Origin of the sequence: Pseudomonas sp. ANT_H12B (assembly GCF_008369325.1) — a bacterium.
GTDB lineage: Bacteria > Pseudomonadota > Gammaproteobacteria > Pseudomonadales > Pseudomonadaceae > Aquipseudomonas.
In genome coordinates this window covers 227,505-283,465 of the sequence record NZ_VOBI01000006.1, presented here as the reverse complement: position 1 = coordinate 283,465, position 55,961 = coordinate 227,505, and the positions used below count along the sequence as shown (strand labels likewise).

Here is a 55,961-nt window from a genome sequence, read left to right as displayed (position 1 = left end):
ACGGCGTTCGGCACACACGACTTCTCATGGTCGGTGTCAGGTGCGTCAGGAGTGGTTGGACACTCCAGTGTCTAGCGATGGCGGCCAATGTGGGCCAACGTCGCGACGTACGCGTCCTGCTTGCTGTGGCTACTTAAGCACTCAGTCAGGAGGAGGAATCAACCAGCGGCTGTGGACGAGATGAAGCGTCTTGATAAAGCCTATTGCTACACAGTCCAGCGGTTGTGCATCTCCACCCTACACGTATCCCTGATAATTCGGGTGCTGCCGCGCGCAGAATCCGCAGCGGGTTGGCATTTACCGTGAGCTCCGAAAGGGGAAGTCACGCATCATGGCTAATTTAGGCGTTGTTTCCGAAGCGTTCGCTCGGGGTCGTTCGTAGCTGACTGCACTTTGTGAACTGGCCGTGAATATTTGCTCGCAAGGCGAGTGAAAACTCTGCTTTGCGGCATGCTTCAGGCCTCATGTCACCTGCGCTCGTTACAACTGCAAACTCTACCGTTACGTAGCGAAAGCCCCGTAGGACGGCCTCTCGTCCTCGTGAATTGCGTTGGTCAGGGCCGGTTTTTGACCGTTAGTCCGCTGTCCAGGCCACTTTTGGCGGCGTTCGCGACTATAGCAGCAATGATTAAGTGCTTCAATTCCATAAAAAATTGTTATCATCCGCACCATGACGACTACTGCCCCTTCGACCCCAGCCGTACAACTGCTGGAGGTCTCGCCGGAATATGCCGGCCAACGTATTGATAACTTCCTTCTCGCTCGGCTCAAAGGCGTGCCCAAGACCTTGATTTATCGCATTTTGCGCAAAGGCGAAGTGCGGGTGAACAAAGGTCGGATCAAGCCCGAATACAAGCTGCAGGCCGGCGATATCGTGCGCGTGCCGCCGGTTCGCGTGCCTGAGCGCGACGAGCCGGTGCCGCTGGCACAAGGCCTGCTCCAGCGCCTCGAAGCCTCGATTGTTTTCGAAGACAAGGCGCTGATCGTGATCAACAAGCCTTGCGGTATCGCGGTTCACGGCGGCAGTGGCTTGACTTACGGGGTGATCGAAGCCTTTCGTCAGTTGCGTCCGGATTGCAAGGAGCTCGAACTGGTTCACCGGCTCGACCGGGATACCTCCGGCCTGTTGATGATCGCCAAGAAGCGCAGCATGTTGCGCCACTTGCACACGGCATTGCGCGGCGATGGCGTCGACAAGCGCTATATGGCGCTGGTTCGTGGTAACTGGGCGGCGTCGATCAAGCAAGTCCGTGCGTCGCTGGGCAAAAGCAATCTGCGCTCCGGCGAGCGCATGGTCGAGGTCGACGAGGAGGAGGGCAAGGAGTCTGTGACCGTGTTCAAGGTCCTGCGTCGATTCGGCGACTTTGCCACTCTGATCGAAGCCAAGCCGATCACCGGCCGGACTCACCAGATCCGTGTCCACACCTTGCATGCCGGGCACAGCATCGCTGGCGACGCCAAGTACGGCGACGAAGGCTTCAGCAAAGAGATTCGTGACCTGGGCGGCAAGCGCCTGTTCCTGCACGCCTACATGTTGACCGTGCCGCTGCCTGATGGCGGCGAGCTCAAGTTGCAGGCGCCAGTCGACGAGATGTGGGCCAAAACCGTGGAGCGATTGAGTGCACCCATCTGATTACAAGCTGCTGATCTTTGATTGGGACGGCACATTGGCCGATTCCATTGGTCGGATTGTCGAGGCGATGCATGTCGCGTCCGAGCGCTCCGGGTTTGAGTTGCGCGATGATTTTGCCGTCAAGGGCATCATCGGCCTGGGCTTGCCGGAAGCGATTCGTACCTTGTATCCCGAGATTGGCGATGCCGAGCTGATTGCCTTTCGCGAGCACTATGCTGATCACTACATTGCGTCAGAGGCTGTGCCTTCGCCGCTGTTCGAGGGTGTGGTCGAGTCGATGGAGGCGTTTCGTGCCCAGGGTTATCGCTTGGCGGTCGCGACCGGCAAGGCTCGTCGCGGGCTGGATCGGGTGCTGAAGTCTCATGGTTGGGAAGATTATTTCGATATCACCCGCGCGGCTGACGAGACCGCCAGCAAACCCCATCCGCTGATGCTTGAGCAGATCCTCACTCACTGCGAGGTTCGCCCGGAGCAGGCGCTGATGGTGGGCGATTCGTCCTTTGACTTGCAGATGGCGCGCAATGCCGGCATGGATTCGGTGGCCGTCAGCTATGGCGCGCAATCGATCGAAGCGTTGAAATTATTCGAGCCGATACTGGCCATTGATCGTTTTTCAGAATTGCATGCCTGGCTGAGTCAGCGGGCTTAATAGGTTTTTGCTGGGGTAGATGTCATGACCGACGAATGGAAAGCGCCCGCCAAGGCGAGCGCAGAGAGCGGTGACGAGAAAAGCTGGAAGCTGCTGGAAAAGACCCTGTTGGCCAGCGTGCAGGAGCAGCGCCGGTCTCGCCGCTGGGGGATTTTCTTCAAGCTGCTGACCTTTGTGTACCTGATTGGCGCGTTGATCCTGTTCACTCCGCTGATGGACATGGAAAAAGCTGCCACCCTCAGTGGTAAGTACACCGCGCTGATCGATGTGACCGGCATGATCGCCGACAAGGAGCCTGCCAGCGCTGACAACATCGTCGGCAGCCTGCGTGCAGCGTTCGAGGATGAGAAGGTCAAAGGCGTCATCCTGCGCATCAATAGCCCGGGCGGCAGTCCGGTGCAGTCGGGTTACGTCTATGACGAAATTCGCCGATTGCGTGGCCTGCATCCGGACACCAAGGTTTACGCGGTGATCTCGGACCTGGGGGCTTCCGGTGCTTATTACATCGCCAGTGCGGCGGATCAGATCTACGCCGACAAGGCGAGCCTGGTGGGTTCGATTGGTGTGACGGCGGCCGGTTATGGTTTTGTCGGCACCATGGAGAAACTGGGTGTCGAGCGTCGTACGTACACTTCTGGCGAGCACAAGTCGTTTCTCGATCCGTTCCAGCCGCAGAAACCTGAGGAGACTCAGTTCTGGCAGGGTGTGCTGGATACGACGCACCAGCAGTTCATCAGCAGCGTGAAGAAGGGCCGTGGCGACCGCCTCAAGGACAAGGAGCATCCGGAACTGTTCTCCGGGCTGGTCTGGTCTGGCGAGCAGGCGCTGCCTCTGGGTCTGATTGATGGTCTGGGCAACGCAAGTTCGGTGGCGCGTGATGTGATCGGCGAGAAAGAGCTGGTGGACTTCACTGTTCAGGAATCGCCGTTCGATCGCTTCTCGAAAAAACTCGGCGCCAGCGTGGCTGAGCATCTGGCGATGTGGATGGGATTCCAGGGGCCTTCGTTGCGCTGATTCTCCTGGTTGCATCGGAAACCGGCCTTCGTGGCCTGCCTTCGTGGCCGGTTTTTTGTCTTCAGGGGATCTGCACGCCCTCGGCCAGCAACATGTCCACCAGGCGAATCAATGGCAGGCCGATCAGGCTGGTGGCGTCAGGGCCTTCGGTGCTTTGAAACAGGCTCACCCCCAAACCTTCGGCTTTGAAGCTGCCGGCGCAGTCGTAGGGCTGTTCGGCGCGCAGGTAGCGTTCGATGCGCGCTTGATCGAGCGTGCGCATGTGTACGGTGAACGGCACGCAGTCGACTTGGCAGTGCCCGGTCTGGCTGTTGAGCAGCGCGAGGCCGGTGAGGAAGGTCACGCTGGCGCCGCTTGCGGCCAGCAACTGCTCGCGAGCCTTTTCGAACGTGTGGGGTTTGCCGATAATCCGGTCGCCGAGCGCCGCAACCTGGTCGGAGCCGATAATCAGATGAGCGGTGTGGCTGTGAGCCAGTGCGCGGGCCTTTTCCTCAGCGAGCCGCTTGACCAGCTCAATGGCGGACTCATTCGGACGATGGCTTTCGTCGATATCCGGCGAGCTGCAGGTAAACGGCAGCTGCAAGCGGGCCAGCAATTCCCGGCGATAAACCGAGCTTGAAGCGAGTAATAAAGGCAGCATGCGCATCTCCAGAAGACAGGCGCGAATTCTAGCGGAGGCTTGCAAGTGACGGACAGGGCTGAATTTCCTTTGACATGGCTGGGTGCATCCCTATAATGCTGCGCCTATGTTGAATGACCCGATTCCACCTCACGTTGACCCGCGCAAATTGGCTGATCGTGGCACCACCCTTCAAGGTGAACTGCTGCTGGCCGATTTGGAGAGACTCTGCGACCCGCTTTCCGACACTGTCGGTACGGTGCAGGCTAAATTCGTTTTTGAACGAGATGAACGTAAGTCTGTGGTAATCCACAGCTTTATCGACACCGAAGTCAAAATGGTTTGCCAGCGTTGTCTTGAGCTGGTCACCCTGCCGATCCATAGCGAATGCAGTTATGCTGTGGTGAAGGAGGGTGCGAATACCCAGTCGTTGCCGAAAGGTTATGACGTGCTGGAACTGGGCGAAGATCCATTGGATCTGCAGTCACTGATCGAGGAGGAGCTTCTGCTCGCCTTGCCCATTGTGCCTGCTCATCATCCGGAAGAATGCCAGCAGCCGGCGGGTCTCGATGAGCCCGAACCGAGCGAGGACGAGGTAACGCGGTCCAACCCGTTCAGTGTATTGGCGCAGTTAAAGCGTGACCCAAACGTTTAGGAGTTAATCAATTATGGCTGTTCAGCAGAACAAAAAATCCCGCTCTGCCCGTGACATGCGTCGTTCGCACGACGCCCTGACGGCAAGCACTCTGTCTGTAGAAAAAACCACCGGTGAAATTCACCTGCGTCACCACGTATCGCCAGAAGGCGTATACCGTGGCCGTAAAGTGATCGACAAGGGCGCTGACGAGTAATCACTTGTCTGCTCAAGTCATCGCGATTGACGCAATGGGCGGGGACTTCGGTCCCCGCAGCATTGTTCAGGCCAGCCTTGCTTGTCTGTCTGCTACGCCCTCGCTGCACCTGACCCTCGTCGGTCAACCCTCTCTTCTTGAAGAATTGCTCTCTGGCCAATCGGCTGTGGATCGCGCGCGCCTGTCGATCGTGCCGGCGTCTGAAGTCATAACGATGGACGAAAAGCCTGCCCAGGCCCTGCGTGGCAAGCCTGATTCGTCGATGCGCGTGGCGCTCGAGTTGTTGCGCGATGGCAAGGCACAGGCCTGCGTGAGTGCCGGCAATACCGGTGCGCTGATGGCGTTGTCGCGGTTTGTCCTCAAGACTTTGCCGGGCATTGATCGGCCGGCCATGGTCGCGGCGATTCCGACGCAGAAGGGTTACTGCCAGTTGCTCGACCTCGGCGCCAATGTCGATTGCAGTGCCGAGCACTTGTTGCAGTTCGCGGTGATGGGGTCGGTCGCTGCAGAAACCCTGGGCATCGTGCGTCCGCGAGTGGCGTTGTTGAACATCGGTACCGAAGACATCAAGGGCAATCAGCAGGTCAAACTCGCTGCAACATTGTTGCAAAGTGCCCGTGGTATCAACTACATCGGTTTTGTCGAAGGTGACGGTTTGTACCGTGGCGAGGCGGATGTGGTGGTGTGTGACGGCTTTGTCGGCAATATCCTGCTCAAGTCCAGCGAAGGCCTGGCGACCATGATCGCCGGGCGTATCGAAGCCTTGTTCAGGAAAAATCTCGCGTCGAAAATGGTCGGTGCGCTGGCGCTGCCGCTGATGAAGCGTCTGCAAGCGGAGCTGGCACCTGCGCGACATAACGGCGCAAGTTTCCTGGGTTTGCAGGGAATTGTGGTGAAAAGCCACGGTTCCGCTGGGGTTCAGGGGTTTCAGAGTGCAATTTCCCGTGCGTTGATCGAAATTCAGGAAAACCTGCCGGAACGGATTCACGGGCGTCTGGAGGATTTGTTGCTTTAGGCGTTTTCGTCGGACAATGCTTAAATGTGACCGCTCAGTTCAATTGGCCATCCAACTGTCAGTTTCTTGCGCCCCCTAAACGGGGCGTCAAATTCTCCGACGACAAGATCATTAGGGGCTTGTTACATGTCTGCTTCCCTCGCATTCGTCTTTCCAGGACAGGGTTCGCAGTCCCTCGGCATGTTGGCCGAGTTGGGCGCGCAACATCCGGTAGTCCTCGAAACATTCAAAGAAGCTTCCGATGCTCTGGGTTACGACCTGTGGGCACTGACCCAGCAAGGGCCGGAAGAGCAACTCAATCAAACCGATAAAACCCAGCCTGCCATTCTGACCGCCTCGATCGCCTTGTGGCGTCTGTGGCTGGCTGAAGGCGGCGCGCGTCCGGCTTACGTTGCCGGTCACAGCCTGGGCGAATACAGCGCCCTTGTTGCTGCGGGCAGCCTGAGCCTGGGCGACGCGGTGAAGCTGGTTGAGCGCCGTGGTCAGTTGATGCAAGAAGCCGTTCCGGCGGGGCAGGGCGGCATGGCCGCTATCCTCGGTCTGGAAGATGCCGACGTGCTGGCAGCCTGTGCCGAAGCAGCACAAGGAGAAGTGGTGAGTGCGGTCAACTTTAACTCCCCGGGCCAGGTGGTTATCGCCGGTGCCAAGGCTGCGGTCGAGCGCGCCATTGAAGGCTGCAAGGCTCGTGGTGCCAAGCGCGCCATGTCATTGCCGGTCAGTGTGCCGTCCCACTGCGAACTGATGCGTCCGGCGGCAGAGCGTTTCGCGGAGTCGATCGCCGCGATCGACTGGCAGGCGCCGCAGATTCCTGTGGTACAGAACGTCAGCGCCAACGTGCCGGCCGATCTGGAAACTCTCAAGCGCGATCTGCTTGAACAGCTCTACAAGCCCGTACGCTGGGTCGAATCGGTCCAGGCGCTGGCCGCCAAGGGCGCTACCCAGTTGGTCGAGTGCGGCCCTGGCAAAGTGCTGGCCGGTCTGAATAAACGCTGCGCCGAAGGCGTGTCGACATCCAACCTCAATACCCCAGACGCTTTCGCTGCCGCCCGTGCAGCGCTGGCCTGAATCAGGAGAAAACTTGCATGAGTCTGCAAGGTAAAGTTGCACTGGTCACCGGTGCGAGCCGCGGTATCGGCCAGGCTATCGCCCTGGAACTGGGTCGTCAGGGTGCCATCGTTGTGGGCACCGCGACCTCCGCTTCGGGTGCCGAGCGCATCGCTGCAACCCTGAAGGAAAACGGTATTCAAGGTACTGGTCTGGAGCTTAATGTCACCAGCGACGAATCGGTTGCTGCAGTGTTGGCGAGCATTACGGCAGAGTTCGGTGCGCCGGCGATCCTGGTCAATAATGCCGGTATCACCCGCGATAACCTGATGATGCGCATGAAAGATGACGAATGGCATGACGTCGTCGATACCAACCTGAACAGTCTGTTCCGCTTGTCCAAAGGCGTTTTGCGCGGTATGACCAAAGCCCGTTGGGGACGAATTATCAGTATTGGCTCGGTTGTGGGTGCCATGGGCAACGCAGGCCAAGTAAACTACGCAGCCGCCAAGGCCGGTCTGGAAGGTTTCAGCCGTGCGCTGGCGCGTGAAGTCGGTTCGCGTTCGATTACGGTAAACTCGGTGGCCCCAGGGTTCATCGATACCGATATGACCCGCGAATTGCCTGAGTCGCAGCGTGAAGGCTTGGTGACACAGATTCCGCTGGGCCGTCTGGGGCAAGCACAAGAGATCGCGTCTGTGGTCGCTTTTCTTGCATCCGACGGTGCGGCTTACGTTACTGGGGCTACAATCCCGGTGAACGGCGGGATGTACATGAGTTAAATGTGACGGGTTGCTTCAAAAAAATGTCATACGAGCTGTCTAAAATCCGTTATAAAGCTGCAATCTATTTATAGGCAGAGGGCCACCGGGTTTGAGGAGTGAAGCTTTCAGTTGAAAAACTGAAAAGTCTTTCTATACACTTACCCACTGGCCAGCTGCCTGAATTTGTCCATTAGGAGTGAAAACAAGGTATGAGCACCATCGAAGAGCGCGTCAAGAAAATCGTTGCTGAGCAACTGGGCGTTAAAGAAGAAGAAGTGGTCAACACTGCTTCCTTCGTTGAAGACCTGGGTGCCGACTCCCTTGACACCGTTGAGCTGGTGATGGCTCTGGAAGAGGAATTCGAGACCGAAATCCCTGACGAAGAAGCTGAGAAGATCACTACTGTACAAGCTGCAATCGATTACGTTACTAACCACCAGGCTTAATAGCTTGTAATCGTTGCTTGCTGTCATGGAAAAACCGCACTGCCATCACGGCGTGCGGTTTTTTCTTTAGGCCTGATGCAAAGTCGTCGTCATTTGAAAAAGGAGAGTGCTGTGTCGCGTAGACGCGTCGTAGTCACCGGTATGGGTATGTTGTCGCCACTGGGCACTGATGTGCCAAGCAGCTGGCAGGGCATTCTGGCTGGCCGCAGTGGCATTGGTCTGATCGAACACACCGACCTTTCTGCCTATTCCACCCGTTTTGGCGGCTCGGTAAAGGGCTTCAATGTCGAGGAATATCTGTCGGTCAAGGAAGCTCGCAAGCTCGACCTGTTCATTCAGTACGGTCTGGCCGCAGGGTTTCAGGCAATACGTAACTCCGGTCTGGAAGTCACCGACGCAAACCGTGAGCGCATCGGCGTGGCCATGGGTTCGGGTATTGGCGGTCTGACCAATATCGAAGAAACCAGCCGCACGCTGCATGATTCCGGCCCACGCCGGATCTCTCCGTTCTTCGTGCCTGGCTCGATCATCAATATGATTTCCGGTTTCCTGTCCATCCATTTGGGTGCACAGGGGCCTAACTACGCCATCGCCACTGCCTGTACCACCGGTACGCACTGCATCGGCATGGCGGCACGCAACATCATGTACGACGAAGCCGACGTGATGATCGCAGGCGGCGCCGAGATGGCGGCTTGCGGTCTGGGCATGGGCGGCTTCGGTGCCTCCCGCGCGCTGTCGACCCGCAACGACGAGCCAACCCGTGCCAGTCGTCCATGGGACAAGGGCCGTGATGGCTTCGTATTGTCCGACGGTGCCGGCGCGCTGGTTCTTGAAGAACTGGAGCACGCCAAGGCCCGAGGCGCGACCATCTACGCCGAGCTGATCGGTTTCGGCACCAGTGGCGATGCCTACCACATGACCTCGCCACCCGCCGATGGCGCCGGCGCTGCACGTTGCATCACCAACGCTTTGCGCGATGCGAAGATCAATGGTGATCAGGTCCAGTACGTCAACGCCCACGGCACATCGACTTCGGCGGGCGACCTCGCTGAAGCCTGTGCGATCAAGTCGGTATTCGGCGATCACGCTTACAAGCTGGCGGTCAGCTCGACCAAGTCCATGACCGGTCACCTGTTGGGTGCGGCGGGCGCTGTCGAGGCGATCTTCAGTGTGCTGGCGATCAACAGCCAAGTGGCGCCGCCGACCATCAACCTCGATGAGCCGGACGAAGGCTGCGACCTCGATTTCGTGCCACACACCGCGCGAAATATGGATATCGATGTGGTGCTGTCCAACTCCTTCGGGTTTGGCGGCACCAACGGCTCGCTGGTGTTCCGCCGGTTCGCTGACTGATGGACAGCTGGGTCGACGGTCAACCGGCTGACGCTTTGTCGCTGAAGGATCGCGGCCTGGCTTACGGTGATGGTCTGTTCGAGACCATCGCCGTGCGTAATGGCAGTCCAGTGTTGCTGGATCGGCATCTGGTGCGTTTGGTCAAAGGTTGCCAGCGGTTGGCAATTCATCTCGACCATGCCGCGATGTGCACTGAGTTACTGGCCTATGCCCAAGCGTTGGGCGACGGCGTGCTCAAGCTGATCGTCACCCGTGGCGATAGTGCACGCGGTTATGCGCCCGATCCTGCGGCTCAGGCGCGCCGCATTATGCTGGGCAACCCGCCTGCGGCTTATCCTGCTGCCAATGCGGAGCAGGGTATTCGTCTGTTCCCTTGTACGACGCGGCTTGCCAAACAGCCTCTGCTCGCCGGGCTCAAACACCTGAACCGACTTGAGCAGGTCATTGCCCGTTCCGAATGGCAAGACAGCGATCATGCCGAAGGCTTGATGCTCGATCAGGCCGGTCGCGTGATCGAAGGCATTTTCAGCAATCTGTTCCTGATTCGCGATGGCGTATTGATCACGGCTGATTTGAAGCGCTGCGGCGTCGCTGGGGTGATGCGCGCCGAATTATTGTTTCAAGCCGAGTCATTGGGGATCCCCACGCGAATCACCGATATCACCCTCGACCAGCTGCAATGGGCTGACGAAGTGCTTGTCTGCAACAGCGTGTATGGCGTCTGGCCGGTGCGCGCCTATGCAGCACTGAGCTGGCCGGTTGGGCCGCTCACCCGTAAACTCCAAACCATTGCCCGCGCGCTACTGGATGCTTGATTCGTGAGACGTAAATTCTTGCTGCTGCTGGAAACCGGATTGGTTCTGGCAGGGCTGTGTCTGGGCGCTTCGGCCTGGAAAATCCATTCGGCGTTGGAACAGCCGCTGAACATTACCCAGGAAGAACTTCTGGAAGTGCCCAAAGGCACGACACCCACCCGTACCTTCTATCGACTCGAAGCCGACGGCGTCATCAAGGACGCTTTCTGGTTGCGTGTGTATTGGCGTTTCAATCTCGCCAGACAACCTTTGCACAAGGGCGAATACCGCATGCAGCCCGGTATGACTGTCGAAGGGCTCATCGACCTGTGGAAGCGCGGCGACATCGTTCAGTACAGCCTGACGCTGGTCGAGGGCTGGAACTTCCATCAGGTCCGTGCGGCCCTGGCCAAGGATGAAAAACTCGATCAGACCCTGAATGGTCTGAGCGACAGCGAAGTGATGGACAAGCTCGGCCACAGCGGGATCTTTCCGGAAGGGCGATTCTTCCCCGACACCTACCGCTTCGTGCGTGGCATGTCTGACGTCGAGCTGCTGAAGCTGGCGTATGACCGCCTCGACGAGGTCCTCGCCAAGGAGTGGAGTCAGCGCGCCGCTGATGTGCCGTACACCGAGCCCTATCAGGCGCTGATCATGGCCTCGCTGGTGGAGAAGGAAACGGGTGTGCCGCAGGAACGTGGGCAGATTGCCGGCGTGTTCGTGCGGCGCATGGAAATGGGCATGCTGCTGCAGACCGATCCGACGGTGATCTACGGTCTCGGTGGTCGTTACAACGGCAAATTGACCCGCGCCCATCTCAAGGAAGCGACTCCTTACAACACGTATATGAATGCCGGTTTGCCGCCGACTCCGATAGCGATGGTGGGGCGTGAAGCGATCCATGCAGCGCTGAACCCGGTAGCGGGCAACAGTCTTTACTTTGTCGCTCGCGGTGATGGCAGTCACGTGTTCTCTGATGATCTGGATGCGCACAACAACGCCGTGCGTGAGTTCCAGCTCAAGCGTCGCGCCGATTATCGCTCCAGCCCGGCGCCCGCCACCGCGCCTGAGGCGACGAATGGGCAGGCACCGATTCCGGCTGCATCGCCCGACAGCGCGCCCGAGGCTTTGCCGCCAGTGACTCCGCAGGAGCCAGTTCAGGAGTCGCCGCCAGTGCCGCCTCAAGAGGCGCCGCAAGCACCTGCTCCGGAGCCGGAACCTGTGCCCGCTCCAGAGCCCGTTCAAGAACCCGCTGCTGCACCCGCGCCCAAACCGGATGCACCCGCTCCGCAAAGCCCGCAATGACACTGATTAAGGACTGCCTGTGACTGGCTTGTTTATTACTCTGGAAGGCCCGGAAGGCGCCGGCAAGAGCACCAATCGCGAATACCTCGCCGAGCGCTTGCGCGCCGCTGGTATCGAGGTGCTGCTGACCCGCGAACCGGGCGGTACGCCTTTGGCCGAGCGGATCCGCGAAGTGCTGTTGGCGCCGGTCGACGAAATCATGAACCCGGACACCGAGTTGCTGCTGGTATTCGCTGCGCGAGCCCAGCACCTGGCCGAGGTGATTCGCCCGGCGCTGGCACGTGGCGCGGTGGTGTTGTGTGATCGCTTCACCGATTCGACCTACGCCTATCAGGGCGGCGGTCGCGGCTTGTCGCTGGAGCGCATCGCGACCCTGGAAACATTCGTCCAGGGTGAACTGCGCCCCGACCTGACGCTGATCTTCGATCTGCCGGTTGAGGTGGGGCTGGCCCGTGCCAGTGCTCGCGGTCGCCTGGACCGTTTCGAGCTCGAAGGCCGAACCTTTTTCGATGCGGTGCGCAGTGCGTTTCTCAAGCGCGCTGAAGCGGACCCGGCGCGTTACGTCCTGGTCGATGCCGCTCAGCCATTGGCGCAGGTTCAGCTGTCTCTGGATGCTCTGTTGCCACGTCTACTGGAGTTGACCCGTGGCTGAAGCCTATCCGTGGCAGGACGACCTCTGGCAGCAACTGGCGGGCCGTAAACAGCACGCCCACGCGTATTTGCTGCATGGTCCGGCCGGGATCGGCAAACGTGCTCTGGCCGAACGGTTGATGGCGCATTTGTTGTGTCAGCGTCCGACCGCGCGGGATGCTTGCGGCGAATGCAAATCCTGCCTGCTGCTCAAGGCTGGCAGTCATCCCGACAACTACATCCTGGAGCCGGAAGAGGCGGACAAGGCGATCAAGGTCGATCAGGTTCGTGACCTGGTCGGCTTCGTGGTCCAGACCGCGCAGATGGGCGGGCGCAAAGTGGTGCTGATCGAGCCGACGGAGTCGATGAACGTCAACGCCGCCAACGCCTTGCTCAAAAGTCTTGAAGAACCGTCCGGTGATACCGTGTTGCTGCTGGTCAGTCACCAGACCAGTCGTTTGCTGCCGACGATCAAGAGCCGCTGCCAGCAGCAGGCCTGTCCGCTGCCGAGCGAGGCGATGAGTCTGGCGTGGTTGGCGAAGGCGTTGCCGGATTGTTCGCAAGACGAACGCGTAGAGCTGCTGACACTGGCCGCCGGTTCGCCACTGGCCGCGGTCAAGTTGCAGAACCAGGGCGTACGCGAACAGCGGGCGCTGGTAGTCGAAGGCGTGAAGAAGTTGCTCAAGCAACAGCAATCGCCGACGCAGTTGGCTGAAGAATGGAAAACCATTCCGCAGTTGCTGCTGTTCGACTGGTTCTGCGATTGGTCGAGCCTGATCCTTCGCTATCAGTTGACCCAGGACGAAGAAGGGCTGGGATTGACGGACATGCGCAAGGTCATTCAATACCTGGCGCAGAAAACCGCTCAGGACAAAGTCCTGAACATCCAGGACTGGATCCTCGCCCAGCGTCAGAAGGTGATGAGCAAAGCCAACCTCAATCCGGCGCTGTTACTGGAGGCGCTGCTGGTGCAATGGGCATCCTTGCCTATCCAGAAGTGAGCGACTGAGCCTAGACTCTGAACATCAGCAGTGGAGGTCAGCATGAATGAAGCCGTCAATCAGGGGCCACGCAACGGCATTTTGTCCCTGACCATCAAGGACAAGTCCGTGCTTTACGCGGCGTACATGCCGTTCATCAAGAACGGCGGCCTGTTTATCCCGACCAACAAGAGCTACAAGTTGGGCGATGAAGTCTTCATGCTGCTGAACCTGATGGACGAACCGGAAAAGATTCCGGTTGCCGGCAAGGTCGCCTGGATTACCCCTAAAGGGGCGCAGGGCAACCGGGCCGCCGGGGTCGGCGTACAGTTCAACGAAGGCGACAACACCGCGCGCAGTCGAATCGAAACCCATCTGGCCGGAGCCCTGAAATCCGACCGTCCCACTCATACGATGTAAGTTGCAGCCCTTTTATGCTCGTAGATTCCCATTGCCACCTTGATCGCCTCGACCTCGCCGCCCACGACGGTTCCCTTGATGCTGCCCTCGATGCGGCCCGTCAGCGCGGCGTAGGGCACTTTTTGTGTATCGGCGTCAGCGTCGACAACGCCGCCGACGTCAAAGCCCTGGCGGAACGTTATGACGATGTCGACTGTTCGGTTGGCGTGCATCCGCTGGATGTGCAGCCGGATGCCGCGCCGGCGCTGGATTGGCTGTTGCGCGAACTCAACCATCCACGTGTAGTGGCGATTGGTGAAACCGGTCTGGATTATCACTACGAGCCGGAAGCGGCAGAGGTGCAGCAGGCCTCCTTTCGACTGCACCTGCAAGCGGCGCAGCAGACCGGCAAACCTGTAATTATCCACACCCGTGGCGCCCGCGCCGATACGTTGAACCTGTTGCGCGAAGCCGCATTGCCTCACGCGGGCGTGCTGCACTGCTTTACCGAAGACTGGGACATGGCCAAAGCGGCGCTCGACATGGGCTATTACATCTCCCTGTCGGGTATTGTCACTTTTCGCAATGCCGATGCATTGCGCGATGTGGCGAGTAAAGTGCCAGCCGACCGCTTGCTGGTGGAAACCGATTCGCCATACCTGGCGCCGATTCCTTATCGCGGCAAGCCGAACCTGCCTCAGTACGTGCGCGAGGTTGCGGAATTTCTGGCAATGTTGCGGGGTGAGTCCTACGAGCGATTTGCCGAGCAGACGACGGAAAATTTCAAGCGGCTGTTTCCGCTGGCGCATGTGAAAGGTTAAATCGCACGCAAAAAAAACCCGGGTTCTGGGGGGTGAATCCGGGTTAAGACCATTAGGAGTAAAACAAAGGTACGCGGTCCGTTGGTACCTATATCGGCGCGACACTTGGGGGAGATGCCTCGCCGACAGTTCAAGTATTGATCAGTATTGCGCCGAGTCCAGTTTACCGGCCCCGGTTTTTAAACAATTTTGGAATACGGCCGCTTCGGAAGAGTTCTCATCAACGGGTGACCCTGTCCGAATTCATCATGAAACACATATATGGTCGGATGATCCGTGCATTTTTGCGTAAGTTAGGCATAATACGCGGCTTCGAATTTTGACCCCTACAGACCTTTTCTTATGCATAAAGAACCTCGTAAGGTCCGTGAGTTTCGTCGCCGCGAGCAAGAAATTCTCGATACCGCGCTCAAGCTGTTCCTCGACCAAGGTGAAGACAGTGTCACCGTCGAGATGATTGCTGATGCCGTCGGTATCGGCAAAGGCACGATCTACAAGCACTTCAAATCCAAGGCCGAGATCTATCTGCGGCTTATGCTTGATTACGAGCGCGATTTGAACGAGCTGTTGCATTCGGCCGATGTCGACAAGGATAAGGAAGCCCTGTCCCGGGCCTATTTCGAATTCCGCATGCGCGATCCACAACGCTATCGGCTGTTCGATCGCCTGGAAGAAAAGGTGGTCAAGGGCAACCAGGTGCCGGAAATGGTCGAGGAGCTGCACAAGATTCGCGCCTCGAACTTCGAACGCCTGACCCTGTTGATCAAGGGCCGGATCAGCGAAGGCAAGCTCGAAGACGTGCCGCCTTACTTCCATTACTGCGCCTCCTGGGCGCTGGTGCACGGCGCTGTGGCGTTGTATCACTCGCCGTTCTGGAGCAATGTGCTGGAAGATCAGGAAGGCTTCTTCCAGTTTCTGATGGACATCGGCGTGCGCATGGGCAACAAACGCAAGCGCGATACCGACACCCCAAGCAGCTGAACCATTCAGTTGCCTTATTGCGCCATTATTTCGCTACTGGGCGCAGTACTGCAGGAATATACTCAGGCTTAGGCATTGCTAAAACTTGATTTGTGAGTCAAGTTTTAGCGGTCCGAATATTCTACCGCCGGAGTGATCCATGATCGTTGACCGTCAAGGCAGGCGTTTTCGCAATTTGCGGATCAGCCTGACCTCAGCCTGCAATTACGCGTGTACCTATTGCGTGCCCAACGGCAAGCGGCTGGTGGCTGCGCAGGATGAATTGTCGGCCGAGGCCATGGCTCGCGGTGTGGCCTATCTGATCGAAGCAGCGGGCATCGAACGCTTGCGCATTACCGGCGGCGAACCGCTGGTCAGCCCCAAGCTCGAAGCCTTCATGACCGCCGTCGGGCAGATGGGCCTGGCGGACATCAGCCTGACCACCAATGGTCAGCTGCTGGCGAAGAAACTGCCACTGCTGGTGGACGCCGGCATTCGTCGCATCAACGTTTCCCTCGATACCCTGGACGCCAGCGCGTTCCGCAGCATTGCCCGTGGCGGCGATCTGGCGACCGTACTCGACGGTATGGACCAGGCCAGTGCGGCCGGCATCAAGATTAAGGTCAACATGGTGCCGTTGCGTGGACAGAACCTCGATCAGGTGATGCCGCTGCTTGATTACTGTCTGGAGCGAGGCTATGAGTTGCGCTTCATCGAGCTGATGCGCATGGGCCATCTGGCCAGCGACTCCAATGCCTTCCTGCAGCAGTTTGTCAGCCTTCAGCAATTGCTGAGCCTGATCGGCGAGTGCTACGAGTACCTTCAGGCCGATGCGCCGGTAGACGCCACCGCCGTGCGTTATGAAATTCCGGGGCAGGGCCACTTCGGCGTGATCGCCAACGAGAGCGTTCCGTTCTGCCGCACCTGTTCGCGCCTTCGTTTGTCGTCCACTGGCTGGTTGCACGGCTGCCTGTCGTCGAGCAACCGCCACTATGTCGGCGACCTGCTGGACAAGCCCCGTCATCAAGCTTTGCCCGCCTTGCAGAGACTCTTGGTGAAAGCCTTGGGCGATAAGCAGGAAGTAGCGTTCTCCGGTGGCGCGACCATCATGAAAATCATCGGCGGCTGATAGGGCCTCATCGCGGGCAAGTCGAATCGTCGCACCGCCGCTCCCACAAGGATTTGCACTAACCCTGTGGGAGCGGGCTTGCCCGCGATTGCGTTCGAACAGACGACATCGTTCATGAGCTGGCGCGGAAGCTGCATCCAATGGCCATTCGCCGGTTTTCCGTCACCGGCCTCTGGAGGGTAGGATGCGTAGCCTGGTTTTGCTGCTGGCCGTTTTGGCGCTTGGTGGCTGCATGAATGTCAGCGATATGGCCGAAGGCACTCGCTACCACATGAGCGATGCGGGGCTGCTGGATCACAGCGACAGTCGTCGCGTGAATAACTTCCGCATTCAACCGGACTCATTCGTCTACATCGCCCAGGGTGCCTTCGCGCCGCCGGGCAGTGCCTATCCGCGACCTAATGTGATCGCTGAAGTCGCCTTCGATGGCTTTATCGAATACTTCCCAATGGTGCGCCGCGCCCGCGTGCCGGAAGGTCTCGACGAAGCCATGGGCGAAGCCCGCGCCGCCGGTGCCCATTACCTGCTCTATACCCGCTTCGCCAAGTCCGACGATCGTATCGGCAACTCGGACGAATGGCTCGACCAGGAAGCCGTGGATCGGCTCGGTATCGACAGCGGCATCATTCAGATCATGTTGATCGAGACCAGCACCCAGTATTTGATTGATACTGCACGTATCAAGAGTCGTGGCGGTTTACTGACGTTCCACGACAAAAAGCCGGAAGACCTGATGGGCCCGCCGCTTGAGCAATACGCTCGTAGCTTGCTGGGGCTCAGCGACCAGTAATTAAAAAGGAGAACGCCATGAGTGGCCCGCAAAAAGCCAACGATCTGTTGGGGCAAATCCCCAAAACCAAAGGCTTGCCGCCGGTCCACCTGTGGAATCCCGACTTCTGCGGTGACATCGACATGCGCATCGCCCGGGACGGCACCTGGTATTACCTGGGTACGCCGATCGGGCGCAAGCCGATGGTCAAGCTGTTCTCCACCATCATTCGCCGCGACGGCGATGATTACTTCCTCATCACCCCGGTCGAGAAGGTTGGCATAAAGGTCGACGATGCGCCGTTCGTGGCGATTGCCGTGGAGGTGGAAGGCGAGGGCGAGACCCAGGTCTTGCGCTTCACCACCAACGTTGACGAGACCGCCGATGCGGGCGCCGATCACCCCATGCGCGTGGTGATCGACCCCGTGACACAAGAGCCTGCCCCCTACGTGCATGTGCGCACCAACCTTGAAGCACTGATCCATCGCAATGTGTTCTATCAACTGGTGGAGATGGCTGTCAGCCGCGAAATCGATGGGCAGCGCTGGCTGGGCGTGTGGAGCGGTGGCGAATTCTTCCCCATCGGCCTCGAGCCGTAACCCATAACTTGTGGGAGCGGGCAAGCCCGCTCTCACATTTGTTTGTTGTGAACCGGACATTCTAAATTCAAATTGACACCCAATCGTATGATGATTAGCGTGGGCATCCAACGCGAACGGTTTTGTGCCGTTCCTGCCTCGAGGTGTCCATGTCCAGCAGTTTTCATGCGTCGACGGTCGATTGGCTGGGTTGCTGGATCGCGACGGGCCAAGTGAAGCCGGGTGAGTCCCTCAAAGTAGAGGCAGACCTCGGCGAGCAACTCGGTGTCAGCCGCACCGTCATCCGTGAAGCCATCAAAACCCTGGTCGCCAAAGGCATGCTTGAAGTCGGCCCCAAAGTCGGTACGCGGGTGTTGCCGGTGCGGCGCTGGAATCTCTTTGATCCGCAAGTCGTAGGCTGGCTGTCACGCAGCGGCCTGCCAGAAAATTTCGTCGATGACTTGCTCGACCTGCGCCGAACTATCGAACCGATGGCCGTGCGCTGGGCGTGCGAGCGCGCTACTGTCGAACAGGTACAAGCCATCCTCCAGGCGTACAACGCACTGGAAAGGGCAGTGGACAGCGGCATCGATTACAACCGCGCCGACCAGTTCTTCCACGAGTGCATCCTCGCTGCCAGTCACAACCAATTCATCGAACAAATGGTCCCGGCCCTTGGCGCGCTGCTGGCGGTGTCTTTCGAAGTGTCCGCCGCCGACCCGAACGAACTGCGCCGCACGCTACCGATTCACAAAGACATGGCCGACGCCATCGCAGCCCGGGATGCTGCGCGCGGTGTCTGGGCCTGCATGACCCTGATCGATAACGCCGACCTGGCCATCAAACGTTTCTACCCGCAAGTCATGGCCGACAAAAAAGCCAGCTGACAACAGAGAATCCTGTGGGAGCGGGCTTGCCCGCGATAGGGCCGGCACATCCAACATCTATGTGCCAGACAAACCGCTATCGCAAGCAAGCTCCCTCCCACATAAAAACAAGAACAATGCAGGAGGTTTCATGACGTGGACCGCAGTTACCGAACACCGCGCCCAGCTTGGCGAAGGTCCGTTCTGGGACGCGCCGACCCAAGCGCTGTACTGGGTTGATATCGCCGGTAAACAGGCGCTGCGGCTGATCGGCGCCAACGTGCAGATCTGGCAGATGCCCGAGCACGTGTCCGCCTTCATCCCTTGCGAAAACGGCGATGCCTTGGTGACATTGAACAGCGGCGTGTATCGACTCGATCTGGGTTCGCCCGGTCTGGAACCACGACTGACCTTGCTCTGTGTCGCCGATCCGCAACCGGGTAATCGCGCCAACGAAGCCCGTTGCGATGCAATGGGCCGCCTCTGGCTGGGCACCATGCAAAACAACATCGGCGAACAAGGCGAGGACCTGCCCATCGTGCGGCGCTCCGGGGGCCTGTTTCGCATCGATCGCGATGCTCGGGTCACGCCGTTGCTCCGTGGGTTGGGTATTCCCAATACCTTGCTCTGGAGCGATGACGCCACCACCGTGTATTTCGCTGACAGCCTCGATAGCACGCTGTATCAGCATTTTATTCGTACCGACGGCAACCTCGACCCGGCCCAGATCTGGTTCGGACCCCACGAGCGCGGCGGCCCGGATGGCTCGGCGATGGATGCCGAAGGTTTTATCTGGAACGCGCGTTGGGACGGCAGCTGTCTGCTGCGGCTGAGTCCGGAGGGTCGTGTTGACCGGGTGATCGAACTGCCGGTGAGCCGTCCCACCAGTTGCGTGTTCGGCGGCGAAGACCTGCAAACCTTGTACATCACCAGTGCCGCGAGCCCGCTGAATCATCCATTGGACGGTGCAGTGTTATCGATTCGGGTGGATGTGCCCGGAAAAATCTGTACTCGGTTTGCAGGTTAAATCCCAAAATATGGGATGTAAAATTATATATTGAGATTATTTGGCGGTCGGGTTTATAGTCGGCTCCATCAGATACACGCACTCACACTTAAAAAAACAAAACAGGTGAAGTGATGCAGCGATTTTCTACAGAGCCTTTTGACCGGACATCGACAGATACCCGGTTTTTGTCGTGCGTTCGAAATGGAGTCTTGATCCATGGCTGAAGCTCTTTCCTTGCCTCCAGTGCCCGAGCCGCCCGTGGGCGAACGCCTGAAGAACAAGGTCGTATTGCTGACCGGCGCCGCGCAGGGCATCGGCGAGGCAATCGTCGCCACCTTCGCGTCCCAACAGGCCAGGCTGATCATCAGCGATATCCAGGGCGAGAAAGTCGAAAACCTCGCGGCCCAATGGCGGGACAAAGGCTTTGATGTTCAAGCGATCAAGGCTGACGTTTCCAGCCAGCAGGATCTGCACGCCATGGCCCGACTGGCGATCGAGCTGCACGGCCGGATCGACGTGCTGGTCAATTGTGCCGGGGTCAATGTGTTCCGCGACCCGCTGCAAATGACTGAAGAAGACTGGCGCCGCTGCTTCGCCATCGACCTGGACGGTGCCTGGTTCGGTTGCAAAGCGGTGTTGCCACAGATGATCGAGCAGGGCATCGGCAGCATCATCAACATCGCCTCGACCCATTCCACTCACATCATTCCTGGTTGCTTCCCATACCCCGTGGCCAAACACGGCTTGCTCGGCCTGACCCGCGCGCTGGGCATCGAATACGCACCGAAGGGCATTCGCGTCAACGCCATCGCACCGGGCTATATCGAAACCCAGCTGAACGTCGATTACTGGAACGGTTTTGCCGACCCCCACGCCGAGCGTCAGCGCGCTTTCGACCTGCATCCACCGCGCCGCATCGGCCAGCCAATCGAAGTGGCCATGACCGCCGTTTTCCTGGCCAGCGATGAAGCGACGTTCATCAATGCTTCGTGCATCACCATCGATGGCGGTCGCTCGGTCATGTACCACGACTGAGCAATCAGGGTTTCAGGCGCGGGACTACGCCTGAAACCCAATCATCATACGATATGACTATTGGCAGCACCGTTTGATTGGCTTTCAAAATAACGCTCAAAAAAAATAACAAGGAGTCAGCTTATGAATCGTCGTCGTGCAATCCGTTCCCTATGCTGTGCCGCTTTGGCGGTCACCGCGGTCAGCCTGAGCAGTACATTGCTGGCGGCCGAGGAAGTGAAGATCGGTTTTCTGGTCAAGCAAGCGGAAGAGCCCTGGTTCCAGACCGAATGGGCGTTCGCCGAAAAGGCCGGGAAAGAGAAGGGCTTCACCGTCATTAAAATTGCTGTGCCTGACGGCGAGAAAACCCTCTCGGCCATCGACAGCCTTGCCGCCAACGGCGCGAAGGGTTTCGTGATTTGCCCGCCGGACGTCGGCCTCGGCCCTGCCATCGTGGCCAAGGCCAAGGCCAACGGCTTGAAAGTGATTGCCGTCGATGACCGTTTTGTCGATGCCAACGGCAAATTCATGGAAGACGTGCCTTACCTCGGCATGGCCGCGTTTGAAGTCGGTCAGAAACAGGGCAATGCCATGGCCGCCGAAGCGAAGAAACGCGGCTGGGACTGGAAAGAAACCTACGCGGTGATCAACACCTTCAACGAGCTAGACACTGGCAAGAAACGCACCGACGGTTCGGCCAAGGCTCTGGAAGATGCGGGCTTCCCGAAAGACCATATCCTCTTCACCGCGCAGAAAACCCTCGACGTACCGGGCAGCATGGACGCCACCAACTCGGCGTTGGTGAAACTGCCCAGCGGTGCGAAAAACCTGATCATCGGCGGCATGAACGACAACACCGTGCTGGGCGGCGTGCGCGCCACCGAAAGCGCCGGGTTTACGGCGGCTAACGTGATCGGCATCGGTATCAACGGCACCGACGCCATCGGCGAACTGAAAAAGCCCAACAGCGGCTTCTTCGGCTCGATGTTGCCAAGCCCGCACATCGAAGGCTACAACACCGCGGTGATGATGTACGAGTGGGTCACCACCGGCAAAGAGCCACCGAAATACACCGCGATGGACGACGTGACGTTGATCACTCGCGAGAACTTCAAGCAGGAACTGGAAAAGATCGGCCTGTGGAACTGAGGGTCGGTTGATTTCATCGGTGGCCCTGGTGACGGGGCTGCCTGATCTGTGTGATGAGGTGGTTTTATGCACGCGCAAGTACAGACACAACAACAGAGCGTCGGCGGCAGCTTGCGCTTCAACGAGATCGGCAAGACCTTTCCCGGGGTGAAGGCGCTGGACGGCATCAGCTTCGTCGCCCACCCGGGGCAAGTCCACGCCTTGATGGGCGAGAACGGTGCCGGCAAATCCACGCTGCTGAAAATCCTCGGCGGTGCTTATACGCCCAGCAGCGGTGATCTACAGATCGGCGAGCAGACGATGGTCTTCAAGTCGACCGCCGACAGCATCGCCAACCGGGTCGCGGTTATTCACCAGGAGCTGCATCTGGTCCCGGAAATGACCGTGGCAGAAAACCTCTTTCTCGGTCATCTGCCGGCCAGTTTCGGCCTGATCAATCGCAGTGCCCTGCGTCAGCAAGCGCTGGCCTGCCTCAAGGGCCTGGCCGATGAGATCGATCCGCAAGAGAAAGTAGGGCGCCTTTCTCTGGGCCAGCGGCAACTGGTGGAAATCGCCAAGGCGCTGTCCCGTGGCGCCCATGTGATTGCATTCGACGAACCCACCAGCAGCCTCTCGGCTCGGGAGATTGATCGCTTGATGGCGATCATTACTCGCCTGCGTGACGAGGGCAAAGTGGTGTTGTACGTCTCCCATCGCATGGAAGAAGTGTTCCGCATTTGCAACGCGGTGACGGTGTTCAAGGACGGCCGTTACGTGCGCACGTTCGAGCAGATGAGCGAGCTGACCCACGATCAACTGGTCACCTGTATGGTCGGTCGTGACATCCAGGACATCTACGATTACCGCCCTCGTCAGCGCGGCGCGGTGGCACTCAAGGTCGACGGTTTGCTGGGACCGGGCTTGCGCGAGCCGGTGAGTTTCGAGGTCCACAAAGGCGAGATCCTGGGGCTGTTCGGTTTGGTCGGTGCCGGTCGCACGGAGCTGTTCCGGATGCTCAGCGGTCTTGTGCGCAACACCGCCGGACGCCTGGAGCTGCGAGGTCATGAACTGAAACTGCGGTCGCCTCGCGATGCGATTGCGGCCGGCATTCTGCTGTGCCCGGAGGACCGCAAGAAGGAGGGAATCATGCCGCTCGCAAGCGTCGCAGAGAACATCAACATCAGCGCTCGCGGCGCCCATTCGACTTTCGGCTGCCTCTTGCGCAGCGTGTGGGAGCGGGGCAACGTCGACAAGCAGATCAAGGCACTGAAAGTGAAGACGCCCAACGCGGCGCAGAAAATCATGTACCTGTCCGGCGGCAATCAGCAGAAAGCCATTCTCGGCCGCTGGCTGTCGATGCCAATGAAAGTGCTGCTGCTGGACGAGCCCACCCGTGGCATCGACATCGGCGCGAAAGCCGAGATCTACCAGATCATCCATAACCTGGCCGACAGCGGCATCGCAGTGATCGTGGTGTCCAGCGACCTGATGGAAGTCATGGGGATTTCCGATCGCATCCTGGTGCTCTGTGAAGGCGCGATGCGCGGCGAATTGAGCCGCGAACAGGCCAACGAATCCAACCTGCTGCAACTGGCTTTGCCGCGCCAACGCGCTGACGGCGTGGCGAACTGAGAGGGGACTATGATGACAACCCAAAACGAAACTCTGCCGACTGCGCGCAAACCCCTGGACCTGCGGCGTTTTCTCGATGACTGGGTGATGCTGCTGGCGGCGGTCGGGATCTTCGTGCTCTGCACCTTACTGATCGACAACTTCCTGTCACCACTGAACATGCGCGGTCTGGGCCTGGCAATTTCGACCACCGGGATTGCCGCCTGCACCATGTTGTATTGCCTGGCGTCCGGGCACTTCGACTTGTCGGTGGGCTCGGTGATCGCCTGTGCCGGCGTGGTTGCGGCGGTGGTGATGCGTGACACCGACAGCGTGTTCCTCGGCGTCAGTGCTGCGTTGGTGATGGGGTTGATTGTCGGGTTGATCAACGGGATTGTGATTGCCAAGCTGCGGGTCAATGCGTTGATCACCACGTTGGCGACCATGCAGATCGTTCGTGGCCTGGCCTATATTTTTGCCAACGGTAAAGCGGTGGGCGTGTCTCAGGAACAGTTCTTCGTCTTCGGCAATGGCCAGTTGTTTGGCGTGCCGGTGCCGATTCTGATCACCATCGTCTGCTTCCTGTTTTTTGGCTGGTTGCTGAATTACACCACTTACGGGCGCAACACCATGGCCATCGGCGGCAACCAGGAAGCGGCGCTGCTGGCCGGGGTCAACGTTGATCGAACCAAGATCATGATCTTCGCCGTGCACGGCGTGATCGGGGCGTTGGCCGGGGTGATTCTGGCTTCGCGCATGACCTCGGGGCAGCCGATGATTGGCCAGGGCTTTGAATTGACCGTGATCTCGGCGTGCGTGTTGGGCGGCGTGTCGTTGAGTGGCGGGATCGGCATGATTCGGCATGTGATTGCCGGGGTGCTGATTCTGGCGATTATTGAGAACGCGATGAATCTGAAGAACATCGATACGTTTTACCAGTATGTGATTCGCGGTTCGATTTTGCTGTTGGCCGTGGTGATCGACCGCCTCAAACAACGTTGAGATTTGGGGTGGATTCAAAAGCCACCCCTCACCCCAGCCCTCTCCCCAGTGGGGAGAGGGGGAAAGGGAGCAGATCTACGTCGCATCTAAAACCTGAGTTCGACTCGGACTTTCAGGTCGATGGATAGCTTAAGACACCTCGGTCAGCCCCCTCTACCCCTTGGGGAGAGGGTTGGGGTGAGGGGTGGATTCACCTGACACCACACGTCTGTGAACGTCCCACCTCCCGTCACTTCCCCTAAATATCCCTTGCCCGCCCAACCCCGTTTCGGTTATCACTTTGTACATGATTAAACAGGTACGATTTGACAAGAAACAACGGGTGGTCGACGAACTCATCCGGCGCATCGAAAGCGGCCTCATGGAGGACGGTTTTCTGTTGCCGGGCGAGCATCAGTTGGCTCAAGAATTCAAAGTCAGCCGAGGAACGCTGCGTGAAGCCCTGGCCGAATTGAAACGGCGCCATTACATCGCGACGCAAAGCGGTGTCGGGTCCATCGTCACCTTCGACGGTATGGTGCTCGATCAGCGTAGCGGTTGGGCTCAGGCCCTGGCCGACAGCGGGGCGCTGATCAATACCGAAGTGCTACGGCTGGAGGCGGTGACCCGTCCTGACTTGCTGTCGCGTTTGGGCACCGACCAATTCATCACCCTCGACCGACGTCGCCGTTCCAACGATGGCACGCTGGTCTCCCTTGAACGCTCTTTGATGCCCGCCACCGGAGGTCTGGAAAGCCTGCCGCGTGTCGGCCTGATCGATAACTCCCTGACCATCACCCTGGCCGCCTACGGCTATATCGGTGAGCGTGGCGATCAATGGATCGGCGCCGAACCCTTGAACGCCGAAGACGCCGAATTGCTCGGTCGTCCAGTCGGCACCGTGTTTCTCAAAGCATTGCGCACTACTTACGACCGGCAAAACCGCTTCATGGAACAGGTCGAAAGCCTGCTCGATCCGGTGCACTTTCGCCTGCACCTGCAATTTGGAACGTCGAAATGACCGTGCTCAATCGTGCCCTGGGCGCGTTCTACGGACTGGCCCTGGGCGACGCGTTGGGCATGCCGACACAATCGCTGAGCCGCGCCCAGATCAAGGCGCGCTTCGGCGAGATTATCGATCTGGAAAACGCCGGACCGGATCAACCGATCGCCGCCAACATGCCCAAGGGCTCGATCACCGACGACACCGAACAGGCAATCCTGGTCGGTCAGTTGTTGATCGAAGGTGAGGGCCGGATCGAACCAGCGGTGCTCGCCCAACGACTGATCGAATGGGAAGCCGGGATGCAGGCCAAGGGCTCGCAAGACTTGCTCGGCCCGTCGACCAAACGCGCCATCGAGATGATCCTCGCCGGCTATTCACCGGAAGAAGCGGGGCGCTACGGCACCACCAATGGCGCGGCGATGCGCATCACTCCGGTGGGGATCGCGGCGGATGTCACTAATCCTGAACGCTTCATCAACGCCGTGGTGCAAGCCTGTCAGGTCACCCACAACACCACGCTGGGGATCTCCAGTGCAGCGGCGGTCGCGGCGGTGGTCTCGGCCGGGATCAACGGCATGGACCTGGGCGAGGCCTTGAACCTCGGGCAGCAAATCGCTCAGCAAGCTGAAAATCACGGCCACTGGGTGGCTGGCGGACGCATTGCCTCGCGCATCAGTTGGGCACGGACCATCAGCGTCGACAGCGACAAGATGATGCTGGCGGACCTGATGTACGACGTGATCGGCACCTCGGTGGCCTCTCAGGAATCGGTGGTGGTTTCGTTTGCCCTGGCCCAGCAAGTGGCCATCGGCGAAATGAGCGCCTTCGAAGCGCTGTGCATGGCGGCGAGCCTTGGCGGTGACACCGACACCATCGCGGCGATTCTCGGCGCAATGCTTGGGGCCTGTCTGGGGCTTGAGAGTTGGCCGGTGGCGATGATCGATAAGGTCAAAGTCGTTAATGGCCTGGAGCTGGAGCCGCTGGTACAAGGACTACTCGCCCTGCGTTGATTGCGCTGACGCCATCGCGGGCAAGCCCGCTCCCACACTGGGATCTGTGAACGACCCAAAACCCCTGTGGGAGCGGGCTTGCCCTCGATAGCCGCGCCGCATACTTGATTTGATAACCCGCAACGGAACGCACAAACACGGCCAGGACTGCCGGGATGTTATGTCGACTTCCGAAACTGCCCACAATCACAACAATGGCAACAGGAGCATTTTTCATGAGTTCATCAAACGCCGGGCAAAGTGCCGGGCAACTGGAAACCCGAGGCATCGAGCCGGTGCCGGAAGCGGAGTGCAACGGTCATCCGTTGCAACTGTTCTGGGTCTGGTTTGCCGCCAACATCTCCATCCTCGGTCTGCCGCTGGGTGCGACCCTCGTAGCTTTTCGAGGCCTGGCGATCTGGCAAGCAATCATCGTCGCGATCCTCGGCGCCGCCGGTTCCTTCGCGGTGGTCGGGATCATCTCCATCGCCGGCCGTCGTGGCCGCGCACCGAGCCTGACCCTCTCGCGAGCAATCTTCGGTGTACGCGGCAACATCGGCCCGACCCTGGTTTCGCTGATGTCGCGGCTGGGCTGGGAAACCGTCAATACCACCACGGCGGCGTTCGTACTGCTGTCGCTGTGCTCGATCCTGTTCGGTTCGCCGGTGGAAGCGAAAAGTGCGCCGCTGCTGACTTTGGTCTTCATCGCGATTTTCGTACTGCTGACGTTGTCGGTCTCCGGCCTCGGCCATGCAACATTGCTGGTGATCCAGAAGTGGGCGACCTATGTGTTCGGCGCGCTGAACATTCTTGTCGGCGGTTTCCTTTGCGCCACCATCGACTGGAGCGCGGTATTCAACGCCACGCCGGCACCGCTGAGCGCGATGATCATCGGCGTCGGCACCATGGCCGCCGGCACCGGGATCGGTTGGGCCAACGCCGGTGCGGACATGTCGCGCTATCAGCATCGCAGCGTCAAAGCCGTGCGCCTGGTGGCGTCGGCGGCGTTCGGCGCGGGGATTCCGCTGGTGCTGTTGATTACCCTCGGCGGCTTGCTGTCGGTGGGCAACAATGACCTGGCCTCGGCCACTGACCCGATCATCGCGATCCGCGACATGCTGCCGACCTGGATGGCGGTGCCATACCTGATCACTGCGTTCGGTGGCTTGCTGCTGTCGAACAACCTGTCGGTGTACTCCGCCGGCCTGACCACGCTGACCCTGGGCCTGAAGGTCAAACGCGTCTACGCCGTGGTGGTGGACATCGTCGCGATCTTCGCTGGTTCGATCTACTTCATGCTGATCGCCGACAGCTTCTACGGTCCGTTCATTACCTTCATTTCCCTGCTGGCGGTGCCGATCACTGCGTGGGTCGGGATCTTCGTGGTCGACCTGATTCATCGTCACTACTACAGCCCCAAGGACCTGCTGGACGTCAGCCCGAGCAGCGCCTATTGGTATCGCGGCGGCGTCGAATGGCGCGCGTTCGGTGCGTGGGCGGTGGCGATTGTGCTGGGCTTCAGTTTCACCACCATTGGCACCACCGAACAAACCGTCTGGTTCCGCGGCTTCCTGTCCGACTCGTGGCTGGGCCACAACGGCCTGGGCTGGATCGTGACGTTCCTGGTGGCTGGCGGGATTTACTTTGTACTCGGCGGGGCGAAAGATCGCCGCGCCGCGATAAACGAGCGTGCTCATGCCTAGATTGCTGCACACCGGCCAGGTCATGATCGATCTGGTCATGGCCGTGGATAAACTGCCTCAGTCGGGCGGTGACGTGTTGGCGCAGTCCGCCAGTTTCGAGGCGGGCGGTGGATTCAATGTGATGGCTGCCGCACAGCGCAATGGCTTGCCGGTGGTTTACCTCGGACGCCATGGCACCGGCCGCTTCGGCGATCTGGCCCGAGAGGCAATGAAGGTGGAAGGTATCCGGACCGGCATCGCCCACAGTGCCGAACGCGATACCGGGCTATGCGTCGCGGTGACTGAAGCGTCGGCCGAGCGCAGTTTCATTTCCTACATTGGCGCCGAGGGCGAGTTGACTGCCGAAGACCTGGCAAGCGTGCCAGTCGAGGCGGGTGACTATGTCTACGTCAGCGGCTACAGCCTGTTGCATGGCGGCAAGGCCTGGGCGTTGGTGGATTGGGTGCTGGATTTGCCGACCGACATCAAGGTGGTTTTCGATCCCGGCCCTCTCGTGGATTCGCCGGATGAGCCGCTGATGAAGGCCTTGCTGGCGCGCATTGATCTATGGACCAGCAACAGCGTCGAAGCGTTGCGGTTTACCGGTGCGCCGGACATTGCCGAGGCATTGAATCGGCTGATCGATCATCTGCCGGCCGACGTGTTGATGGTGATTCGCGATGGTCCGCAAGGGTGCTGGATCAGCCAGCGTGAAAACCGCCAACATGTGCCGGGCTTCAAGGTCGAGGCGGTGGACAGCAATGGCGCAGGAGATGCGCATGCTGGCGTGTTCGTGGCTGGTTTGGCACACGGGTTGGTACCGTTTGAAGCTGCGCGGCGGGCTAATGCGGCTGCGGCGTTGGCGGTCACTCGTTGGGGGCCGGCGACTTCGCCGGGGATTGCCGAGGTGGATGAGTTGATCCGCGAGACATTCGGTACCTGATCTGATGCCATCGTCGGAACGCCGCCCGGAGCAGGCTCGCTCCCACACTGGATCTGTGAACAACACAACTCCCTGTGGGAGCGAGCCTGCTCGCGATGGGGACATCAAATTCAACAAAAATCCTGACCTTACCCGGCCCCGCGCAACGCCTCGATCAACTCCTGCTTGCGCATGCCCGAGCGTCCCGGAATCTTCTTCGCCCGGGCTTCTTTCATCAAACTATCGACGGTCTGGGTGTCGCGCGACGCTTTGCTGTTTCGCGAATGACCCTCACTACTGGCCACCGCGCGGCGGGATGATTCCTTGCGATCCTCTGCCTTGGCGCTGGCCGGTTTCTTGCGCCCGGAACCACCGGCGCGCTCCCCACCACCCGACTGCTTATTCACCGTCGCCCAGGCACGGGCTTCGGCCTCGTCCTTCGAGACACCTTTGTGCTCGTAGCTTTCTTCGATGTGCTCGGCCTTGCGCTTTTGCTCGGCGGTGTATTTGGTTTTGCTTCCACGAGGCATGGGATTTCTCCTATTGCTTGTAGAGTCTCTCAAACGGTCACAGCCGCGCACGACTGCGACCTGATTCGTCTGGTCAAACTTCCAGCTTGCGCGCCGCCTCAACCCCAGCGGCACTGAGTTTGATCGGCAAATTCAACGAGTGCTCACCGGCCTCGTTGCAGATGACATGACCATGCTGGATTAATCCGCGATCCTGCAGCGTGGCGAGGGTGCTGGCCACGAATTTCTCCCCCCGGTAATTGTCCAGAACCTCTTTACCCAAACCGCTTGGATGGGCATGCAACAGACGGGTCAGGACTTCTTGCTCAAGGTTTTTATCGACGTTCATGCTTACCTCTTCATGGATGTGGATAGGTCCATTTAATTGGAGTCCTTATCTGGGTTGGTCCGCCCCCGATTTGGATTGGTGCCTGATGAACGACGAACGGTCTAGACCTGCTGCAACGTTTTGTTGGTAACGGCTCGGCGCCAGATCAGCCGGCCGACGCTGATCAGCCAGTTCAGTACAGCAACCGCCAACACCGTGAGTAACAGCGTCGCCATCCCCTGTTCCACGATGATTTTCCCGGCCAGCAACGGAAAGCCAAACACGCCGATAAAGTAGGACAGGCTGAACAGCAGCAAGGATTGCGCGGTGGTGCCGTTTGGCGCCTCGTTGGCCGCCAGGCCATTGATCACCGAATAAGTCAGCCCGTAACCGACCCCGAGCATCACCGCCGCCAGCACGTAGCTGAACCCGTCGTCGACGACAAACCCGAACATCAGGATCGAGCCCATCATCAAACCCGACAGCAGGCAGGACGCCCGGAACGGATCGCGCTTGACCACGAAACCGGCGATCAGCATGCGGCTGCTGATCGCTGCGCTCATGAAACCGAGGAAGAACAATGAATAGTCGAGTGAACGCGCCGCCGCGTAGCTGGTTTGAAAACTCGACAGACCGCCGAAAACGCAACCGCCAAGCCCGACCATGATGATCGCAAACACCGCTCTGGACGACAGCACTTGCGCCGCTGCACGCCAGGAAATTCGCGACACCGCTGCCGAGTGGGCCGGCGCTTTTTTCAGCTGCGAATCCAGCCGCCAGAACAGCAACACGCCGATCAGGCTGGCCAGCGCCGCGAGGTAAAACGCCGCGGTGATCGGATAGCCGAGGGCACTGGCCGCGCGGCCTAACAAGGGACCGCTGCCGATCCCGGTCATCATGCTGCCCGACAACAGCGCAAAGTATTTCGCGCGTTGGGCAGGCGTTACCAGACTCGCCACGATGATCGGCCCGAGGGTGTAGAACACGCCCCAACCCAGCCCCAGCAATAGCCCGAAAAACAACAGCAAATAGCCGAAGCCTGGCGCCAAGGCGAAGCCCAGGCTGGCGGCCACCAGCAAGACGCCGAACAGCGCAATCGAGCGCGCCGCGCCGAGCAAATCGGATAAGTGCCCGGAGACGATCACCGCTGCAAACGTACTGAGCATCGCCGCCGAAATCACACTGCCGGCATCGTGCTCATTACCGCCGCGGGAACCGATCAACAGCGCCAGCAAAAAGGTCGAGCCATAAGACAGCGACAGCAAATAGCTGGCCAGGCAAAACAGACCGAACAACCTGCTTGAGATTTGGGGTGTTGCGCTAGGCATGACGCGGTTCCTTGACCCGATAGAAGAGAGCTTCATCTATCTATCACGCACGGCGTCGATGTTAGGTCTGAGGTTATCGATTTCAGGGTTAGTGTTAGCCGGAGTAAAGCGTTTAGCAGACGCCGATTTCTTCCTTGAACAGCTCCATGAAACCCTTCAACCGTTCGTGGCGAGTCTGCGCCAGACGCTGGCCGGTGGTCGTCTGGAATCCATCCGCCAGGTGCAGCAGTTTGGTCTGGAAATGGTCGAGACAAAAACGTTTGTCATCGTATTCCCGTGCCTTCGCCTCAGGATCTTGCGGGTCGTACAACGCGCTGCCCATACGTCCGGCGATGTAAAAAGTCCGCGCGACACCGAGCATGCCGAGGGAATCGAGGCGGTCGGCGTCCTGCATGATTTTCGCTTCGAGCGTGGTTGGCGTGATGTTGGCGGAAAAACTGTGCGCTTCGATGGCATGGGCAACCGCGCTGACTTTTGCGTCTGGCCAGGCCATGTTCGCCAACAATTTCGATGCCTTCTCGGCAGCCAGCCGTGACGCCTGAGAACGCAACGGCGAGTTCTTCTCTACCGCCATGCAATCATGCAAAAGCACGGCCGCGAGCAGCACCTCAAGATCGCCACCTTCTTCTGCGTGAAGCGTACGCACGTTGTGCCAGACCCGCTGTAAGTGCGACAGATCATGGGCGCCATCTTCCGACGGTTCCAGCGCGTGGGGCAGCAGTTGCGCAGCGAGGAGTTGCAGTGGCGCGAAAGTATCAGTGTTCATAAACATCCTGTTGAGTGAAATCGCCTTTCACAGCGGCTACACATGCTCCATGGATCAGCTTTGAATTTCCAGTGTGACGAGCGCCGCTCGCCGACTTAGTATGGCGTTTTCCACTTTTGACGAAGGCACGTCCATGACGATCGAGATCCGCCCGGCGACCCCGAGCGATGCACCGCAAATCCTTGGGTTCATCACTGAACTGGCCGATTACGAGCGTGCCCGCCACGAAGTCATCGCCAGCGTCGCCGACATCGAGCGCAGCCTGTTCAGTGAAGGCGCCACCGCCCACGGTTTGATCTGCCTGCGCGACGGCTCGCCGATCGGCTTCGCGGTGTTCTTCTTCAGTTATTCCACGTGGCTGGGCAGCAACTGCCTGTACCTCGAAGACCTTTACATCACCCCCGAACAACGCGGCGGCGGAGCGGGCAAAACCTTGTTGCGCCACCTGGCAAAAATCGCCTGCGCCAATGATTGCGGACGCTTCGAGTGGAGCGTGCTGGACTGGAACAAACCGGCGATCGAGTTCTACAAGTCGTTGGGCGCGCAGCCGCAGGAAGAGTGGGTTCGGTATCGGATGGATGGGGCGGTGTTGAGGGAGTTTGCAGAGGGCAATTGATTCCAGTCACGCCTGTAAAGACCGCAACCTTCGTCAGCATCTACCGCTAATCCGGGAGCTGCCGAAGGTAGTGGTCTTTTTTTTGGTTCTGAAACTTTTATCCCAATATATGGGAGTGATATTTATATATTGAGATTTAGGCGCGTCCGGGTTTATAGTCCAGCTCACTCACTGCCAATAAACAAAACAGGTGAACGATGCTGGCGCAATTGATCGCGCTCGATTGGGGGACAACCTCATTACGTGCTTACAAACTCGCCGCAGGTGGCCAGGTGCTCGAACAGCGTTCGCTGTCGTCGGGGATCATGCAGCTGCCCAAAACGCCGCGAATCATCAACGGCCAGGAATGCGCCGACGGTTTTGAACTGGCCTTTGACGAGGCCTGCGGTGATTGGCTCGATGCGCAACCTGATTTGCCGGTGATTGCTTGCGGCATGGTCGGCAGCGCACAAGGTTGGCGTGAAGCGGCTTACCGCGATACGCCGGCGAATGTCGCCAATCTCGGAACTTCCCTACAAACGGTTCGTAGTCTTCGCGGTGTCGATGTGCACATCGTGCCGGGTGTGATTCAGCGGTCTCGTTTGCCGAACGTGATGCGCGGCGAAGAAACCCAAGTGCTCGGCGTGCTGCAGAATCTACCGGCCGAGGCGGGTGGTGATCTGTTGATCGGCCTGCCGGGCAGTCATTCGAAATGGGTGGAAGTGGCCGACGGCTGCATTGTGCAGTTCGATACCTTCATGACCGGTGAAGTCTTCGCCGTGCTCAGCGAACACAGCATTCTGGGGCGCACCCAGCAAAAGGGTGCGTCGTTCGATGGCGAAGCCTTTGATCGTGGTGTGCAAGTGGCCCTGTCGGCGGACGGTGAAATCGGCCCGCTATCGACGCTGTTCAGTGCCCGCAGCCTCGGGCTGACCGGCGAACTGAGCGCCACCGCTCAACCCGATTACTTGTCCGGTCTGTTGATCGGCCATGAACTGTCAGCGTTGGCGAGCGTTCAGCGCCGCCGACGCAACAGCGTTCATCTGCCTTCGATCATCCTCATCGGTAATACCCAACTCTGTGTCCGCTACAGCCGGGCGCTCGACGCCTGTGGTTTTGCTCGGGTGACCCTGGCCGAACAGGCCACAGAACGCGGCTTGTGGCAGTTGGCGGTTGCCGCCGGCCTGATCAAACCTAATCCATCCCGTTAAACCTGACTGGAGGTCTGACATGCTCAAACAAGCACTCGCGCAAAACGGACTGATCGCGATCCTGCGTGGCCTGCGCCCGCAAGAAGCGGCAGCCATCGGCGAAGTCCTTTACGCCGCCGGATTTCGCGTCATCGAAGTGCCGCTCAATTCCCCTGAGCCGTACGAAAGTATCCGCATCCTGCGCAGTACCTTGCCCGCCGATTGCCTGATCGGCGCGGGCACCGTGTTGACGCCCGAGCAGGTTGAGCAAGTGAAAGCGGCGGGCGGTCAGGTGATCGTCATGCCGCACAGCGATGCCAAGGTGTTGCGTGCAGCGAAAGCGGCGGGGTTGTTCTTGTCGCCGGGTGTAGCGACGCCGACCGAAGCCTTTGCCGCATTGGCCGAGGGCGCTGATGTGCTGAAGATGTTCCCGGCCGAGCAGATGGGCCCCGCCGTCGTAAAAGCCTGGCTTGCAGTATTGCCGGCCGGAACCATTCTGGCGCCGGTCGGAGGGATCACGCCGGACAACATGCAGGTGTTTATCGACGCGGGCGTCAAAGGATTCGGACTGGGTTCCGGGTTGTTCAAACCGGGTATGACACCTGAAGAAGTGGCAGTGAACGCCAAGGCGTATGTCGCTGCATGGAACGCTCTGCGTTAAGACTTTTTTGGCGCCGAGCGCGCTGCATCTAACAAGAGAGACAACAAGATGAAAATCACCAAACTGACCACCTTCATCGTTCCGCCGCGCTGGTGCTTCCTCAAGGTCGAAACCGACGAAGGCGTGACCGGCTGGGGCGAGCCTGTGGTCGAAGGCCGCGCACACACCGTCGCTGCCGCCGTTGAAGAATTGTCCGACTACCTGATCGGCAAAGACCCACGCAACATCGAAGACATCTGGACCGTGCTCTATCGCGGTGGCTTCTACCGCGGCGGCGCGATCCACATGAGTGCGCTGGCCGGTATTGATCAGGCGTTGTGGGACATCAAAGGCAAGGCCCTGGGGGTGTCGGTCAGTGATTTGTTGGGCGGTCAGGTGCGCGACAAGATTCGCGTCTATTCATGGATCGGCGGCGATCGTCCGGCGGACACCGCTCGCGCAGCGAAGGAAGCGGTCGAGCGTGGGTTTACCGCGGTGAAAATGAACGGCACCGAAGAGCTGCAATTCCTCGATTCCTTTGAGAAAGTCGACCTGGCCCTGGCCAACGTCGCCGCCGTGCGTGATGCGGTGGGGCCGAACGTCGGCATTGGCGTGGACTTCCATGGCCGGGTGCACAAGCCCATGGCCAAGGTGCTGATGAAGGAACTCGACCCGTACAAACTGATGTTCATCGAAGAGCCGGTGCTCAGCGAAAACTACGAAGCGCTGAAGGAACTGGCGCCGCTGACCAGCACCCCGATTGCCCTCGGTGAGCGGTTGTTCTCGCGCTGGGATTTCAAGCGCGTGCTCAGCGAAGGTTACGTCGACATCATCCAGCCCGATGCTTCCCACGCAGGCGGCATCACCGAAACCCGCAAGATCGCCAACATGGCCGAAGCCTACGACGTGGCGTTGGCGCTGCATTGTCCGTTGGGCCCGATCGCGTTGGCGGCGTGCCTGCAACTGGATGCGGTTTGCTACAACGCGTTCATCCAGGAACAGAGCCTGGGCATCCACTACAACGAGAGCAATGACCTGCTCGATTATGTGAAAGATCCGCGGGTGTTCGATTACGACAAAGGCTTCGTGAAAATCCCCAACGGCCCGGGCCTTGGGATCGAGATCAACGAGGAATATGTGATCGAGCGTGCGGCCGTCGGCCACCGCTGGCGTAACCCGATCTGGCGTCATGCCGATGGCAGTTTTGCCGAGTGGTGAGTTCCCGCTGACCCACCGCAAATCCCTGTGGGAACCAGCCTGCTGGCGATTTGGTCGGCACCCCCAGCATGCTTGGTGACTGACACTCCGCTATCGCCAGCAGGCTGGCTCCCACAGTTTGATCTCCATGGAAAAGGAGATTTGCGGCAACCCCGATTTCACATCGACCTCAATAAACATAAGAAGAGGCACTCCTCATGCAACCGCAAACCCTAACCGGGCAGGCGTCGTTGGTGACGCCCAGCCGCAAGCGTTTTTTCATCATGGTCCTGCTGTTTATCACCGTGGTGATCAACTATCTGGACCGCAGCAACCTGTCCATCGCCGCCCCGGCGCTGACCAGCGAACTGGGCATCGATCCGATCCATGTCGGGCTGATTTTCTCCGCGTTCGGCTGGACCTACGCCGCCATGCAGATCCCCGGCGGATGGCTGGTGGACCGGGTCCCTCCGCGCATCCTCTACAGCGTTGCGTTGCTGCTGTGGTCGATCGCCACGGTAATGCTCGGCTTCGCCGCCAGCTTCATCGCACTGTTCGTATTGCGCATGGCGGTCGGTGCCCTGGAAGCGCCGGCGTACCCGATCAACAGCCGCGTGGTCACCACCTGGTTCCCTGAGCGCGAGCGCGCCACGGCCATCGGTTTCTACACCTCCGGGCAGTTCGTCGGTCTGGCGTTCCTGACACCGGTACTGGCCTGGCTGCAGCATCAATATGGCTGGCACATGGTGTTTGTCAGCACCGGTGCGGTGGGCATTCTCTGGGCGGTGATCTGGTACGCGGTATATCGCGAGCCACGGGATTTCAAAGGCGCCAATGACGCTGAAATCGAGCTGATCCGCGAGGGCGGCGGGTTGGTGGATATCCAGGCTGAACAAGCCAAAGTCAAAGCCAAATTCAGCTGGACCGACCTTGGCATCGTGCTGACCAAACGTAAGTTATGGGGTATTTACCTCGGCCAGTTCTGCCTCAACTCGACGTTGTGGTTTTTTCTGACGTGGTTCCCGACCTATCTGGTGAAATATCGCGGCATGGACTTCATCAAGTCCGGCCTGTTGGCGTCGCTGCCATTTCTCGCCGCCTTCGTCGGTGTGCTCTGTTCCGGGTTCTTCTCCGACTGGTTGATCCGCCGCGGTTACACCGTGGGTTTCGCCCGCAAGTTGCCGATCATTGGTGGCCTGCTGATTTCCACTTCGATCATCGGCGCCAACTTCGTCGAGTCGACACCGCTGGTGATTGCCTTCCTCGCGTTGGCGTTCTTCGGTAACGGGTTGGCTTCGATCACCTGGTCGCTGGTGTCAACGTTGGCCCCGGCGCGATTGCTCGGATTGACCGGTGGGGTGTTTAACTTCATCGGCAACCTGTCGGCGATTACCACGCCGATTGTCATCGGTTTCCTGGCTACCGGTGATTCGTTCGCCCCGGCGATTACCTATATCTCGGTTCTGGCGTTGATTGGCGCGCTTTCCTACATCTTGCTGGTCGGCAAAGTCGAGCGTATCAAGTTGTAGTGGCGGCATTCGGGCGACCATAATGCCGCCCGTTCACTCGCTCAACGGTAAAGGCTGGATATGCAGGAAGACGCCCCAAAAATCGCCAAGGACGCCGCGCCGACCGGCACCCAGACACTGCTTCGTGGTTTGGGTGTGGTTCAAGCCGTGGCCAGTGGCGCCCGTGATCTCAAGGAAATCGCCCGGCTGATTGGCACGACGCGCAGCACCACGCATCGTCTGGCCAGTTGCCTGGTGGACGAGCGTTATCTGCGGGTGGTGCCGCAAGTCGGTTATTTGCTGGGGCCGAAGTTGATCGAGCTGGGTTTCCAGGCGCGGGAAGAACTGCCGCTGGTGACCCTGGCCGGGCCATATCTGGATGAGTTGTCGGCGTTGACCGGCGACACCATTCACCTGGCGATTCGCGAGGGTGACGAGGTGCTGTACCTGCACAAGAATCCGGGGCGCAATGGCCCGGAAATGCGCTCGCGGGTCGGTCATCGCATGCCATTGGCGCGCACCGGGATCGGCAAGGCGTTGATGCTTGATGACTTGCAGGAAGACTGGAAACGGCTATACGAAGTCAGCCTGCCGGCCGGTGGGAAAAATCAGTTTTGGCCGCAGCACCCGGAGCAGTCCTGGGAGCAGTTTCAGCAGCGCATGGTCGAGTACGTGGCGGGCGGTTACGCCTTCGATCTGGAAGACAATGAACCGTCGATCCGCTGCGTGGCGGCGCCGATCCGCGATGCCAGCAAGCGCATCGTCGCCGGCATCAGCATCGCCAGCACCGTGCCTTACATGCCGCTGGAGAAAATGGCCGAGCTGATTCCCTTGATCAAAGGGGTCACGGCTCGGCTCTCGGCAGAGCTCGGCGCTAAGGTTTAGACCTTCAGCGTCGCCATGTCGATCACGAAGCGATACTTCACGTCACCGGCAATCATGCGGGTGAACGCTTCGTTGATCTGGCGGATGTCGAGCATTTCGATATCGCAGGTGATGTTGTGCTCGGCGCAGAAATCCAGCACTTCCTGGGTTTCTGCGATGCCGCCGATCAGCGAGCCAGCCAATACGCGACGGCTCATCACCAGTTTGCCGGCGTGGACCGGTGGATCGACCGGTTCGATCAGGCCCACCAGAATATGCACGCCGTCGAAACGCAACGTATCGAGGTAGGGATTGAGGTCGTGCTGCACCGGAATGGTGTCCAGCAGGAAGTCGAAATGTCCTGCCGCGGCCTTCATCTGTTCGGCATCGGTGGACACGATCACGTGGTCCGCACCTTGGCGACGACCTTCTTCAGCCTTGCTCGCCGAGCGGGTGAACAGCGTGACTTCAGCGCCCATCGCCTTGGCGAACTTGATGCCCATGTGGCCGAGGCCGCCCATGCCGAGAATCCCGACCTTGTCGCCAGCCTTGACGCCGTAGTGCTTGAGCGGCGAATAGGTGGTGATGCCGGCGCAGAGGATCGGCGCGGCGCTGGCCAAGTCGAGTTTTTCCGGGATGCGCACAACGAAGTGTTCGCTGACCACGATGCTGTCGGAATAGCCGCCCATGGTGTTGCTGCCATCAACCCGGTCCGGGGTGGCGTAGGTCATGGTCGGACCTTCGAGGCAGTATTGCTCGAGGTTCGATTGGCAGGCTTCGCAACTGCGGCACGAATCAACCATGCAGCCGACGCCAACCAGATCGCCGACTTTGTGCTGGGTGACGTTCGCACCAACGGCGGTAACTTTGCCTACGATCTCGTGGCCGGGCATCAGCGGGTAAACGGCAATGCCCCACTCGTTGCGTGCCTGATGGATGTCGGAATGGCAGACGCCGCAGTAGAGAATATCGATCGCAACGTCGTCGGCCCGAGGGCTGCGGCGTTCGAATTTCACGGGGGCGAGGGGAGTGGTGGCTGACTGGGCGGCATAACCGATGGCGGTGTACATGAGGAACCTCGCAAAAGCAGTGACAGGTGAGGTGGGCCATTCTGGGCGCCGCATCGATCACCGGCGATGGCGATTCCTCCGGGTGTCATGCCTAATCCTCCGGTATCAGCTTTCGATTGATCAAATGCGCCATCAGACCTGCGATGATGCTTTCATCCCGATTTCTGCGACTTTTTTGCTGTGAAGAGCTCCCCATGCTGACCCGTCATCTCGATGCCAATGCCACCCTCGTTTCACTGATCCAGCCACTGACCACGCGCGACGGTTTCGCCCCCACGGCGTTGCCAGGCGTGCAGGTGCTGCGCGCCAGTTGCGACGTGGCCCGTGGCCCGCAGATTTACGAGCCGAGCCTGGTGATCATCGCCCAAGGCAGCAAACTCGCGTATCTGGGGGCGCGAACGCTGGAATATGGCGCGGGGCACTATCTGATTCAGGCATTGCCGGTGCCTTTTGAGTGTGAAACGTTTTCGGCGCCGGATGGGCCGATGTTGGGGGTTTCCATCGCCATCGACCGGGTGTTGCTTGGTGAGCTGGTGTTGGCCATGGGGCTGGTGCCGGGGCGCAATATTCCTGCGCAGACGCCGGAGTCCATGACCTCGGCAGTGCTCGATGACGGGATGCGCGGTTGTGTTGAACGGTTGTTGCGCTGTCTGCACGATCCGCTGGAATGCCAGGTCATGGGGCAGGCGCGGTTGCGTGAGTTGTTGTTCGTGGCATTGCGGGGGCCGCAGGCTGATGTGTTGCGCGCATTGGTGGAACAGCAGGGGCAGTTCGCCCGGATAGCCGCCTCGCTCAATCATTTGCACGGGCATTTCACCGAGCCATTGAATGTGGAGACGCTGGCCAGCTGCGCGAACATGAGTGCATCGACGTTTCATGAGCATTTCAAGCGCAGCACCTTGTTGTCGCCGGTGCAGTACTTGAAGCGCTTGCGCTTGCTCAAGGCGCAGCAGTTGTTGCTTGCCGAGGGGCTGGGCGTGGCGCAGGTGGCGCATCGGGTCGGGTATCAAAGTACGTCGCAGTTCAGTCGCGAGTACAAGCGCTACTTCGAACGTAATCCCGGTGACGAACGCGCCGCTTAAGTTGGCGATGATCCCCCCTGTAGGAGTGAGCCTACCGCAATCGCGAGCAGGCTCACTCCTACAGGGGGATTGTGGTGTGGAGTAAATGGCGGGCAACAAAAAGGCCCCCATTCGGGAGCCTCGATGTTCAGGCATTCGACTTACATGTTCGGGTAAGTCGGGCCGCCAGAGCCTTCCGGCGCCACCCAGGTGATGTTCTGTGCAGGGTCCTTGATGTCGCAGGTCTTGCAGTGAACGCAGTTCTGGGCGTTGATCTGGAAGCGCTTCTCGCCGTCTTCCTTGGTCACCACTTCGTACACGCCGGCCGGGCAGTAACGCTGGGCAGGCTCATCGTACAGCGGCAGGTTCTTGGCAATCGGGATGCTCGGATCGGTCAGCTTCAGGTGGCACGGCTGCTCTTCTTCATGGTTGGTACCCGAGATGAACACCGAGCTGAGTTTGTCGAAGCTGATCTTGCCGTCCGGTTTCGGGTAGTCGATCTTCTTGCAGTCGGCCGCAAGCTTGAGGCAAGCGTAATCCGGCTTGGTGTCGTGCAAGGTGAACGGCAGTTTGCCGCCGAAGATGTTCTGGTCGAGCCAGTTGAAACCGCCGCCGACGATGGCGCCGAACTTGTGGATCGCCGGGCCGAAGTTGCGGCTGGCGAACAGTTCGTCATAGAGCCAGCTCTTCTTGAACGCGTCGACGTAGGTGGTCAGCTCTTCGGTGCCGTCCTTTTCAGCGAACAGCGCCTCGGCCACGGATTCAGCGGCGAGCATGCCGGACTTCATGGCGGTGTGGCTGCCTTTGATCTTGGCGAAGTTCAGGGTGCCGAGGTCGCAACCGATCAGCGCGCCGCCCTTGAAGACCATTTTCGGCAGCGAGTTCAGGCCACCTTTGCAGATGGCGCGAGCGCCGTAGCTGATGCGCTTGCCGCCTTCCAGGTACTGCTTGAGCACCGGGTGATGCTTTAGGCGCTGGAACTCGTCGAACGGCGACAGGTAAGTGTTGCTGTAGGACAGGTCAACGATCAGACCGACCACCACCTGGTTGTTTTCCAGGTGATAGAGGAACGAGCCACCGGTGTTCTCGGTGCCCATGATGTCCAGCGGCCAACCGGCGGTGTGGACCACCAGGCCTGGTTGATGCTTGGCCGGGTCGATTTCCCAGATTTCTTTCAGGCCGATGCCGTAGTGCTGGGCGTCGGTATCGCTGTCGAGGTTGAAGCGCTTGATCAGCTGCTTGCCGATGTGGCCGCGGCAACCTTCGGCGAACAGCGTGTACTTGGCACGCAGTTCCATGCCTGGGGTGTACAGGCCTTCTTTCGGGTTGCCTTCGCGGTCAACGCCCAGATCGCCGGTGATGATCCCGCGAACCACACCATTCTCGTCGAACAGCGCTTCCTGGGCGGCGAAGCCTGGGTAGATTTCTACGCCCAGGTTTTCGGCCTGCTGAGCCAGCCAGCGGCACAGGTTGCCCAGGGATATGATGTAGTTGCCTTCGTTGTGCATGGTCTTGGGCACAAAGAGGTCAGGAATTTTCTGCGCGCTGTCGGCGTTCTTGAGGACGAAAATGTCGTCGCGGGTGACCGGCGTGTGCAGCGGCGCGCCGAGTTCTTTCCAGTCCGGGAACAATTCGTTCAGGGCGCGAGGTTCGAACACCGCCCCTGAAAGAATGTGAGCACCGACTTCGGAGCCTTTTTCGACCACGCAGACGCTGATTTCCTTACCGGCTTCGGCGGCCTTTTGCTTCAAGCGGCAGGCGGCGGAAAGACCAGCGGGGCCGGCACCGACGATGACCACGTCGAATTCCATGTATTCGCGTTCCACAGGTTATCTCCTACTCAAGGCTCAACAGTTTTTTTTCTAATTGGAGGTTTGGTGTCGCATCCATGAATTCCTGCGCAATGCAGGAAAAGGACAATCGATGAACCCACCTTTCTCTCTAAGGTGGCGCATTATATCTACACCACTCCTAGCGTCCAATACAAACGTTTGTTTGAATCGGCTCAAAGCCAGAGAAATCAAAGTCACGCGGCTTATGACTGGCCATTTTGCCGTATTGACCGGAATAGGTGTTCCGGTCAAGATACGGGCGGTTTTGCGCTCGCCGTAGGCTGACTGTTGGTTTCAAGAGCACCTCTAAAGACAGGGCGATGGCAGTACAAGGTGATGCGCAGCGCGGGTTTGGCGCGCAGTTTACACGCAGCGATATTGAATGACTCGTTGGTCGCCACTGACGAACGGTCATGAGCATCGTGAGCGATGGTCACTTGACACATATGCCGGCGTTTTTAGAGGTGCCCTTGCGCCCGATGAGCATCAACCGCCAGGTTCGCCTAGGCGACTTTCTTTTCACCGGAGAGTAACGAGGAATCCATGAAGGTTCTTGTAGCTGTCAAACGCGTTGTGGATTACAACGTCAAGGTTCGCGTCAAGGCGGACAATTCCGGCGTCGACCTCGCCAACGTCAAGATGTCGATGAACCCGTTCTGCGAAATCGCAGTGGAAGAAGCCGTACGCCTGAAAGAGAAAGGTGTTGCGACTGAAATCGTCGTCGTCTCCATCGGCCCGTCCACCGCTCAAGAGCAACTGCGCACCGCGCTGGCTCTGGGTGCCGACCGCGCCATCCTCGTCGAATCCGCTGAAGATCTGACTTCGCTGGCCGTTGCCAAGCTGCTCAAGGCTGTTGTCGACAAGGAACAGCCTCAGCTGGTGATCCTTGGCAAACAAGCTATCGACAGCGACAACAACCAGACTGGCCAGATGCTCGCGGCATTGAGCGGCTACGGTCAGGGCACGTTCGCGTCGAAAGTCGAAATCAGCGGCGACAGCGTTGCCGTGACTCGCGAAGTCGACGGCGGCGCGCAGACGGTTTCCCTGAAACTGCCGGCCATCGTCACCACCGACCTGCGTTTGAACGAGCCGCGCTACGCGTCCCTGCCAAACATCATGAAAGCCAAGAAGAAGCCTCTCGAAGTGCTGACTCCGGACGCTTTGGGCGTTTCCACCGCCTCCACCAACAAGACCGTGAAAGTCGAAGCGCCAGCTGCACGCAGCGCGGGTATCAAGGTCAAGTCGGTGGCTGAACTGGTTGAAAAACTCAAGAACGAAGCGAAGGTAATCTAAATGACTATCTTGGTTATTGCTGAACACGACAACAAAGTGCTGGCTCCGGCCACGCTGAACACTGTGGCTGCTGCTGCCAAGATCGGCGGTGATATCCACGTTCTGGTTGCAGGTCAGGGCGCTGGCGCCGTGGCTGAAGCCGCTGCGAAAATCGCTGGTGTGGCCAAAGTGCTGCTGGCCGACAGCGCCGCTTATGCTCACCAACTGCCGGAGAACGTTGCTCCTCTGGTTGCCGAGTTGGGCAAGGGCTACAGCCACATCCTGGCTGCCGCTACCTCCAATGGCAAAAACATCCTGCCGCGCGTTGCCGCACAGCTGGACGTTGACCAGATCTCCGAGATTATCTCGGTGGAAAGCGCTGACACCTTCAAGCGCCCGATCTACGCCGGTAACGCCATCGCTACCGTTCAATCGAACGCTGCGGTTAAAGTGATCACCGTGCGTGCCACCGGTTTCGACCCGGTGTCTGCTGAAGGTGGTTCGGCTTCGGTTGAAGCCGTTGCCGCTGCTCACGACGCTGGCATTTCCAGCTTCGTTGGCGAAGAACTGGCCAAGTCCGATCGTCCGGAACTGACCGCTGCCAAGATCGTCGTTTCCGGCGGTCGCGGCATGCAGAACGGCGACAACTTCAAACACCTGTACGCCCTGGCTGATAAGCTGGGCGCTGCCGTCGGTGCTTCCCGCGCCGCGGTCGACGCAGGTTTCGTCCCCAACGACATGCAGGTCGGTCAGACCGGCAAGATCGTTGCGCCACAGCTGTACATCGCGGTTGGTATCTCCGGCGCGATCCAGCACCTGGCCGGCATGAAAGACTCCAAAGTGATCGTTGCGATCAACAAGGACGAAGAAGCGCCGATCTTCCAGGTGGCCGATTACGGCCTGGTGGCGGACTTGTTCGAAGCAATCCCTGAGTTTGAGAAGCTGGTCTAATCCAGCGGCCTGACTTATAAAGAGCCCGACCTTTTGGTCGGGCTTTTTTTTGTTCCGGATTTGAGTGGGAGAGTGTCGCCATGGATCTGCGCCGCGTGTGTGGCTGGTCATTACTGCTGGGGCTGACGGTGTCGCCAGGACTGTCCGTCGCCGCAGGCAAGTGCGAACGCCTGGTGGTGACCGGCAGTCCGGATGCGCCACCGTACCTGTGGCAAGACCCGCAAAACCCCAAGCACCTGATTGGCGCCAGTGCCGACTTGTTGCAGCAAGTAGCGGGGGAGTTGGGGATCAACGTCGAGCTGCTGTATGCCGGCAAACGTTCCAAGGCCCTTGACGAAGTGCGCAGCGGACGCATGGACATGCTGGCCGATGCGCCGTTGACGGTCAGTGGTCTGGAATCCCTGGATTACATTCATCCACCGCTGCTGGAAAACGATTACCTGGTCTGGACCCGAAAAGATTCGCCATTGATCTACAACGAAGCGCCAGACCTGCACGGTCATCGCGGCGCATTGTCGGAAAAGGCTCGATTGACCCCGGCATTCGGCACTTTCGCCGAACAGCAATTGACCCTCACGCGTACCCCCAACCTGACCCAGGCCTTTCAGAAATTGCTCTTGGGCGAAGTGGAATTTGTCCTGGCCGGACGCTACGCAGGCTTGGCGATGGCGCAGACACTGAGCATGGCCAACGACCTTGTCGCACGTCCACAACCCGTCGACAAACCCGGCCTGTTCCTCGCGGTTTCCCATAACTCCGCCTGCAACGATCCGTGGTTGCGCGGACAGCTGGCCAAAAAGATGACAGAATTGCCCGCGTCCGGACTGACGGAAGCCGTGCTGCTGCGCAATGTCGAACGTTGGAAGGCGCAACTCTCGCAAGTGCAGCAGCAACCGCAGCAACAACCTGTCAGTACCCCAAAACAGTAGGGATTTTTAGTGAGTATTCGACCTCTTTTCGCTGCCCTGGCCGTTCTGGCTCTGGCGGGTTGTGCAGCCGATCCGGCGCCGAATGAACAAATTCGCCTGACCGAGCAAGCACTCGTACAAGCCAAAGCCGTGGGCGCCACCGCCGCCGATGTGCCGGAACTGAAACTGGCCGAAGACAAGTTTGCCCGCGCCCAGGGCGACATGACCGATCAGTCCTACAAGCATGCGCGCATGCGGGCCGAGCAGGCCGAGCTGGACGCGCGTCTGGCCGAAGCCCGGGTCCTGACCCTCAAGAGCGAGGAGCAGTTGAACGTGCTCAATACCCGCATCACTCGCCTGCGCAAGCAACTGGGGGATGCCCAATGAGCCTCAAGACCAAAGCACTCGGTGGTTTGATCCTGGTGGGTTGTGCAGGCCTTTATGGCTGCGCCGGCCAACACAGCGAGGCCGCATTGCAGCAGGCCGGTACCGACTTCCAGAAGGTCAAGGAAGACTCCAACGTGTTGCGCATCGCGCCCAAGGATGTGATCCGCGCCGGTGAGTCGCTGGCTCGCGCCGATCGTCTCTCCAGCTACTGGGGCAGCGGTTCGGACGTGCTGCATTACGCTTACCTGAGTCAGCGCTACAGCGAAATTGCTCGGGAGCACACCAATCAGGTGCTCAACGAAGAACGTGCGGCGAAGCTTGAACTGGAACGTCAGCGCCTGCAACTGGCCCTGCGCGAATCCAAACTCCTCAGTGTGCAGCAGCAGGGCAAGTGGCTCGAAGAACAGATTGTCGCGCTGGCCACCACTCAGACTGACCGTGGTCTGGTGATGACGCTGGGCGACGTACTGTTCGATACCGGTGAAGCAGAGTTGAAAAGCTCGGCGAACCGCGTGGTGCTGAAGATCGTGCAGTTCCTGCAGCTCAACCCCAAGCGTGTGGTGCGTATCGAAGGTTACGCCGACAGTACTGGCGGCAAGCAGGAAAACCTCAAGCTGTCCCGTGACCGTGCGCAATCGGTGGCGAATGTGCTGATGGATCTGGGCATCGAGGACAAACGCATCCAGGTTGAAGGTTATGGCGATGAATACCCGGTGGATGTGAACGCTTCCGAACGGGGACGTGCGCAGAACCGTCGGGTAGAAATTGTGTTCTCCGACGAAAAAGGCCAGCTCGGCGCCGCCCGCTAAGGGCTGCGTCACTGGAAAACCCGGCCTGCTCAGCAGTGCCGGGTTTTTTTTCGCCTGTAAATTGCCTGACAAAACAGTACAGTTTTTGCTGACACTGCACTGTACAGTCGACTATTGTGGCAACTGTCCCAGTACACTTCTAAACTGTTCCGGTATTGTTTCACACAAGAATAAAATGCCCGTGATATCGAGTGCTGCGTCATGACCAATCTCTTGCTCTACCAACGTATTGCTCAGCAACTGGCCGAAGACATCCGCCGAGGGGTTTATCAGCCGGGGGAGCGCGTGCCTTCGGTGCGCAAGATGAGCTCGCAACTCAACGTCAGCCACGCGACTGTGTTGCAGGCGTACGCCAATCTCGAAGATCAGGGCCTGATCCGTGCCCGGCCGCAGTCGGGTTACTACGTGCACCAGACGCCGGCTCTGACAGCGCCCACGCCTGACATTGCCCGGGTCGAGCGTCCCGGTCTGGTCACCCGCAGCAGCATCATTCAACAAGTCTTGGTCGAATCCCGTCGCGAAGGTGTTTTCCCTTTAGGCGCGGCGGTGCCAAGTGTCGATTATCTGCCGGTGCGGGCGCTGCATCAGCAACTGGCCAAAGTCACCCGATTCCATAGCCCGCGGGCGTTCAGCTACATGTTCAGCCCGGGGTTCGAACCGTTGCGTCGGCAAGTGGCGATTCGCATGCGTGATGCCGGCGTGGTGGTCGATCCGTCGGAAGTGGTGATTACCCACGGCTGCGTCGATGCCTTGCAGATGTCGCTGCGTGTGCTGACCCGGCCGGGCGACTTGATCGCTGCCGAGTCGCCGACCTACTACGGTTTGCTGCAACTGGCTGATTTGCTGGGGCTCAAGGTCATCGAGATTCCCAGCGATCCGGCCACCGGCATGAGCCTCGAAGCCCTGCAACTGGCAGCCAACCAATGGTCGATCAAGGCGCTGGTGCTGACCACTCGCCTGAGCAACCCGTTGGGCGGCACCATGCCTGAAGAGCGGCAAAAACAACTGCTGCGGCTGGCCTCGGATTTCGATATCCAGATTGTCGAAGACGATATCTACGGCGAACTGATGTTCGAGCAAGGTCGCACCAAAGCGCTCAAAGCCTACGACCGGCTGGATCGGGTGATCTACTGCTCGAGCTTCTCCAAAACCCTGTCTCCGGGTGTACGGATCGGCTGGATGATTGCCGGCAAGTACCAGCAGGAAATCCAGCGTTTGCAGACGTTCAGTACGCATTCGGCTTGCAGCGTCACACAAATGGGCATTGCGGCCTATCTGGAAAATGGCGGTTACGACCGGCATTTGCGCTACATCCGTCAGGAATACCGCAAGAACCTCAGCGCCTTCCAGTTGGCGGTGCAGCAGTATTTTCCCGAAGGCACGCAGATGACCCGGCCTACCGGCGGCTTCATTCTGTGGGTGAGTCTGCCTGGGCGGGTGAACACTCAGGAGCTCCACGTTCGGGCCTTGCAGCAAGGAATAAGTATCGCGCCGGGGCTGATTTTCAGTAACACCGAGCAGTTTAATCACTGCATTCGCCTGAACTGCGGCATACCCTGGAACCGTGAAGCGGAGCGTGCATTGATGACCTTGGGCATGCTCGCCACACAGCTCTGCCAGGAGATGGTCGGCGGCTTTTGACAGAGTGGACAGGTTATTCCTGTCCGAGCTTGTCTTGTCGCGTGCAACAGGCGAGCATATGGCCCTCTGCCGTTAGCGCTGTTGGGTCCATGAAAGCTATTTTTCCTGCCATCTGGCTGTCGATCTCCCTGTTGATGAGCTTTCACGCCGAAGGCGTTATGGCGGCTTCCGTTCAGGAAAAACCGGCCGCCAGCGCTGCTTCGAAAAAAACGACCGCCAGTGCTACCGCAAAAAAACCGGCACCCGCCAAGAAAGCCGCGTCGGTCAAAAAGAAACCGGCCACGCTGAAAAAACGACCGCCGATTGCTTCCAAATCCAAACCTGCCAGCGAAGTGGTGAAAACCAAGCTTCCTTCGGCCGACCTGGATTTGAGCCTGCCCGAGCACATGGCCGAGGAGCTGAAACCGGTCGGTACGGTCCCGTTGCCCCGGCACGATGCCGTGTTGCCGCAAATGTTCGGTGACAAGGCCGGCAGTTCTCCGTTTCAACTCAACGGACGGCTGATCAGCAATGAAATGCAGCTACAACTGCGCAATGAAGAGCGCCATGAAGTCGAAGGTGCAGCGCTGGAATTCGAATTCAAGCGATAATTCCTTCCCCTCCGTGACCTGCCGGCCAGACGCTTTGTCGGAGACTGGTCAGTCACGCTCGTTTGAGCGAAAAAACCCGGGTCCAGGCAATTTAAAACAACTGTTTTAGCGGTTACTCTGTGCCACGTCCTTTAACACATCGCCCGTCGCGAGGAGCTCGTCGTCATGAAATGCCGTGAAGGCTGTGGCGCCTGTTGCATTGCCCCTTCCATCAGTTCAGCAATACCCGGCATGCCTGATGGCAAAGCCGCCGGAGAGCGCTGCGTACAACTTTCTGTCGAAAACCTGTGCAATATTTTCGGCAAACCGGAACGTCCGGCAGTGTGCTCAGCGTTCGAAGCCGACATCCAGGTGTGCGGAAACAGCAATGATGAAGCGATCAAATTGCTGGGATGGTGGGAGCAAATGACAGCGGCGTGATGTGTTGGAAAACGGAACTTCAACAATAAGGAATAAGACTATGGGTTCGCTGCATCGTGTTGCTGTGCTGTGTGGTTTGACGGCTGTGCTGGCCACTTCGGTTGCCCAGGCCGAAGACTGGAAAGTTGCCAAGAACGAAGACGGCATCAAGGTCTCCCTGAGTGAAGTGGCTGGCTCCGATTACAAGGCCTACCAGGGTGTCACGTTGATGAAGACCACCATGGCAAAACTGCGCGCATTGCAGGAAGACGTGCCAGGTGCTTGCGTCTGGATTCACGAATGCAAAACCCAAAAGCTGCTCAAGCACGAAGGCGACCAGAGTTGGACCTATACCCAGTTCAATACGCCATGGCCCGTCACCCCGCGTGATTCGGTGCTGCACGTCACTACCGTTGAAGGCGCCGATGGCAGTCTGACTCGCAAGCTTGAAGGCGTACCGAAGTACCTTCCTGAAGAAAAAGGCTTTGTGCGGGTTACCAAGGTTGATGGTTTCTGGAAATTCGTGCCCAAGGGTGATCAGGTCGAAGTGACCTATCAGTTGCACACCGAGCCGGGCGGTAGCATTCCGTCGATGGTTGCCAACAAGTTTGTGGTTGATGCGCCGTTTAATACTTTGAAAGCCCTGAAGGAACGGGCTGAGAAGTAAATGCGGTGTTGATGGGGGCATATCCGTTTCTGCGGTAGTAACGGCTGGCGGTTCCGCTCTTACAGCGGGTCACTTGGGAAAGCCCCAAGTAAGCAAGGGCTCTTGCTCCTTTCGTTCGGTGCCTCGCTGTGACTCGGCATGCCCTCGCTCCGGTCCTGCTCCGTGGGCCGCCGCCATCGGCCATCCATGGCCGGCGGCGGTTACCCGGCATCCATGCCGGGTTGCCCACTGCGCAGAACCTGCGCTCGGCCTGATGAGTGGTGGGAAGCAGGTGTTCGCAGCTTTTGATCGTTCCCATGCTCTGCGTGGGAATGTCGCCGGGGACGCTCCGCGTCCCGATGGCGGCGGCCCCCCGGAGCAATGCCTTCGTTACGGCATGCCGAGCCACAGCGAGGCACCGAATGGCGGGGCAAGAGCCCTTGGTTACTTGCGGCTCTTCCAAGTGACTCGCTGTAAAAGCGAAACCGCCAGCCGCCATCACCGCAGAAACGGATATACCCCCAATCACCCCCCCTGTCAGCTTTCAGACCAGAACCTTTATTTTGTTTCCTGATATGCGTTGCACGAAATTTTCACAAAGCCTCCAAGACAATTCGCCCGCGCCAGCATCACCGGGTAGTAATCAATGGCATTGCCGCGGTTGATCGTGCAACATTTGCGCACCGCGCAAGCCCCGGGGCCGAGAATTGGCCAACAGAGGGCAGGGCGCAGCTGTATTTTTGAAACTTTAACTTCCAATGGGTCCTAAAACGACATGGCAAACCCGGACGCCCTGAGTCAGCAGCGAGCTTCTAGTCGCCTGCTGCAACCGACCGTCAAATCGCATCTGGCCTACACGCTGCTGTGTGCCTTGGTCATGATGGTCATGTTCAGCCTGCTGCGCGTTGCGCTGCTGGTCTACAACCGCGAGATGATCCTCGACACACCGGCCTCGACCTTTCTCGAAGCGTTCACCAACGGCCTGCGTTTCGACTTGCGCCTGGTGGTCTACCTCAGCATTCCATTGCTGCTGGCGCTGTTCAGCGCCCGGGCCATGGCCGCACGCGGGTTCTTCCGTTTCTGGCTGACCATTGCCTCGAGCATCGCGCTGTTCCTGGGCCTGATGGAGATGGACTTCTACCGTGAGTTCCACCAGCGCCTCAACGGTCTGGTCTTCCAGTACGTCAAGGAAGACCCGAAGACCGTGATGAGCATGCTCTGGTACGGTTTCCCGGTGGTTCGCTACCTGCTGGCCTGGGCCGTGGGCACATTGATCCTGACGCTCGCATTCAAGGGCGCCGACCGTGCGACCCGTCCTCGCGGTCCGTTCAGCGGCGGCAGCATCGGCACTCGCCAGATCGCCCCGTGGTATTCGCGGATCGTCGTGTTCGTGGTCTGCCTGCTGGTCTGTGTGGTCGCTGCTCGTGGCACCCTGCGTCAAGGCCCGCCGATGCGTTGGGGTGACGTTTACACCACCGACTCGAACTTCGCCAACCAGTTGGGCCTCAACGGAACACTGTCGCTGATCGCCGCTGCAAAGAGCCGGATGTCCGAAGAACGCGACAACATCTGGAAAGCTACACTGGCGCAGCCTTTGGCCCAGCAGACCGTGCGTGACATGTTGCTGACCCCAAGCGACAAACTGGTGGACCCCGAGACAGCCGCCGTACGCCGTAACTTCAGCCCGGACACCAACAAGACGCTGCCGATCAAGAACGTCGTGGTCATCCTGATGGAAAGCTTCGCCGGCCATTCGGTGGGCGCTCTGGGACGTCCGGGCGAGATCACGCCGTACTTCGACAAACTGTCGAAAGAAGGCCTGTTGTTCGACCGTTTCTTCTCCAACGGCACCCATACCCACCAGGGCATGTTCGCCACCATGGCCTGCTTCCCGAACCTGCCGGGTTTCGAATACCTGATGCAGACCCCGGAAGGCAGCCACAAGCTGTCCGGCCTGCCGCAATTGCTCAGTGCCCGTGATTACGACGACGTGTATGTCTACAACGGCGATTTCGCCTGGGACAACCAGTCGGGCTTCTTCAGCAGCCAGGGCATGACCAACTTCATCGGGCGCAACGACTTCGTCAATCCGGTGTTCTCCGATCCAACCTGGGGCGTGTCCGACCAGGACATGTTCAGCCGTGGCCTGGAAGAACTGAAGGCGCGCGATGGCAAAGATAAAAAGCCGTTCTATGCCTTGCTGCAAACCCTGTCCAACCACACGCCGTACGCCTTGCCGACGCCATTGCCGGTAGAGCGCGTGACCGACCGTGGCAGCCTCAACGAACATTTGACCGCCATGCGTTACTCCGACTGGGCGCTGGGTCAGTTCTTTGAAAAAGCGCGTAAAGAGCCGTACTTCAACGAAACCCTGTTTGTGGTTGTCGGTGACCACGGTTTTGGTAACGAGCAACAGATCACTGAAATGGACCTGGGCCGCTTTAACGTGCCGATGTTGTTGATCGGGCCAGGCGTCCAGGAAAAATTCGGTCAGGTCGACCATACCGTGGGCACTCAGATCGACGTCGTGCCGACCATCATGGGGCGCATCGGTGGTGACGTGGTTCATCAATGCTGGGGCCGCGATCTGCTGAACCTGCCGGAAGGCGACAAGGGCTTCGGCGTGATCAAACCTTCGGGTAGCGATCAGACCGTAGCGTTGCTGACCGCGGACCGCGTGTTGGTGTTGCCCAAAGAGATGCCACCCAAGCTGTATCAGTACCAGTTGGGCGCCAATTCCAAAGGTGAGGTGATCCCGGCATCGGCTGACGAAGCAGCCCTCAAGCAACAACTTGAGTCGTTCATTCAGACCGCCACCAAGAGCCTGATCGACAACACCGCCGGTGTGGTTGACGGCAAGCCGGACTAAGGGCCGACGCAATAAAGAAGAGGCCCATAAGGGCCTCTTTTTTTGTCTGTTAAATCTTTATATCTTGCCGAGCAACAACAGGATCAACAGCACTACCAACACCACACCGATGATGCCCGATGGTCCATAACCCCAACTTCTGGAGTGCGGGAACACTGGTAAACCACCGACCAGCAACAGGATCAGAATAATGATAAGAATTGTGCCCATGTCTATTTCCTTGTTGGAAGTGTTCTGGAATTACCTGGCCTACAACTGTCAGCTCGAATGCAATAAAACCAAGCGGCTTACAAAATCCGACTCTTGCCCACGACAGAAAATTCCAAGTTTTTTTAATGTTTTTCGAAGAAAGGTTTATTTCGTTTTTTGTTGTACTAGTTGGTTCAGGTTCGCCCACGGTTTGCTTGGGCCATTCAGCAATCTGATGGAGCGTGGGGCGCGCACGCTCCTTCGCTACACTCGATGCATCTTCCCCGGAACAACAAGGCTGTTTGCTATGCAAAATCGCATGATGATCACTGGCGCGGGCTCGGGCCTGGGTCGCGAAATCGCGCTGCGCTGGGCGCGTGAAGGCTGGCAACTGGCCTTGTCGGATGTCAGCGAACCTGGTTTGCAAGAAACCCTGAAGCTGGTGCGCGAAGCAGGCGGCGACGGTTTTATCCAGCGTTGCGATGTGCGCGACTACAGTCAGTTGACTGCCTTCGCCCAGGCTTGCGAAGAGAAACTCGGCGGCATCGATGTCATCGTCAATAACGCCGGCGTTGCCTCGGGCGGGTTCTTCAATGAACTGTCGCTGGAAGATTGGGACTGGCAGATCGCGATCAACCTGATGGGCGTGGTCAAAGGTTGCAAGGCCTTCCTGCCGTTGCTGGAGAAAAGCAAAGGCAAAATCATCAACATCGCGTCGATGGCAGCCCTGATGCAAGGGCCGGCCATGAGCAACTACAACGTGGCCAAAGCTGGTGTAGTGGCACTGTCCGAAAGCCTGTTGGTCGAACTGGCGCAACAAGAGATCGGCGTGCATGTGGTGTGTCCGTCGTTCTTCCAGACCAACTTGCTGGACTCTTTCCGCGGCCCGACGCCTGCCATGAAAGCCCAGGTGGGCAAGTTGCTGGAAAGTTCGCCGATCACCGCTGCCGACATTGCTGACTACATCTATCAGCACGTCGCCGCCAGCGAATTCATGATTCTGCCCCACGAGCAGGGCCGTATGGCCTGGGCGCTCAAGCAGAAAAACCCGCAACTGCTCTACAACGAAATGACCGTCATGGCCGACAAGATGCGCTCCAAGGCCAAGCAAACCACAGGCTGAGCTTGCTCCCGCGTTACACCATCGTTAGGGTGGCCCCCATCGGCCATCCTCGCGAGACGTGCGCATGCTCAACTACCTGTGGTTTTTCCTTGCCGCGCTGTTTGAAATCGCTGGCTGCTTTGCCTTCTGGGTATGGCTGCGCCAAGGCAAAAGTGCCTGGTGGATTGTCCCTGCGCTGCTCAGCCTGACCTTGTTCGCGCTGCTGCTGACCCGCGTCGAAGCGGCCTACGCCGGTCGCGCTTATGCCGCCTACGGTGGCATTTACATCATTGCGTCGATTGGCTGGCTGGCGGTGGTCGAGCGAATTCGTCCGCTGAGCTCGGACTGGATCGGCGTGGCGCTGTGTGTGATCGGGGCCAGTGTCATCCTGTTCGGCCCGCGATTCTCCGCTTCCTGAAGGATCGGTCCTTCATTCAAAGGGTTTGTCAGACGCTTCCGTCAGAGAGGCTCGTTCTGCCCTGTGGGGCGGTTCCTGATTGCTGTCGTCGCATTGAAGACCCGACGCGCGCCGGGCATCTTCAGGGTCCGATAACCCTGAAGGACGAAAGCCATGCTTGTACTCAGTCGCGTTGTGGGCGAATTGATTTCCATTGGTGACAACATTTCCGTGCGTGTTGTAGCGGTCGACGGAAACAGCGTGCGCTTTGGTGTCGAAGCGCCACGGGACGTCAGTGTGCACCGGTCCGAAGTCTACGACCGCATCCAGGTCAAACTGGCGAAAAACAAGGGGCGCTGAAGGCCTCAGTCGAACAGATGCTTGGGCACGTCGTGCTTGAGCATCAACTGGCATTGTTCACTGTCCGGATCGAAGACGATCAACGCCTGGCCCTTGGTCAATGCCTGACGAACACGCAGTACACGGGTTTCCAATGGCGTGTCATCACCGTTGTCTGTGCCGTCACGGGTCACGAAATCCTCGATCAGGCGGGTCAGGGTGTCGACTTCAAGTTGGTCGTAGGGGATCAGCATAGGCACCTCGGCTAAACAATGTCGCGATGCTACGGCGAATGGTCGGTTGCGGCTAGCCCGGGCCTCATGTGTTGCCTGAAAGATCGCCTTCGCGGGCAAGCCCGCGAAGGCGATCTTTCAGGCAACGAAAATGCCAGGGTCAGCTCTCCGACCGCTGCCCCACCAAGCTGTCCACCGACGGCACGCGGGTATCGCTTTCCATCTGCGTGTCGTGCTCGATCTGATGACTGAACCGGTCCAGCGCACCTTTGGCCGGTTGTGCATCGCTGGCGAATACTGGCGGGCTGAGGATGTAGGCCCCGAGCAACCGGCTGAGCGCAGCAAGGCTATCGATGTGGGTACGTTCATAGCCGTGGGTCGCGTCGCAGCCGAAGGCGAGCAGGGCGGTGCGAATGTCGTGCCCGGCGGTGACCGCCGAATGGGCGTCGCTGAAGTAATAGCGGAACAGGTCACGACGCGCCGGCAATTCGTTATCACTGGCGAGTCGCAACAGGTGCCGCGACAGGTGATAGTCATAAGGGCCGCCGGAATCCTGCATCGCCACGCTGACCGTGTGTTCACTGGAGTGCTGGCCCGGTGCGACTGGTGCAATGTCGATGCCGACGAATTCGCTGACATCCCAAGGCAGTGCCGCCGCGGCACCGCTGCCGGTTTCCTCGGTAATGGTGAACAGCGGATGACAGTCGATCATCAGCTCTTCGCCGCTGTCGACGATCGCTTTCAGCGCCGCCAGCAGTGCGGCAACACCGGCCTTGTCATCAAGGTGACGGGCGCTGATGTGACCGCTTTCGGTGAACTCCGGTAACGGGTCGAAGGCGACAAAATCGCCGACGCTGATCCCCAGGGAGTCGCAATCGGCGCGGGTGGCGCAATAGGCATCCAGGCGCAATTCGATGTGATCCCAACTGATCGGCATTTCATCCACGGCGGTATTGAACGCGTGCCCGGAAGCCATCAGCGGCAACACGCTGCCGCGGATCACGCCGTTGTCGGTAAACAGGCTGACCCGGCTGCCTTCGGCAAAACGGCTGGACCAGCAACCGACGGGGGCCAGGGTCAGACGCCCGTTGTCCTTGATCGCGCGAACCGCCGCGCCGATGGTGTCCAAGTGAGCCGAGACCGCACGGTCCGGGCTGTTCTTCTTGCCCTTGAGGGTGGCGCGAATGGTCCCGCGACGGGTCATCTCAAAGGGAATGCCGAGCTCTTCAAGCCGTTCGGCCACGTAACGCACGATGGTGTCGGTGAACCCGGTCGGGCTGGGAATGGCGAGCATTTCCAGCAGGACTTTTTGCAGGTAGTTGAGATCCGGTTCGGGAATTTTGCTGGTCATGGAAACTCCTGATTCGTTGAGGCCTG

At 59.1% G+C, this 55,961-nt stretch carries 60 protein-coding genes; 50 read left to right on the top strand and 10 right to left on the bottom strand.

Going from position 1 to position 55,961, the window contains the following annotated elements; genetic code table 11:
- Positions 1-670 precede the first annotated feature (670 nt).
- Genes rluC through sppA form a run of 3 tightly spaced genes read left to right on the top strand, consistent with a single transcriptional unit; the run spans position 671 to position 3,296 of the window.
- Entirely contained in the window at positions 671-1,633 is a 963-nt protein-coding gene (gene rluC / locus FQ185_RS12440) for a 23S rRNA pseudouridine(955/2504/2580) synthase RluC (protein ID WP_149417698.1), read from the top strand.
- Complete coding sequence (locus tag FQ185_RS12435) at positions 1,620-2,282, top strand: HAD-IA family hydrolase (RefSeq protein ID WP_149417697.1); 663 nt, start codon at positions 1,620-1,622, stop codon at positions 2,280-2,282. Before rluC ends, FQ185_RS12435 begins: the two co-directional genes overlap by 14 nt.
- A 24-nt stretch (positions 2,283-2,306) precedes the next feature.
- On the top strand, positions 2,307-3,296 hold the full coding sequence (sppA, locus tag FQ185_RS12430) for a signal peptide peptidase SppA (RefSeq protein WP_149417696.1): 990 nt from the start codon (positions 2,307-2,309) through the stop codon (positions 3,294-3,296).
- A gap of 61 nt (positions 3,297-3,357) precedes the next feature.
- Here sppA and FQ185_RS12425 read toward each other — a convergent pair whose 3' ends face one another.
- Positions 3,358-3,936, bottom strand: a complete 579-nt coding sequence (locus FQ185_RS12425; RefSeq protein WP_149417695.1) for a nucleoside triphosphate pyrophosphatase — start codon at positions 3,934-3,936, stop codon at positions 3,358-3,360.
- 106 nt (positions 3,937-4,042) lie between these two features.
- On the opposite strand from FQ185_RS12425, the gene FQ185_RS12420 reads away from it, so the two are divergent.
- The 27 genes from FQ185_RS12420 to FQ185_RS12285 all read left to right on the top strand — a co-directional run bounded on the left by FQ185_RS12420 (position 4,043) and on the right by FQ185_RS12285 (position 28,985).
- Positions 4,043-4,570, top strand: a complete 528-nt coding sequence (locus FQ185_RS12420; RefSeq protein WP_004371317.1) for a YceD family protein — start codon at positions 4,043-4,045, stop codon at positions 4,568-4,570.
- Positions 4,571-4,583: 13 nt separating this feature from the next.
- Positions 4,584-4,766 carry a 50S ribosomal protein L32 gene (rpmF, locus tag FQ185_RS12415; protein WP_008152339.1) on the top strand — a complete coding sequence of 61 codons (183 nt, stop codon included), beginning with the start codon at positions 4,584-4,586 and terminating at the stop codon, positions 4,764-4,766.
- A 4-nt stretch (positions 4,767-4,770) separates the two neighbouring features.
- Entirely contained in the window at positions 4,771-5,781 is a 1,011-nt protein-coding gene (gene plsX, locus FQ185_RS12410; protein WP_149417694.1) for a phosphate acyltransferase PlsX, read from the top strand.
- Positions 5,782-5,907: 126 nt separating this feature from the next.
- Entirely contained in the window at positions 5,908-6,846 is a 939-nt protein-coding gene (gene fabD, locus FQ185_RS12405) for an ACP S-malonyltransferase (RefSeq protein ID WP_149417693.1), read from the top strand.
- Between the two features lie 17 nt (positions 6,847-6,863).
- Positions 6,864-7,607, top strand: coding sequence for a 3-oxoacyl-ACP reductase FabG (gene fabG / locus FQ185_RS12400; protein ID WP_149417692.1), 744 nt, complete (start codon positions 6,864-6,866; stop codon positions 7,605-7,607).
- Positions 7,608-7,798: 191 nt separating this feature from the next.
- Positions 7,799-8,035, top strand: a complete 237-nt coding sequence (gene acpP / locus FQ185_RS12395; protein ID WP_003442511.1) for an acyl carrier protein — start codon at positions 7,799-7,801, stop codon at positions 8,033-8,035.
- 111 nt (positions 8,036-8,146) lie between these two features.
- Positions 8,147-9,391 carry a beta-ketoacyl-ACP synthase II gene (gene fabF, locus FQ185_RS12390; protein WP_149417691.1) on the top strand — a complete coding sequence of 415 codons (1,245 nt, stop codon included), beginning with the start codon at positions 8,147-8,149 and terminating at the stop codon, positions 9,389-9,391.
- Entirely contained in the window at positions 9,391-10,206 is an 816-nt protein-coding gene (pabC, locus tag FQ185_RS12385) for an aminodeoxychorismate lyase (RefSeq protein ID WP_149417690.1), read from the top strand. The genes fabF and pabC overlap by 1 nt, the downstream gene beginning before the upstream one ends.
- A 3-nt stretch (positions 10,207-10,209) precedes the next feature.
- Entirely contained in the window at positions 10,210-11,490 is a 1,281-nt protein-coding gene (gene mltG / locus FQ185_RS12380) for an endolytic transglycosylase MltG (RefSeq protein WP_149417689.1), read from the top strand.
- Positions 11,491-11,509: 19 nt separating this feature from the next.
- Positions 11,510-12,142 carry a dTMP kinase gene (gene tmk / locus FQ185_RS12375; protein WP_149417688.1) on the top strand — a complete coding sequence of 211 codons (633 nt, stop codon included), beginning with the start codon at positions 11,510-11,512 and terminating at the stop codon, positions 12,140-12,142.
- The gene (locus FQ185_RS12370; RefSeq protein WP_149417687.1) at positions 12,135-13,121 is read left to right on the top strand and encodes a DNA polymerase III subunit delta'; all 987 of its coding nucleotides are present in this window, start codon (positions 12,135-12,137) and stop codon (positions 13,119-13,121) included. Before tmk ends, FQ185_RS12370 begins: the two co-directional genes overlap by 8 nt.
- A 42-nt stretch (positions 13,122-13,163) precedes the next feature.
- Positions 13,164-13,520, top strand: coding sequence for a PilZ domain-containing protein (locus FQ185_RS12365; RefSeq protein WP_149417686.1), 357 nt, complete (start codon positions 13,164-13,166; stop codon positions 13,518-13,520).
- Positions 13,521-13,534: 14 nt separating this feature from the next.
- On the top strand, positions 13,535-14,320 hold the full coding sequence (locus FQ185_RS12360) for a TatD family hydrolase (protein ID WP_149417685.1): 786 nt from the start codon (positions 13,535-13,537) through the stop codon (positions 14,318-14,320).
- 342 nt (positions 14,321-14,662) lie between these two features.
- On the top strand, positions 14,663-15,301 hold the full coding sequence (locus FQ185_RS12355) for a TetR/AcrR family transcriptional regulator (RefSeq protein WP_008152317.1): 639 nt from the start codon (positions 14,663-14,665) through the stop codon (positions 15,299-15,301).
- Between the two features lie 139 nt (positions 15,302-15,440).
- Positions 15,441-16,409, top strand: coding sequence for a GTP 3',8-cyclase MoaA (locus tag FQ185_RS12350; protein WP_149417684.1), 969 nt, complete (start codon positions 15,441-15,443; stop codon positions 16,407-16,409).
- Between the two features lie 184 nt (positions 16,410-16,593).
- Complete coding sequence (locus tag FQ185_RS12340) at positions 16,594-17,199, top strand: DUF4823 domain-containing protein (protein WP_149417682.1); 606 nt, start codon at positions 16,594-16,596, stop codon at positions 17,197-17,199.
- A gap of 17 nt (positions 17,200-17,216) precedes the next feature.
- Positions 17,217-17,777 (top strand): DUF1285 domain-containing protein, encoded by a 561-nt coding sequence (locus tag FQ185_RS12335; protein ID WP_149417681.1) that lies wholly within the window; start codon positions 17,217-17,219, stop codon positions 17,775-17,777.
- Positions 17,778-17,926: 149 nt separating this feature from the next.
- Entirely contained in the window at positions 17,927-18,643 is a 717-nt protein-coding gene (locus FQ185_RS12330; RefSeq protein WP_149417680.1) for a FadR/GntR family transcriptional regulator, read from the top strand.
- A gap of 130 nt (positions 18,644-18,773) precedes the next feature.
- The gene (locus FQ185_RS12325; protein WP_149417679.1) at positions 18,774-19,649 is read left to right on the top strand and encodes an SMP-30/gluconolactonase/LRE family protein; all 876 of its coding nucleotides are present in this window, start codon (positions 18,774-18,776) and stop codon (positions 19,647-19,649) included.
- Between the two features lie 198 nt (positions 19,650-19,847).
- Positions 19,848-20,666, top strand: coding sequence for an SDR family oxidoreductase (locus FQ185_RS12320; protein WP_149417678.1), 819 nt, complete (start codon positions 19,848-19,850; stop codon positions 20,664-20,666).
- Positions 20,667-20,789: 123 nt separating this feature from the next.
- Positions 20,790-21,794, top strand: a complete 1,005-nt coding sequence (locus FQ185_RS12315) for a substrate-binding domain-containing protein (protein WP_149417677.1) — start codon at positions 20,790-20,792, stop codon at positions 21,792-21,794.
- A 66-nt stretch (positions 21,795-21,860) separates the two neighbouring features.
- Positions 21,861-23,405: an L-arabinose ABC transporter ATP-binding protein AraG gene (araG, locus tag FQ185_RS12310; RefSeq protein WP_149417676.1), complete on the top strand. Its 1,545-nt coding sequence runs from the start codon at positions 21,861-21,863 to the stop codon at positions 23,403-23,405.
- Between the two features lie 12 nt (positions 23,406-23,417).
- Positions 23,418-24,386, top strand: a complete 969-nt coding sequence (gene araH, locus FQ185_RS12305; RefSeq protein WP_149417675.1) for an L-arabinose ABC transporter permease AraH — start codon at positions 23,418-23,420, stop codon at positions 24,384-24,386.
- 286 nt (positions 24,387-24,672) lie between these two features.
- On the top strand, positions 24,673-25,386 hold the full coding sequence (locus FQ185_RS12300) for a GntR family transcriptional regulator (RefSeq protein ID WP_149417674.1): 714 nt from the start codon (positions 24,673-24,675) through the stop codon (positions 25,384-25,386).
- On the top strand, positions 25,383-26,381 hold the full coding sequence (locus FQ185_RS12295; protein ID WP_149417673.1) for an ADP-ribosylglycohydrolase family protein: 999 nt from the start codon (positions 25,383-25,385) through the stop codon (positions 26,379-26,381). Before FQ185_RS12300 ends, FQ185_RS12295 begins: the two co-directional genes overlap by 4 nt.
- A gap of 215 nt (positions 26,382-26,596) precedes the next feature.
- Positions 26,597-28,063 carry a cytosine permease gene (locus tag FQ185_RS12290; protein WP_149417672.1) on the top strand — a complete coding sequence of 489 codons (1,467 nt, stop codon included), beginning with the start codon at positions 26,597-26,599 and terminating at the stop codon, positions 28,061-28,063.
- A complete protein-coding gene (locus FQ185_RS12285) occupies positions 28,056-28,985 on the top strand; it encodes a PfkB family carbohydrate kinase (protein WP_149417671.1) in 930 nt (309 codons plus the stop codon). The genes FQ185_RS12290 and FQ185_RS12285 overlap by 8 nt, the downstream gene beginning before the upstream one ends.
- A gap of 128 nt (positions 28,986-29,113) precedes the next feature.
- Here the strand turns inward: FQ185_RS12285 and FQ185_RS12280 are convergent, their stop codons facing one another.
- From FQ185_RS12280 to FQ185_RS12265, 4 genes are all read right to left on the bottom strand, one after another.
- Positions 29,114-29,494, bottom strand: a complete 381-nt coding sequence (locus FQ185_RS12280) for a Rho termination factor N-terminal domain-containing protein (protein WP_149417670.1) — start codon at positions 29,492-29,494, stop codon at positions 29,114-29,116.
- Positions 29,495-29,567: 73 nt separating this feature from the next.
- Positions 29,568-29,822, bottom strand: coding sequence for a hypothetical protein (locus FQ185_RS12275; protein ID WP_149417669.1), 255 nt, complete (start codon positions 29,820-29,822; stop codon positions 29,568-29,570).
- A 101-nt stretch (positions 29,823-29,923) separates the two neighbouring features.
- Complete coding sequence (locus FQ185_RS12270) at positions 29,924-31,129, bottom strand: MFS transporter (protein WP_149417668.1); 1,206 nt, start codon at positions 31,127-31,129, stop codon at positions 29,924-29,926.
- A gap of 112 nt (positions 31,130-31,241) precedes the next feature.
- A complete protein-coding gene (locus FQ185_RS12265; protein WP_149417667.1) occupies positions 31,242-31,895 on the bottom strand; it encodes an HD domain-containing protein in 654 nt (217 codons plus the stop codon).
- Between the two features lie 133 nt (positions 31,896-32,028).
- Here FQ185_RS12265 and FQ185_RS12260 point away from each other — a divergent pair, with 133 nt between their 5' ends.
- From FQ185_RS12260 to FQ185_RS12235, 6 genes are all read left to right on the top strand, one after another.
- Entirely contained in the window at positions 32,029-32,511 is a 483-nt protein-coding gene (locus tag FQ185_RS12260; protein WP_149417666.1) for a GNAT family N-acetyltransferase, read from the top strand.
- 197 nt (positions 32,512-32,708) lie between these two features.
- Complete coding sequence (locus tag FQ185_RS12255; RefSeq protein ID WP_149417665.1) at positions 32,709-33,701, top strand: 2-dehydro-3-deoxygalactonokinase; 993 nt, start codon at positions 32,709-32,711, stop codon at positions 33,699-33,701.
- Between the two features lie 19 nt (positions 33,702-33,720).
- Positions 33,721-34,341 (top strand): 2-dehydro-3-deoxy-6-phosphogalactonate aldolase, encoded by a 621-nt coding sequence (locus tag FQ185_RS12250; protein WP_095132093.1) that lies wholly within the window; start codon positions 33,721-33,723, stop codon positions 34,339-34,341.
- 48 nt (positions 34,342-34,389) lie between these two features.
- Complete coding sequence (gene dgoD / locus FQ185_RS12245; RefSeq protein WP_008152275.1) at positions 34,390-35,538, top strand: galactonate dehydratase; 1,149 nt, start codon at positions 34,390-34,392, stop codon at positions 35,536-35,538.
- 197 nt (positions 35,539-35,735) lie between these two features.
- Positions 35,736-37,046 carry an MFS transporter gene (locus FQ185_RS12240; protein ID WP_149417664.1) on the top strand — a complete coding sequence of 437 codons (1,311 nt, stop codon included), beginning with the start codon at positions 35,736-35,738 and terminating at the stop codon, positions 37,044-37,046.
- A gap of 60 nt (positions 37,047-37,106) precedes the next feature.
- Entirely contained in the window at positions 37,107-37,910 is an 804-nt protein-coding gene (locus FQ185_RS12235) for an IclR family transcriptional regulator (RefSeq protein WP_149417663.1), read from the top strand.
- Here FQ185_RS12235 and FQ185_RS12230 read toward each other — a convergent pair.
- Positions 37,907-38,959 (bottom strand): NAD(P)-dependent alcohol dehydrogenase, encoded by a 1,053-nt coding sequence (locus FQ185_RS12230; RefSeq protein WP_149417662.1) that lies wholly within the window; start codon positions 38,957-38,959, stop codon positions 37,907-37,909. The two genes, FQ185_RS12235 and FQ185_RS12230, sit on opposite strands and share 4 nt — an antisense overlap.
- A gap of 194 nt (positions 38,960-39,153) precedes the next feature.
- On the opposite strand from FQ185_RS12230, the gene FQ185_RS12225 reads away from it, so the two are divergent.
- The gene (locus FQ185_RS12225) at positions 39,154-40,041 is read left to right on the top strand and encodes an AraC family transcriptional regulator (protein WP_149417661.1); all 888 of its coding nucleotides are present in this window, start codon (positions 39,154-39,156) and stop codon (positions 40,039-40,041) included.
- 140 nt (positions 40,042-40,181) lie between these two features.
- Here FQ185_RS12225 and FQ185_RS12220 read toward each other — a convergent pair whose 3' ends face one another.
- Complete coding sequence (locus FQ185_RS12220) at positions 40,182-41,846, bottom strand: electron transfer flavoprotein-ubiquinone oxidoreductase (RefSeq protein WP_149417660.1); 1,665 nt, start codon at positions 41,844-41,846, stop codon at positions 40,182-40,184.
- Positions 41,847-42,395: 549 nt separating this feature from the next.
- On the opposite strand from FQ185_RS12220, the gene FQ185_RS12215 reads away from it, so the two are divergent.
- From FQ185_RS12215 to FQ185_RS12165, 10 genes are all read left to right on the top strand, one after another.
- Complete coding sequence (locus FQ185_RS12215; RefSeq protein WP_024164570.1) at positions 42,396-43,145, top strand: electron transfer flavoprotein subunit beta/FixA family protein; 750 nt, start codon at positions 42,396-42,398, stop codon at positions 43,143-43,145.
- Entirely contained in the window at positions 43,146-44,075 is a 930-nt protein-coding gene (locus tag FQ185_RS12210; protein WP_149417659.1) for an electron transfer flavoprotein subunit alpha/FixB family protein, read from the top strand.
- 80 nt (positions 44,076-44,155) lie between these two features.
- Complete coding sequence (locus tag FQ185_RS12205; RefSeq protein WP_149417658.1) at positions 44,156-45,004, top strand: ABC transporter substrate-binding protein; 849 nt, start codon at positions 44,156-44,158, stop codon at positions 45,002-45,004.
- Positions 45,005-45,013: 9 nt separating this feature from the next.
- Positions 45,014-45,370: a DUF4398 domain-containing protein gene (locus FQ185_RS12200; RefSeq protein ID WP_149417657.1), complete on the top strand. Its 357-nt coding sequence runs from the start codon at positions 45,014-45,016 to the stop codon at positions 45,368-45,370.
- Entirely contained in the window at positions 45,367-46,179 is an 813-nt protein-coding gene (locus FQ185_RS12195; protein WP_149417656.1) for an OmpA family protein, read from the top strand. The genes FQ185_RS12200 and FQ185_RS12195 overlap by 4 nt, the downstream gene beginning before the upstream one ends.
- A 201-nt stretch (positions 46,180-46,380) precedes the next feature.
- Positions 46,381-47,820, top strand: a complete 1,440-nt coding sequence (locus tag FQ185_RS12190) for a PLP-dependent aminotransferase family protein (protein WP_149417655.1) — start codon at positions 46,381-46,383, stop codon at positions 47,818-47,820.
- An 89-nt stretch (positions 47,821-47,909) separates the two neighbouring features.
- Positions 47,910-48,410 carry a translation initiation factor 2 gene (locus tag FQ185_RS12185; RefSeq protein ID WP_149417654.1) on the top strand — a complete coding sequence of 167 codons (501 nt, stop codon included), beginning with the start codon at positions 47,910-47,912 and terminating at the stop codon, positions 48,408-48,410.
- A gap of 165 nt (positions 48,411-48,575) precedes the next feature.
- Positions 48,576-48,830: a YkgJ family cysteine cluster protein gene (locus FQ185_RS12180; RefSeq protein WP_149417653.1), complete on the top strand. Its 255-nt coding sequence runs from the start codon at positions 48,576-48,578 to the stop codon at positions 48,828-48,830.
- A gap of 40 nt (positions 48,831-48,870) precedes the next feature.
- The gene (locus tag FQ185_RS12175) at positions 48,871-49,476 is read left to right on the top strand and encodes an START domain-containing protein (RefSeq protein ID WP_149417652.1); all 606 of its coding nucleotides are present in this window, start codon (positions 48,871-48,873) and stop codon (positions 49,474-49,476) included.
- Between the two features lie 754 nt (positions 49,477-50,230).
- On the top strand, positions 50,231-52,324 hold the full coding sequence (locus FQ185_RS12165) for an LTA synthase family protein (RefSeq protein WP_149417650.1): 2,094 nt from the start codon (positions 50,231-50,233) through the stop codon (positions 52,322-52,324).
- Positions 52,325-52,381: 57 nt separating this feature from the next.
- Here FQ185_RS12165 and FQ185_RS12160 read toward each other — a convergent pair whose 3' ends face one another.
- Positions 52,382-52,540: a DUF3309 family protein gene (locus FQ185_RS12160; RefSeq protein ID WP_174602692.1), complete on the bottom strand. Its 159-nt coding sequence runs from the start codon at positions 52,538-52,540 to the stop codon at positions 52,382-52,384.
- A 280-nt stretch (positions 52,541-52,820) separates the two neighbouring features.
- Here FQ185_RS12160 and FQ185_RS12155 point away from each other — a divergent pair, with 280 nt between their 5' ends.
- The 3 genes from FQ185_RS12155 to csrA all read left to right on the top strand — a co-directional run bounded on the left by FQ185_RS12155 (position 52,821) and on the right by csrA (position 54,372).
- Positions 52,821-53,636, top strand: coding sequence for an SDR family oxidoreductase (locus FQ185_RS12155; RefSeq protein ID WP_149417649.1), 816 nt, complete (start codon positions 52,821-52,823; stop codon positions 53,634-53,636).
- Between the two features lie 64 nt (positions 53,637-53,700).
- The gene (locus tag FQ185_RS12150; RefSeq protein ID WP_149417648.1) at positions 53,701-54,033 is read left to right on the top strand and encodes a YnfA family protein; all 333 of its coding nucleotides are present in this window, start codon (positions 53,701-53,703) and stop codon (positions 54,031-54,033) included.
- Positions 54,034-54,186: 153 nt separating this feature from the next.
- Entirely contained in the window at positions 54,187-54,372 is a 186-nt protein-coding gene (csrA, locus tag FQ185_RS12145; protein WP_149417647.1) for a carbon storage regulator CsrA, read from the top strand.
- Between the two features lie 5 nt (positions 54,373-54,377).
- On the opposite strand, the gene FQ185_RS12140 is transcribed toward csrA, so the two are convergent.
- Both FQ185_RS12140 and FQ185_RS12135 read right to left on the bottom strand, forming a co-directional pair.
- Complete coding sequence (locus tag FQ185_RS12140; RefSeq protein WP_010461751.1) at positions 54,378-54,605, bottom strand: YheU family protein; 228 nt, start codon at positions 54,603-54,605, stop codon at positions 54,378-54,380.
- A 139-nt stretch (positions 54,606-54,744) separates the two neighbouring features.
- The gene (locus FQ185_RS12135; RefSeq protein ID WP_149417646.1) at positions 54,745-55,935 is read right to left on the bottom strand and encodes an osmoprotectant NAGGN system M42 family peptidase; all 1,191 of its coding nucleotides are present in this window, start codon (positions 55,933-55,935) and stop codon (positions 54,745-54,747) included.
- Between the last annotated feature and the right edge of the window lie 26 nt (positions 55,936-55,961).

Excerpts from the sequence above, each read along its gene's own strand:
- csrA (WP_149417647.1), top strand. The coding sequence starts at position 54,187 with ATGCTTGTACTCAGTCGCGTTGTGGGCGAATTGATTTCCATTGGTGAC.
- araG (WP_149417676.1), top strand. The coding sequence starts at position 21,861 with ATGCACGCGCAAGTACAGACACAACAACAGAGCGTCGGCGGCAGCTTG.
- FQ185_RS12255 (WP_149417665.1), top strand. The coding sequence starts at position 32,709 with ATGCTGGCGCAATTGATCGCGCTCGATTGGGGGACAACCTCATTACGT.
- FQ185_RS12350 (WP_149417684.1), top strand. The coding sequence starts at position 15,441 with ATGATCGTTGACCGTCAAGGCAGGCGTTTTCGCAATTTGCGGATCAGC.
- FQ185_RS12260 (WP_149417666.1), top strand. The coding sequence starts at position 32,029 with ATGACGATCGAGATCCGCCCGGCGACCCCGAGCGATGCACCGCAAATC.
- FQ185_RS12300 (WP_149417674.1), top strand. The coding sequence starts at position 24,673 with ATGATTAAACAGGTACGATTTGACAAGAAACAACGGGTGGTCGACGAA.
- FQ185_RS12295 (WP_149417673.1), top strand. The coding sequence starts at position 25,383 with ATGACCGTGCTCAATCGTGCCCTGGGCGCGTTCTACGGACTGGCCCTG.
- FQ185_RS12195 (WP_149417656.1), top strand. The coding sequence starts at position 45,367 with ATGAGCCTCAAGACCAAAGCACTCGGTGGTTTGATCCTGGTGGGTTGT.
- FQ185_RS12325 (WP_149417679.1), top strand. The coding sequence starts at position 18,774 with ATGACGTGGACCGCAGTTACCGAACACCGCGCCCAGCTTGGCGAAGGT.
- fabD (WP_149417693.1), top strand. The coding sequence starts at position 5,908 with ATGTCTGCTTCCCTCGCATTCGTCTTTCCAGGACAGGGTTCGCAGTCC.
- FQ185_RS12150 (WP_149417648.1), top strand. The coding sequence starts at position 53,701 with ATGCTCAACTACCTGTGGTTTTTCCTTGCCGCGCTGTTTGAAATCGCT.
- FQ185_RS12165 (WP_149417650.1), top strand. The coding sequence starts at position 50,231 with ATGGCAAACCCGGACGCCCTGAGTCAGCAGCGAGCTTCTAGTCGCCTG.
- FQ185_RS12330 (WP_149417680.1), top strand. The coding sequence starts at position 17,927 with ATGTCCAGCAGTTTTCATGCGTCGACGGTCGATTGGCTGGGTTGCTGG.
- FQ185_RS12275 (WP_149417669.1), bottom strand. The coding sequence starts at position 29,822 with ATGAACGTCGATAAAAACCTTGAGCAAGAAGTCCTGACCCGTCTGTTG.
- FQ185_RS12185 (WP_149417654.1), top strand. The coding sequence starts at position 47,910 with ATGAAAGCTATTTTTCCTGCCATCTGGCTGTCGATCTCCCTGTTGATG.
- FQ185_RS12230 (WP_149417662.1), bottom strand. The coding sequence starts at position 38,959 with ATGTACACCGCCATCGGTTATGCCGCCCAGTCAGCCACCACTCCCCTC.
- FQ185_RS12315 (WP_149417677.1), top strand. The coding sequence starts at position 20,790 with ATGAATCGTCGTCGTGCAATCCGTTCCCTATGCTGTGCCGCTTTGGCG.
- FQ185_RS12425 (WP_149417695.1), bottom strand. The coding sequence starts at position 3,936 with ATGCTGCCTTTATTACTCGCTTCAAGCTCGGTTTATCGCCGGGAATTG.
- FQ185_RS12180 (WP_149417653.1), top strand. The coding sequence starts at position 48,576 with ATGAAATGCCGTGAAGGCTGTGGCGCCTGTTGCATTGCCCCTTCCATC.
- FQ185_RS12365 (WP_149417686.1), top strand. The coding sequence starts at position 13,164 with ATGAATGAAGCCGTCAATCAGGGGCCACGCAACGGCATTTTGTCCCTG.
- FQ185_RS12340 (WP_149417682.1), top strand. The coding sequence starts at position 16,594 with ATGCGTAGCCTGGTTTTGCTGCTGGCCGTTTTGGCGCTTGGTGGCTGC.
- FQ185_RS12280 (WP_149417670.1), bottom strand. The coding sequence starts at position 29,494 with ATGCCTCGTGGAAGCAAAACCAAATACACCGCCGAGCAAAAGCGCAAG.
- sppA (WP_149417696.1), top strand. The coding sequence starts at position 2,307 with ATGACCGACGAATGGAAAGCGCCCGCCAAGGCGAGCGCAGAGAGCGGT.
- acpP (WP_003442511.1), top strand. The coding sequence starts at position 7,799 with ATGAGCACCATCGAAGAGCGCGTCAAGAAAATCGTTGCTGAGCAACTG.
- FQ185_RS12290 (WP_149417672.1), top strand. The coding sequence starts at position 26,597 with ATGAGTTCATCAAACGCCGGGCAAAGTGCCGGGCAACTGGAAACCCGA.
- FQ185_RS12175 (WP_149417652.1), top strand. The coding sequence starts at position 48,871 with ATGGGTTCGCTGCATCGTGTTGCTGTGCTGTGTGGTTTGACGGCTGTG.
- FQ185_RS12265 (WP_149417667.1), bottom strand. The coding sequence starts at position 31,895 with ATGAACACTGATACTTTCGCGCCACTGCAACTCCTCGCTGCGCAACTG.
- FQ185_RS12355 (WP_008152317.1), top strand. The coding sequence starts at position 14,663 with ATGCATAAAGAACCTCGTAAGGTCCGTGAGTTTCGTCGCCGCGAGCAA.
- FQ185_RS12190 (WP_149417655.1), top strand. The coding sequence starts at position 46,381 with ATGACCAATCTCTTGCTCTACCAACGTATTGCTCAGCAACTGGCCGAA.
- pabC (WP_149417690.1), top strand. The coding sequence starts at position 9,391 with ATGGACAGCTGGGTCGACGGTCAACCGGCTGACGCTTTGTCGCTGAAG.
- dgoD (WP_008152275.1), top strand. The coding sequence starts at position 34,390 with ATGAAAATCACCAAACTGACCACCTTCATCGTTCCGCCGCGCTGGTGC.
- FQ185_RS12335 (WP_149417681.1), top strand. The coding sequence starts at position 17,217 with ATGAGTGGCCCGCAAAAAGCCAACGATCTGTTGGGGCAAATCCCCAAA.
- FQ185_RS12140 (WP_010461751.1), bottom strand. The coding sequence starts at position 54,605 with ATGCTGATCCCCTACGACCAACTTGAAGTCGACACCCTGACCCGCCTG.
- araH (WP_149417675.1), top strand. The coding sequence starts at position 23,418 with ATGACAACCCAAAACGAAACTCTGCCGACTGCGCGCAAACCCCTGGAC.
- FQ185_RS12420 (WP_004371317.1), top strand. The coding sequence starts at position 4,043 with ATGTTGAATGACCCGATTCCACCTCACGTTGACCCGCGCAAATTGGCT.
- FQ185_RS12285 (WP_149417671.1), top strand. The coding sequence starts at position 28,056 with ATGCCTAGATTGCTGCACACCGGCCAGGTCATGATCGATCTGGTCATG.
- FQ185_RS12240 (WP_149417664.1), top strand. The coding sequence starts at position 35,736 with ATGCAACCGCAAACCCTAACCGGGCAGGCGTCGTTGGTGACGCCCAGC.
- FQ185_RS12270 (WP_149417668.1), bottom strand. The coding sequence starts at position 31,129 with ATGCCTAGCGCAACACCCCAAATCTCAAGCAGGTTGTTCGGTCTGTTT.
- FQ185_RS12215 (WP_024164570.1), top strand. The coding sequence starts at position 42,396 with ATGAAGGTTCTTGTAGCTGTCAAACGCGTTGTGGATTACAACGTCAAG.
- rluC (WP_149417698.1), top strand. The coding sequence starts at position 671 with ATGACGACTACTGCCCCTTCGACCCCAGCCGTACAACTGCTGGAGGTC.
- FQ185_RS12155 (WP_149417649.1), top strand. The coding sequence starts at position 52,821 with ATGCAAAATCGCATGATGATCACTGGCGCGGGCTCGGGCCTGGGTCGC.
- FQ185_RS12135 (WP_149417646.1), bottom strand. The coding sequence starts at position 55,935 with ATGACCAGCAAAATTCCCGAACCGGATCTCAACTACCTGCAAAAAGTC.
- FQ185_RS12210 (WP_149417659.1), top strand. The coding sequence starts at position 43,146 with ATGACTATCTTGGTTATTGCTGAACACGACAACAAAGTGCTGGCTCCG.
- FQ185_RS12205 (WP_149417658.1), top strand. The coding sequence starts at position 44,156 with ATGGATCTGCGCCGCGTGTGTGGCTGGTCATTACTGCTGGGGCTGACG.
- FQ185_RS12320 (WP_149417678.1), top strand. The coding sequence starts at position 19,848 with ATGGCTGAAGCTCTTTCCTTGCCTCCAGTGCCCGAGCCGCCCGTGGGC.
- rpmF (WP_008152339.1), top strand. The coding sequence starts at position 4,584 with ATGGCTGTTCAGCAGAACAAAAAATCCCGCTCTGCCCGTGACATGCGT.
- FQ185_RS12235 (WP_149417663.1), top strand. The coding sequence starts at position 37,107 with ATGCAGGAAGACGCCCCAAAAATCGCCAAGGACGCCGCGCCGACCGGC.
- FQ185_RS12225 (WP_149417661.1), top strand. The coding sequence starts at position 39,154 with ATGCTGACCCGTCATCTCGATGCCAATGCCACCCTCGTTTCACTGATC.
- FQ185_RS12250 (WP_095132093.1), top strand. The coding sequence starts at position 33,721 with ATGCTCAAACAAGCACTCGCGCAAAACGGACTGATCGCGATCCTGCGT.
- FQ185_RS12360 (WP_149417685.1), top strand. The coding sequence starts at position 13,535 with ATGCTCGTAGATTCCCATTGCCACCTTGATCGCCTCGACCTCGCCGCC.
- fabG (WP_149417692.1), top strand. The coding sequence starts at position 6,864 with ATGAGTCTGCAAGGTAAAGTTGCACTGGTCACCGGTGCGAGCCGCGGT.